We start from the raw sequence: 53,606 nt of genomic DNA, 5'->3' as shown, positions 1-53,606 counted from the left end.
CTTGTCGCTGGCGGCGCACGTCGATAGGACCTGCAAAGGCATATACGGTCTTGTCGCTTCCCGGAAGGTCCCGGACCTCGATCCAATCCGGTGTATCGCGGTCGATGAAGTTGCGGTACCAGGCGTGTTCGCGCGGGTCGTATTCGGTGTCGGTGAAGGTCCGTTCTTCGAACTGAATATCGCCGGGGATAAAGATGTAACGGTCGTTGCGCAGCATTCGGTCGCGAATGTTTTCATCGATTTCCATCATTTCCAGCCCGCTGTCGCCCAAGCGATGTGCGGCGAAGAAGTTGCCGTCGGGCCAGCCGAAGGTGATCCACGAGATGTTAGGTTGTGCCTGTATTTGAGACAGGAACACAAACTCGCGCTTGTCTGCCTGGCGCGTCTGGATGACGTCTTGGATGAAAATCGTGCGGACTGCCGCCCAGGCTGCCTCGGCCGATCTGAGGGTCAGCCCAACCTCGATGCGTACGGTATTGGCGATCTGTCCGTTGATTTCGGCCGCCAGCATGCGGCTGTTTTCTCGTGCCGTTGTCCACCACAACGAATGCACGACAAAGGTCGACACGCCGATCGACAGGGCAACAAGTATAGATACGGCGATCCCTACACTGACACGCATTCCAGCTCCACAACGACCCAAAGCAACCGTCGGTTCAATTGGTTTTACCGAAGGGTCGTCTTGAGCTTAGTGGGTGCCCTGATTTGTTTCCAGTCGGTTGAGTGGGATATGCCAACTTGTTTACTTGACGTTGAGTGCCGCCTGCTTCGGATCTGCCAGACGCCGCGTTGCCGCCAGCTCGGCGACCGGAAATTTGGGCCAGTCGGGTCGGGATCCTCTCTTTAGAAACGACCCCTGCACATTGGGCATCCGCTGACTGAAGGAAAATGAAGGATGCCATGTCACAAATGAGCACTCGACCGGTAATAACGGCCGAGTGCGTTTTGGGTTCTTCTTCAGGCGATCGACATGCCCAAAGCTTCGAGTTGATTCACCAGCGCGCTGTTCGCATCGTCGATAGAGTTCCAGTCATCTGCGGTGAGGTTGCCGAGGTTCAGGTCCTCCGCCTGAATATCCCGGAGCGTCACGGTGTGGCCTCCGTTTCCGACAACTTCAAACACCAGATCATCGCCAATTTCGCTCACTGTGACATCTGCTGCACCGAGAGAGTTGAAGTCCAGAACATCCTCACCTGTGTCGAAACCGGTGATTTCTGTCTGAACGCCCCAGTTCCACGTGAGCTCGGCAACATCGACACCTGTGCCGAATGTGACAGCGCCTGCTGTTTCGCCATTGCCGGTGTCCGTGGTTCCGCCATCTGTACCACCATTATTGTCAGTGCCAGAGGAACCTCCGGTGAGGTCGCCTGTTCTGGTCTGATGGCCGTCGGTCGTAGCGCCGGCGGGCGCTTCGGGTGTCAGCAACATTATGCGGTCAACCAGCGTTACATCGTTTTGATCGAACCCGAACGGAACCTCCAGATTGTCTTCCATCACCTGATCGTGGTGAAATTCCACCAAGCCTGGGATCAGATCTGCCTTGGTGACACCTGTCAGCGTGATGCTCTGCCCGCTGGGCAGGGACGATATGACAAGGCCCGCGCTTGTGTCCTCGACACTCAGACGTTCGCGTGTGCCAAAGTAAAGAAAGCTGATCTTCATTGCGGTCGGATCGAACCCGTCAATCACTTCGTGGACACCATATTCGTGGCTTCGCACATAGATCGTGTCGGCGTCACGCGGGCCAACGCCTTGTTCCCAGCTCACAACAGCCCCCATGTCTTGCCGGAAGTGTTCGTTTCCAACCACGCCGAAATCGTCGATTGTGACATCCTGATAGGTGACGCCCTGTACGATTTGCGCCGCGTCTGACCACGGGCTGTCGATCACAATCTCACCCGTTGGTGATTTGGTCACAATCATTCCGTGCACCGAAGTTCCGCCAAAATCCAACTGATCCATGCCCGGGCGGAACCCGGTAATATCGTCGGCGTTGCTATCGGCCCGGTACTTGATGCCACCCGTGTCTGTTGTTCCTGTCGAGGCAGGGGGGTTCGATCCATCAGTGTCATCGCTCAGGACATAGCCTTCGCCCGCTCCTGGGGTGACGACAATTTGACCTAGGGCCGACGAGACCTCGTTCAGAACCGCCTGATCCGAGATCGAGAAGTTGCTGATGTCCAGATCTGACAATCCAAAGCCGGTGAATATGATCTGCGTGGTGGTTTGGCCAACGGTCAATTCGATGCGGACGGTCTGACCCAGAGCATCTCCGCTTTCCTCAAAAATGGCAAAGCTTTCGGCTGTTACGTCCGGGCCCAGTTCGATGACATCGCCCATCGCTGGCTTAAAACCGTCAATCACTTGTGCGTCCGATGCCAGACTCAGCGTGACATGCATATGCTGATGGTTGTGGCCATTTTCTCCACCATGCATCCCTCCGCCGTGGTGTGTCCCGTCAGATCCCACCAGACCCAGCACCTCGGTTGCTGCGGTGCTGTCCAGAATGGTGAAGTTTGCAGGGCTCAAATCCGCCAAAGTTACGCCGCTCAAGGTGGTGGATTGGTTGTTGGACGGGATGGCGAACACAACCGATCCGTTGACTTCACTTACGTCCAACGCATCCGCACCCACCCACGAGATGAAGATCGTATCCGTTGCCGGGTCGAAATCCGGTATCGTGACATCCGTGCCCCAAGCCCAGTTTATGACCACATCCGCTGTGTTTTCGTCAGTATTTGCGGTGCCGTTCCCGGTCGGACCTACCGGTACTGATGGCTCGGAGGGAGGAGAAACGTTTCCGGTTTCAGTCCAGCCCCCGGTGTCTATCGGCAAGATACCATCGGTATAGACCATTATGGCGTCTTCAACTGTCGGCGAGTCATAACCCCCGAATTGATCGATATAGCGCAGAATGGACGTGCCGTATTCATCCACGGATACATTGCCGCCCTGAAGCAGAGACAGGGTTCCCCACGCCCCGCGCAAATGCGCCGCTGCCATTATGCCTGTCAGGGTCAATGTGACAGTCACTTCCTGACCGTTTTCGATATAAGTCCGCGTGGTCCCAACATAATCGTCAAGGCTCTCGCCCTGATAACCAAGACCGGTTTCGATCACCTGAAGATTGTACCCAAACGCCTCTTGGATCGCGCGTTCTTGCGCGGTCTTTGTGGTGAAGTCCTGCAGCGAATTGACACCGTTCTTACCGGTCCAGTTTCCATCCCACGTATTCGAAGCCGCGCCGTTCCCGTAATAAACATCATCAGTATAATAACCGAGGTCGATCAACAGGGCCTCTCCGAACTGGTAGCCCACAAAACCCAGCGAGTTCATGGAACGGTAAGACATGGCGTCCCATTCCTCGTTGGTCAGATCAGACCAGCTGGAATAACCGGTAAAAAATTCAGTAACTTCACCACCCGCCCATTGGTTCAATTGCCAATCCTGAATGTTGCCTGAGTCATAGCGCTCCCTGTCCCAGCCGGACTCAAATGCGCGCAAGGCGTCGCGAAATTCTTCGTATGTTCCGTTACTCATTTTAACAGACTCCCATCTTGTCTTTCTCAACAAAAGCACTGCGGCTTTTTTCGCCCGGTGATTTCGGACCTGAATTGCGTAACAACTCAGATGTTCGGGAAACGTTAATAGTTCATTAACGAATGAAACTGCGCGGATACGGGCCTAGACCGGTACGTTGGATGCGCAAAAAAACGCCATAGGTCAGTAGGTTAAGGGAGGTTTTGAGCAGGAAACGATACAGTTGCGCGGCTCTTCGCCAAATTTAGATTTGCACAATAATTAACTTTTGCTCGGGCCCGATTCACTTTTGTCCGACCCACCAGACACTGGGACCGCACACCTGGTCTAACAATTGTGGATTCCCATCTTGTTCTTGGCACTCTGAACGGCCTCATCTGACTGGTCCAATTTGATTGTTAGTGCATCATCGGCCTTTGATCTATCGGGATGATGGTTTCGGGTGCTGGCGCGCGATAGCCCAGCGCACTGAAGACACTAATGTGTTTCACGCACAAAACACCACGCCTGACCATCAGCGAAATCGCCAACCAACTGGATTTGAACCGGACGACCACATATCGGCTGGTCTCTGCACTTACGGAACTTGGGTTTCTTCAGAAACTCGAAGCGTCGGGAAAATATGCCCCAGGCACCACGCTTATCCGGTTGGGAGAATTGGCAAGCAACGAGTCCGATGTGCGGCGCATTGCGCAGCCCAGTCTTGCCAAGCTGCATGATGCCACGGGCGAGACCGTGCACCTGGGCAAGCTCACAGATGGCGAGGTCGAGTATCTGGACAAACATGACTTCCGATCCGAGGTACAGCTGCGCAGCGTGATCGGCGGCAGGATGCCCGCATATTGTACGGGTCTCGGAAAGGTTCTTTTGGCCTATCGGAGTGATAATGAAGTTCAGGAAGTCATCGACCAACACGGTCAGGAACCCCGAACCAGTACCACCATCACAACACCAGCTGCCCTGCGTGAGGAGCTTTCGCATATCCGTAACCGGGGTTACGCACTGGATGACGGTGAGAATTCCGAACTCGTGCGTTGCGTCGCCGTCCCCGTCTTTCGGCATCCCGGAGAGTGTGTTGCAGCGGTTAGCACATCCACCGTAGGTGTGCCTTTGACAAGTGCGCAATTCAAGGAAATCACAAAAAAACCATTGCGACCGGAAAAGAAATCTCTCGCGCTTTGGGTTACCTGGATCCGATGGCATAGCAACACCAAAACCCACATGTGTGCGCTGTCGCCTTTGACCGGGGGTCAGCCGATGGTTTCGCTGAATGAACAAGCTGGAAGGCATTGTGCATCCATGGCAAGCTTCTCGCTGTCGCGGTCTGGATCATCGCCGTTTCAACCCCACTGCAGCGAAACATGAACTAAGGTAAAGAAACTCCAGATGTGCCAGACCGCTCGTCTGGTGCGGGTATTCGTGATCTCAAACAACCCCATGCTCTACAACCTGCTCGGGATGCGAGTCTGCCCAATCGGCAAGAAAAGCGGACATCTCGGGAACCGTCGAAAACTGTGACGCTTTCCGGGGCAGTGTTACACCCTTTTCAAGCACCATCCGTGCGCACTCGATGTGGTTGCGATGCGCTCTTTGTGGGCAGTTTTCCGAGCCGTGGATGATCGTTGACAACAACGTGCCGCCGTATGCGTTAGTGTGGTCGAGGTCGGGATTCTGACTCAGAAAATATGTCATGACGTCGGACATCCCTTCCCAACCCGCCAGGTGCAGTGGCGGCATTCCCATTTCGTCCGGCAGGTTGGGGTCAAAACCTATCTCGACCAGGTTTTGCATGTGAGGCAAAGTACCCTCGCGCCAAACGAGGCGGCATAACAGGTATTTCATTTCTTCTGACAAGGTGGTCATGTCTACGCGGTCATCGGGTTCGAGCTCACCATCTGCCGCGCGCGCAAGGCATGCTTCTGTCGTGGACAGCTGCGTGGATGCTCCTGCTCGTTCCAAAATCCCGGCCACATCCCGGTTGCCAAAAATGCGAGCAAAGGCATAGGGCGTGTGACTGCGGCTGACAGCATTTGGGTCCGCGCCATATTCCAGCAAAAGCCGGGCGATTTCTCCTGATGCCAGACGGCGGGCGGCTTGATGCAGGGCAGGTATCACCAAGGAAGGTTCACCAGACGGGTGCGGCGTGATGCCTTCGTTGGGGTCCGCGCCATGCTCGAGCAACAGACGAACCGCTTCGGTATCGTCAAAGTCTATTGCGCGCGGCAGTGCATTGGTGCCTTTGGGATTGGCACCATGCTCCAGCAGCAATCGAAGCCCCTCAGTATGGCCCAATTCGGTGGAGTGATAGAGTGACTCGTTGTCGTCTGGATCGGCGCCATGTTCCAACAGCCACTTGGCCAACGGCATATTGTCGGCGTGGCCTAAAGCCCCGTAAAGTGCGGACAGGCGATGCTCTGCGTCCGGGTCGAACGCAAAACTGTCATTCACGTCTGCGCCGTGTGCCACAAGCAGCTTGGCCATTGCCAGCATATCGTCTGCCTTTTCAGGCGCTGCCTGAATGTGTTTCGAAAATGCCAGATGGCACATTGGTCGCCGGGGCGGATAGTTGCGGGTCGCGGCCGTTGCATCCTGCGTCAGAATTTTGCGCATTGCGTCCACGTCATACAGCGCAACAAGAAGAGGAACCTGCCCCTCGGCGAGTGTTGGATCTTGAGCAAGCAAATATGAGACTGTCTCGGGCGAGCCGTTATACAGTGCCCACCGCAGCCGCCCCTGTTTCTGCGCCCTGTCCATGCCTTGGGTCTCAACAGCCAGTTTCAGCGCAGGCCACGAGGCATAGCCAGACTCGCGCGCGATGACATGCAAACAATCGGCGTGTTTATAGGTCCCGTTACTTGTCGTTGGAACAACACCATGCACGCGCAGTTTCGCACCTTTGTCGCCTGCGGCTAATGCTTTGCCCAGCGCCTTGGCGTCACGGCGCAATTGGTCGAGAGATTTGGTCATCGGTCTTCCCTCCACTGCCCGACGGTCCGCTAATCCGGGCTGAGAAACCGATGTGGTTTTCACACATTCTCAATGAGGTGCCGATGACAGCTTTCCGCGGACCGGGTGGCCGCCTCGACACGGCCTGACACAAGAATACTGCTTGCCATCACCTGCTGCAAGCACAACGGCTTGCCGCTACATCCAAACTGGAAGTCAAGCGCACCTAAAAAAGGTGCTTTGGACAATTTGCCCGAAGAGCCCGAGCACCAATGTAATGCTTGCTTGCGGTGCTGTGTCTTCAGCGGAAATGTGCAATACGGCCGCCCAACCCAAAATCCCGGGCTCTGCTAGCCTTTAAACGCGCATTGTGGTCATTGCGAGCTCAACCTTTTATTCGCCTGTGGTCAGGGTCGTAAGGCGAAGGCGGGATGACCTGTGCCGTCACAAGATCGCCGAACAGGTCGAGCTTCATCGTGCTGCCAATCTCGGCCAGGTCAGGGTTTACGAAGGCGTAAGCAAGGTTTAAGCCAACCCGATGCCCCCAATCGCCCGAGGTTATGGTGCCGACGACGGTATCACCTTGCATCAACGAAGCTCCACCGTGGGCCGGTGCGTGGGTTGTGTCGATCTTCAAAGTCACCAGCTTCTTGCGCGACCCTTTCGCCTTTCGCTCAATCAAGGCGTCCTTGCCGATGAAGTCGCCTTTGTCCAGCCTGACGAAGCGGTCCAATCCCGTTTCGAATGGGTCGAACTCGGTCAACAGGTCCGCTTTCCAATGCAGGAACCCTTTCTCCATCCGCATGGATTCCACCGCGCGGGCCCCGAACAGCTTCAGGCCGTGTGCCTCACCGGCCTTACGCAGCGCCAGATAAGCGGCATGGAGCGAAGCGTTGGGCACATGGATTTCAAAGGCCAGCTCACCCGAGAAGCTGACTGCCATGACGGTTGCTGGGGCAAACCCTACGAAGCATTCACGTACTGATAGCCAGGGGAAGCCTTCTTTCGACCAATCGCCGCGGGAACACGCGGCAAGGACATCGCGCGCCTTGGGACCGGCCAGAACAAGGATCGTCAGGTCGTTGGTCAGAGAGCGTATCTGCACATCATCGCCATCGCGCAAATGCTGGGTCAGCCAATCCATATCGTGGTACTCACTCGCCGCTGCCGAGCCATACCAGACCCGCGCAGGGCCGCGATCGCTGGCGGGGATGTTGGCCACGGTGGCCTCGCATTTGACCATCCCATGATGGTTCAGCAGATATCCAAGCCCCACACGTCCAGTGCGTTTCGTGACAGTGCCGCAGAACATGCGGTCGAGGAAGGCGTGGCGATCCGTACCGGTGATTTCAAACCGGTTGAATCCGTTGACCTCGCATAGGCCGACATTCTCCTGCACGTTCCTGATCTCAGCAGCGACCACGTCAAAGGCTTCGTCAAAGTTAAAGGTCAGGCTGGGGTGAAAGTCCTGTGTGGGTTTGATGTAGTCGACCCGCTCCCATCCGTTTACGACGGTGAACTCGGCACCTTCGGTGGCCAGAACCGGCGTCAGCGGCGTGGTCTTGGCCGGGCGACCCGCCGGGCGGTGTTCATGCGGAAAGTGGAAGCGGAATTCGTTCTGGTAATCCTCGATTGCCTTCAGCGAGGTCAGCTCCACATTTGCATGCCCGGTAAAGCGGCGTGGATCGAGGCACCAGGTGTCATAACACGCCTCGCCATGAACGATCTGTTGCGCCAGCAACCAGCCGTGCCCGCCGCCTTCGCCCAGACCGGCGCGCAACCCGATGATGCAGAATGCGTTGCGCTTGCCGGGGATCGGACCGACCAGCGGCGCGCCGTCGATGGTGTAAGTGATTGGGCCATTCACCACGGATCGGATGCCGGTTTCGCGTAAGGCGGGCATACGTTCAAACGCACCTTCCAGCACGTCCATGACCCGATCCAGATCATCAGGGCAGAGTGCGTTGACAAAGTTCGGATCAATCCCGTCCATCCCCCAGGGTTTGCAGTCCTGCTCATAGAAACCAACCAGCAGACCGCCCTTTTCCTGACGGCTGTAATAGTCGCTGATCGGGCAGCGCAGCAGCGGCATGCGATGGCCTGCCTCAGCGATGCCGGGAATGTCTTCGGTCAGGAAATACTGGTGCTCCATTGATGCGACGGGGTGATGCACCCCCATCATCGCGCCCACTTCGTTGACGCGGTAACCGCAGGCGTTGACTACAATGTCGCAATCAATGTCGCCGTTTTCGGTATGAACGGTCCAGGTGTCGTCCTTGTGCTGCGTCAGCGCGGTCACAGGCGTGTTGCGATAGACCTCGGCCCCGGCCTTGCGGGCGTGATAGGCCAGCGCCTGGCACAGCTGCGCCGGGTCGATATCTCCATCCAGCGGGTCCCAGAGCCCGCCCAGCAGATTTGTGGTCGAGATCAGCGGATGGCGGTGGGCGCATTCCTCGGCATCGATCACCTCGAACGCGACACCCATGCCGCGGGCCATCGAGGCAAAGTGGCGATAACCCTGCATCTGCGCCTCGGTATTGGCGAGGCGAATGCCACCATCGGCATGGTGGTAGTTGATCGGGTATTCGGGGTTTTCCGATAGCTTCTTATACAGGTTGATCGAATGCGTCTTCAGCCCCACCATGGTCTGGTTCATACCAAAATTGGTCACTTGGGCGGCGGAGTGCCAGGTCGTGCCGCTGGTCAGCTCATTGCGCTCGACCAGAACAACATCGCCCCATCCCTCCTGTGTCAGGTGATAAAGCGTTGAGCATCCGGCAATGCCTCCGCCGATGACGACAACCTTGGTGCGGGATTTCATGCGACGCGAGCCTCCGAAAGACAGTTTGCGAGATAGGCCCGCAGATTGGACCGCTTCGCAATAAGCCCGGCATTTATTCAGAGGAAATCAAACTCTAAATTCGATTTTTTCGAGTTTTTATCGAGGTCATTGTAATTGCATCGGTTAAGCTTCTTCTATCGGCGTTGAGGCGCGACCGAAGGAGCAAGCATGGCAGGGCAGCGTGGAAAGCGAGGGGGCCGTCGCGAGCGGCTGGCGCAGCGCGCCGCAAAGCCCGCGATTGATCCTTGCCCGCCCGGCCAGATTGGTGGCGTCTACAAACCACTCAGCGACGCGGATCTGCATCGCATTTATGATACTGCACTGGATCTTCTCGAAATGCTTGGCGTGGGCGAAGTACCCGAGCGTCTGCAAGCGGATCTGTTGGCCATCGGTGCGATTGACAATGGCAAGGGGCGCATCCTGTTTCCGCCCAAGCTGGTGGAAGAGGCCATTGATCAGGCCGCAAAGACGTTCATTCTGCATGGTCGGGACCCGGCCCGATCCATCGAAGTGGGCGGCAATAAGGTCTATTTCGGCACAGGTGGCGCGGCGGTTCAGACGCTGGACATGGACAGCGGGATTTACCGGCCTTCGACATTGCAAGATCTGCACAACTTCACCCGGCTACAAGACACACTGGCCAATGTCAGTTGGTACACCCGTTGCTGCGTCGCCACCGATGTGCCGGACAATTTCGATCTGGACGTCAACACCGCCTTTGCGCTGATCAAAAACACAACCAAACCCACGGCGACCTCGTTCACGTTGGCCGAATATGTGGCCCCGATTGTCGAGATGCTGGACATCGCCGCCGGTGGACCGGGAGAATTTGCCAAGCGTCCCTTCATGAAGGCGCATATCAGCCCGGTAATTTCGCCCATGCGCTATGGCGAGGATGCGGTGGATGTTGTCTATGAGTGCATCCGGCACAATATCCCGATTTCGTGCATCACCGCCGCACAGGCAGGGGCGACCGCGCCTGCCACGCTGGCCGGATTTCTGGCACAGTCGCTGGCCGAAACGCTGGCCAGCCTGCTCATGGTGCATGCGATCCGGCCGGGTTATCCGATGGTCTTTTCAAACTGGCCGCTGGTGATTGACTTGCGCACCGGCGCGTTTTCGGGAGGCAGCGGGGAAACGGCTGTGCTGAATGCGGCTTCGGCGCAACTTTCAAACTGGCTGGGCCTGCCGTCAGGAGTGGCCTGTTCGATGACAGACGCCAAGGCCATCGACGCGCAATATGGCATGGAGAAAGGTATCACCTCTATGGCAGCAGCGCTGGCCGGGGGGAACTTGATCTACGAAAGTTCGGGCATGACCGCATCCTTGCTGGGGGCCAGCTTTGAGGCATTTGTGCTGGATGACGAAATGCACTCGAACACCTACCGTGCTCTGCGGGGGATCGAGGTGAGTGATGAAAACCTGGGCTTTGATGCGATCTGCGATGCGGTTCTCGGTGACGGGCATTTCCTGGGAGGGCAGCACACCTATGCGGCGATGGAACGAGACTATTTCTACCCGTCACTCGCCGACCGCGATGAGCCGCGCACATGGGCGGAAAACGGTGCGCAAGATGCCTGGGCCCGTGCCCGACGCCGGGCGCAGGACATCCTTGACGAACACCACCCGCAATATCTGACATCTGACCAGGAACGCCAAATCCGTGAGCGGTTCAACATTCTGATCCCGTAGTCAAAAATGTTGTTTGGCAGGGTCAGCCCGGTCAGGTGATTAGCCGGAAACTTTCGGCCAGCCAGGCTCTGTTTTGAGTTTGCTGGGATATGGCGTGTTCGGTGATCAGGGCCCGCATCTTGCTATCCACCAGTTCCAGCAACGACCGGGAACAATCAGGTGTCGCGACAATGGCCAAACTGCGCGAAAAACTCTTGCCGGGAAAGCGATGCATGCTGAGGTTCTGCTGAAACCGTTTGGCGCGGGAAAACAGCAATGGTGTTGTGATGGTCCATCCCGCCCCGGCTGCGACCATCGCCATCAAAGTCTGGTTGTTGCTACATTCGAAATTGGACGAAGGGGACAAACCAAGACGGCGCATCTGCGACTCGATTTGCCGTGCAATGATCAGATTGCCCGAGAATCTCAGAAAAGGCAGGCTGGTTTGGCCTTCTACGACATTGGCCGCAAGTTCGTCACACCCCCGAGGCAGCACCACAACAAACGGATCGCGCAGCAACGGTCGTTCCTGCAGGTCGCGCATGCGTTCATTCAAAGTGGTCGTGATCCCCAGATCAAGATGCCTGTCACGCAACATGTCTGTGATCGTGTGACTTGAGTCCGTTTGGTACATGAAATTGCAGCTTGGCATGTGTTGCGACAAGAATACGGCCAGTTCCGGCATGATGTCGCTGTCGAAATCTTCGATTGACCCGATGCGTAGCAGGCTTGCTTCGGCAATGCTGCCGGCCGACGCTTCGGCCTTGGCTTTGCGAATGGCGTAGAGGGCTTCGTCAATGTTGCGCAGGAAAACTTCACCCTTTGGTGTCAGCACCATGGGCCTGCGCGCGTGGTTGAACAACTCGACCCCCAAATGGTCTTCGAGATTGCGCAGATGATGCGAGACCGTGCTGATGGTCAAGCCGGTTTGCTTAGAGGCCGCCTGGAGCGATCCTTTCTGCGCGCAGATCTGAAACAGTTCCAGCCATTTGAGGTTTAGATCCTTGGTGGTTGAATGGCGAGGCATTGATGTTGTTCCGTTTGGCCTGTTGGAGATGTCGTCTTGCTTCGAATTTATACTAATAAAGTTACTATTTTCTCGAAATGATTGGCGATTCTTTCTGCGTGATGCTTTATGAGTGCGTTTTCCAAATTGAAAAAAACCCGCGGCATTCAGACTCGGAGAAGGGTTTAGCACCTGATCTCGTTTCCTTTTCAATCTGGACAGGGCCTGCGAGAATACCGTGCCAAAAGAGCACATCACAACAGCGGTCACAGTGGGTCGCCGCGCCTTGAGCTTATCGAACATATTCCTGACGGGTTCCGTTTTCGGCCGCGCGACAACAGCTGAGAGGGCAAAATGAAGCGGTGGGGATATTTCCAGCCCGTTCCAATGACCTTGATGGGCTGGCCTTCTAATATGACTTTTGACCTTCCCGAGTTACATTTTTGGGATGCAAAAAAATGTTGACCGAGCTTATGGGTTGTTTTCGTCGGCAGTGGCGGTTGTTCTGTTGCTGGGCACGATGGTTGTTATTCTGCTGGCAACGGCCAGCTTTCTCCGTCAGACAACTGACGTGCTGCTCGGTGCAGGATCCGGTGTATCATATGAAGATCTGCAACAGCTTTTTGCCTTGCTTTTGGGAGCGGTCATAGCTCTTGAACTCGCCCATTCCGTGCATCTGATGGTGACAGGCAGCAAAGGGTATGAGCAGGTTCGGATCGTTTTGATGATTGGTATTCTGGCCGTTGTCAGAAAGCTGATTGTTATGGAAATCGATCAGGTTTCGGCCCTTTTGGTCTTCGGTCTTGCCGCTGCAGTGCTTGCATTGGGTATTGCTTTTGGCGTTTTGCTCTGGATTGATCGAACGACAACGGACGATACAGATTAGACGCTGCGTGCCGCAGTGTTCATGACATCCGCTGCACAGCTGCGCACGGGCGGCTCATTTCTTGATCGAGTCCCGGATAGATGCGACCAGATCGTGCAGATGCGAAATCTCACTCAGCAGTCCCAGACGAATGAGTTCGGAAAGGGCCTCGTTCGTAGTGGGAATGTGATTGGCTTTTCGCCATCCTTCAGCTGCCGCGAGAAGCTCGGCATCCAGTTCAATCAGATAGGTGGTGGCCGCTGACGTTGTATCGGACGCGATGCTATGCTGGTCGCTGATGTCTGACGGCTGACTTACGTCGGTAGGCACGTCTGTTTCCTCTATGCAGCAATGGGGCAAAGAGTAATTCGGTTTTGTCAAACCCGGTAGTTGTGGTGATCCACTAAGTAGTTTTACTTACGCGCAGATACTAATTTCTACTCTGTCATCCTGATCAGATCTGCAATTCCACGTGCCTGCATTTTCTCGCGAATACGAGAGCGATGAACTTCAACCGTGCGGCGGCTAAGGCCCAGTTCGCTTGCGATCTCTTTGTTCAGTTTGCCCTTTAACAGCAGTTGCAGAACCTGCCGTTCGCGGTCGGTCAGTTTTGACAAGCGTTCTTCAACAACCCTTTTGGGTACCGCCGACGCCGGATTCAGCGAAAAACTGGTTTCCGCAGATTTGATTGCCTCAAGGATCTGTTCGACCGGCGGTGGTTTCTCAATAAAGTCCAATGCGCCCAAACGCATGGCCTGAACTGCAAGAGGAACGTCGCCATGTGCAGTTATCACGATGACGGGGCAACGCGCATCCATGTCGTTGAGGTGTTTTAAAAGCTCTATTCCGCTTATGCCTGGCAACCTGAGATCCAACAGAACACAGGATATTTTGTGTTGGTCAAACTGCTTCAAAAACTGTTCGGCTGTTTCAAACGGTTCTGTCTCATAGCCATACGCCCCCAAAACAGCACAAAGCGAATGCAAGACTGATGTGTCGTCTTCGATAACATAGACCAACATCTCATTGCGTGAGGGTGTCATAGTTTTCCTCATTCAGTGGCAGGCTGAAAACCATGGTGGTGCCGACATTCGAAGGTGCAACCCAGATACGACCGCCATGTGCCTCAAGTATAGAACGACACAGCGACAGGCCAATGCCCATTCCCATTGTTGTTGACGCGCGCAGGGGTTCAAACAGAAACTCTTTTATCTCATCCGGTATTCCGGGGCCGGAATCCCGAACCGTGACCTGTACCTGATCGCCTACTCTTGCAGTTTGGATTGTCAGGTGATGATTTTGATGCGCCTCCATGGCCTGCAAACTGTTGCGCACCAGGTTGAGCACCACTTGCGACAACTGCACCGGATCACCGACGACTTTGGGTAAACCATGATCCAACTGCGTTGTGACGTGCAGGTCCGGCAGATCGTTTGCAACCAATGCCAGATCCATGCCCTGTTGTATCACCTTGTTGATGTCGATGAGATCCGTGTTCAGATCGCCGCTGGAAATAAAGTTGCGGATGCGGTGTACCAGCTCTCCGGCCCGGGCGGCTTCCGTCACAGCCAGTTCAATATGGCTTTTGGCCGGTTCAGGGATTTCAACCTCTGCCCGGACCAGTTCCTGACGGCAGGCGTTCACGTAGTTTGACACAGCTGTCAGCGGTTGATTGAGTTCATGAGCAATGGCCGACGCCAACTCACCCATCGAACTGGCACGCGCGGCATCAAGCAGCGCATGACGCAATTTGATTTTTTCGTCTTCTGCTTTTTTTTGAGCCTCCAGCGCGACCTGTTCGTGTTCTAAACTGTTCAGCGCAAAAAGCGCCCGTCTGAGGATACGCAGTGCATCATGATCCAATGCGTCGAAGGGTTTGCTTTGCCCGCGTCTTTCTTCGCTCCAAAGCGCAAAAGACCCTCGGGGAGACAGACGGGTTGTACCGTTGTCTGCCAATGTCTCAAACTTCTCCGGTTTTCCAGCCCAACTGATTGTCTGGACATACTCGGTGCGCAGAAAAACAAGGTAATCTTTCCCGTCGTCGGACAGCTCCAGAAAAGCTGCGCCTGCCGCCTGTCCGATCTGCTCTTTGTCCAGAAACGTTGTGGAAGACAGACGAGAGCTTGTCGCGATCCCATCTGAACATTTGGCGCGCAACGGTTGAAAATCGATTGCCTGTGCGGGCACGTTTCCGGCAGTTATTGTTTTGCCTCGTAGCACCAGAATAAGTCCGCGTGCGTCGATCATCTGCATAAGTGCTTCAGCTTGTTCCGCGACAAGATCAGCGAGGGCAGATCCAACTCTGGCCCTTTGTTCGATCTGAAAAGCGGTTTTTTCAGCGGTGATGCACTTTTTGAGCTGATTGGTGTTTTCGATGCTTTGCAACAGAGCTGAGGTGGTGCTGGCAAGAAGCTCGGCAAATCGCAACCGGCTGGAAGACACGAGACGTTTGCCATAGTGGTGACAAGCCACCAGCCCCCAAAGTTCGTTGTTGGTCACAAGCGAAATCGACAGGCTGGCACCAACACCCATGTTATTTAGATATTCGACGTGCACCTGTGCCACTGCGCGCAGCTTGGAATAGGTCAGATCAAGTGGGCGCGCAGACGTATCGCTTGCCACTTCGCCGGTGCGCGAGACGATTGGGATACGTTCGCCGTTAATGTCCGGAATGGTACGGATGACATTTAAGGTAAAATGCCGCCGCGCAGGATCTGGGATGTCCGACGCCGGATAGTGCAGGCCCAAGAAACTGTCTGGTCTGTTTGTGCTTTCTGCAATGACTTCGCCGTGCTTGTCCTCGGCGAACTTGTAAATCATGACGCGGTCAAACCCCGTGACGTCCCTGATCATTTTGGCGCTTGCTTCGGCGAGTTCGACCAGAACACCAGGTTTGACAAGCTCGGAAATAATACCCTGCCGCAAGACCTCGTCCTCCCACACAGCGGTGGGCGCAGGCTCGGGAGCGACGAATTCGAGTATGATATAGCCGTTATACTTGTGCGGAAAACACTCGACCGGCAAGGGGCCACCCGGCCCATTGTCCAAGCAGAAAAACCATGGCTTCAGAAGTTCCGGGTTTGACGGCTGCAACGGCAATTTTAGCAGATGTCGCGTATTCTCTTCCCCGATCAGATCGGACACGTGTTTGCCCAAAATGGCATGGGCAGGCACGCCCACGAAGTGTTCCGTATTCAGGCTTGCATACTCGACCTGAAGCGTTTCTCCGGAAAGTGCAACAAGAGCGCCATGGGGTTGGACCGCGCCGATCAAGTGGATCGGCTCACGATCACAAGTGCTGAGATCGACACCATCCGCCATCAGATGGATCCTCCTTGGCTTCTTTTGTCCAATGGCGAGAGCCACTTATCCAAAAGACGAAATGTGTCTCTTGCCCCGGAAATCAAATCATCAAGCGCTTTGTCGCTGACCCGCAACTGGTCCAGATATGTCAGGGTCATGTTCCATCGGGTGCGGCCTTCGGTACGACACCAGTCCCAGTACCTGCGGCCATGATTATTGTCTTTGGAAAGCAATTTTTCAGCGGCCTTGTTTATCAGCGCCCCACCCATTGTGGCGCCCTCGACCACGTATAACACTCCGCCGACCGTGTTTGGTGTCACGACCCTGGCGATGTCCTGGCATTTGGGGTTTGTAGAAGCGGTGCCGCGATAAGGGTCCAGATCAATCATGTCCTGTGCAATCAAATCAGCCCGTTTCGCATACTCAAACGGCGTCAAACCGGGACCACCTGATCCGAGCGCCTCAATAACAGCTTCATCCAACGGTGCGTAGAACCCGTGCAGGCGCTTGATAAGTGCATAGTAGTCAGAACGCCGGATAGAGCCATCGAGTAGCGCGGCAAAGGTGATCTGTTCGTGCAGCTTGTTGTGCAGGGCATCCGTCTCACTGCGCAGTATCGCTCGCAAGGACTGGCCGTCCAATTCTGACAGAGATATCAAACGTTTTCCTCCGGTCCGTGCGAATGGTTGTTCACCCGCTCCTACTTGATTGTGTTCAAGCCTAAAGCAGGTTCGGTCAGGTCGAAACCAAACAACGTTGAATCTACCGTGGTGAATTTCCATTGCAAAATCAACGCGACGCCAAGTGTTCAATTTGAAAACACCGGCGTTCTAAGTTAAGGCTTGGCCATACGGCTAAAGGAGAAACAGCGTTGTGAATAGTTCAGACGCGGGTTTGTTGGCCCAATTTTCGGAACTCGATGCAGGTTTGTTGAAATCCCTCTTGACCCAGGCAGCAGACCTTTTGTTGCTCATCGATCCTGACAAGGTGATTACGGATGTCTCAGGCAATACCCAGCTGATTGAGCGTATCGATGCCCTGACGTGGAAGGGAAAACCGATTTTCGATATTCTGCCTGATGGCGCAAGGCAGGACTTCTCGAGGCTTCTTGCCGGCGAGGAGCGAGGCCCTGAGGTTGGCGAGTGCATCGTACGCCACAGCACCAGCGACGGGCGCGCTGTTACCATTGCCTTCGCGCCAGCCGTCAAAGTGGGGCGTACCGTTGAGGTAGTGCTTGGACGGGATATCAGCAAGGCGTCGGCCCTGCAGGATCGGTTGGTCGAGCTGCATCAGATTATGGGCGAAAAGCTGGAGGCGCAGAAACAAGTCGAGGCTGAATACAGGACATTGTTCAGCGTCGGGTCCGAACCCATTTTGATCGTCAAAGGGGCGGTCGCGGCAATTTCGGATGTCAATCCCGCTGCGGCGCGTCTTCTGGGGCGGCACGCTGATGAATTGCTGACACAGCCACTTTCGGCCGTCTTTGACAAATCTGAACACAAAGAACTTAAGGCTCTTGTCGCCGCGGTCGTACGCACGAATGCTGCGGCATCATCGCAGCTGCGACTGGCAGAGGGTCAGGACGTCCTCGTGCATGCGTCTCCGGGGTTTGGCCGCAGTGAAGCAGTCATCCTTCGGTTAGGTGTGGCCCCTTCAACAGCAGGGCAAATGTCGGATGAAGATGTTGTGTTGGAGTTGGTCCGTTCTGCCACAGAAGGCGTTGTTGTCACGGATGACGCGGGGCGCATAGTTTGGCAGAATAAAGCGTTTGAGAGTCTGGTGTCATTCAGCGCGTCCAATTGGAATGCACCAGAGACGTTGGGCAGTTTCTTCGATCCGGCAGATTTGGATTTTGCATCCGTTCTGAAAGTTTTGCGCGACAACCCACATATCAGATCTGTACCCGCAAATATTACACGGCCAAATGGGCAAACCCTGGAAGTAGAGTTGTCCGGTTCAGTTGTTCCGAATACTGCGCCTCGCAGACTGGGGTTCATCATCCGAAACCTGACGACCCGGGTCACGAGCCAAGATGCCACGACCACCCCGGACTCATCAATTGAAGCGATGCTCAGTCGGATCGGAAAATCGCCACTGCGAGAGCTCGTGCAGCAAGAGACAGCGGTTCTGGAGAAAAATCTGATTCTGGCGGCATTGAAGCTGACCGGAAACAACCGAGCCGCGACAGCGAAGATCTTGGGGCTCAGCCGGCAGGGGCTTTACAGCAAGCTTGATCGCTACGGTGTAGGTGCGGATTGATTTTTTTCCGGGATCGATGACCGGACCAGAGAGACAAAAAGATCTGGGGCTTCTTCATGCGCAAGATGTCCCAGGTCGGGAAACTCGATGAGCTTCGACTTGGGTATGGTCGGCTGTATGTATGCTGTGCGGTCTGGAGGCACGGCCTGATCGTTGAGCCCAACTGCAATTTCAACATTCGTCTTTGATTGCGCCATGGTTTGTTTGAAATCGCGTAGCGACCATTGCGCCATCATAAACAGAGCCCCCTGAACATGGCTGCGGTCCTTCAGCAAACGTGCATAAAGCTCCAATTGTTCGTCTGGGATTTGCGAACCAGTTGACGCAATCAGACGCCGGGTCCGTGTCAGAGCGTCTTGGCCCAAGGTGAACAGCCAGGGTGTCAGAGGGTTCAAAGCCAGCGATTTTGCAATCAGCGGGAAAAATACGCCTGCCAAACCGTCAAAATCGGAAAAGGCCGGGTTTATTGCCAGAATCGACCGGGGCCGGTTTGCGTCGTCCAGATGGTGCTCGCAGAGTTGCAACGCAACGGCCGCACCAGCGGAATGCGCGACCACCCTGTCCGGCAGCCAGCCTTCCTGCTGGCACAAGGCGGCGACATCTGCGCTCATATGGTTCAACCCGCTACGATTGCGTGCGCCAAGTACGGTAAACCCGTGTCCAGGCAGGTCGATGGCCACAACATGGTGATCCTTCACCAGTTCGCACATCAGGGCGTTCCAGCTATGGGTCGATGCTCCGGCGCCATGCAGGAACAAGACGGTCGGGCCCGTGCCAGACTCTTGCACATGCCACCGATGTGGCGCGCAGACAACGCGTCGAGACCATGCATTGTGCGGCCAGGTGGGAAGATCGCGTTGCCAGTCCATCGCTCAGGTGTGGATCGCGGCTTCAATCGCCTGCGTCAGCCCTGTCGTTGTCGCGCGGGGCAGGGCTACATGATCTGCTCCCATCCGAATTGCGAGGCTTTGCAGGGCCTTTTGAGGGCGAACGGCAGTGTCGAGGACAACGCTGCGAACCTTCGAGACGCGCAGCCAATCGGCGGTGTGTTCAGCATCTTCGGTCGCTTTCTGCCGGTTGCGTTGGCCATCAAGTGCCACATTTGCACGTCCATCCGTCAGCAGGATCACGGTTGGCGTCATGCCGCGCTTATGGGCGCTGCCCGCCATGATGCCTGCACATTGCAACCCGTCGGCCAACGGCGTCGCCCCGCCACCGGGCAGGGCAGCCAGCCGTCTCTTTGCCAGTACCAAAGACCGGTTCGGGGGCAGAAGGACATCAGCCGAGTCATTGCGAAACCCGATCAGGGCCACGTGATCGCGATGAGAATAGGCGCGTGCCAGTAGGTGCTCGACCGCGCCCTTGGCCTCGTTCAAGCGCGCACGTGCGGCTGATCCTGAGGCATCGACAAGGAAGATCAGTAGCCGTTCGGTCTGGGTCTCAAACCGTTTCAGGCAGATATCGCTGGGCAGCACGCTGACATGGCCCTCGGAGGCGCGGCGCAGTTTCTGCCAGGGCGCTGCCATGCGAAGCGTGGCGATCAGGTCAACCCGGCTGCGCCCGTCCGGTCTGCGGCGGCGCGGTGCGATGGGCCGTCCGCGCTGTTTTGCAATCCGCGCATCCCCAGCCCCTGTTCCCGTGGCTCCGGCCCGGCGCAGGGCTGATTGTGGCAGAATCCCTTCGGGTAAGGCGATCCTCACGGCTTCGACCAGCACGTCCTGATCGGGTGTACTGTCTGATGGAGAAGAGGGCGCTGGCTGTTCGGGAATGGGCGCTTCGGCTTCGGGTTCCGGGGCGGGCAGGCAGGTCGCACGATGCGCCAGAACCAACGTGGCCGCGATTTCCAGGTCTTCGGTTTCCACAGACACGCGCCCATTCAGGGCTGCGTTGCACCGAGCGGCTTTCAAAGTAAGTGACGGTGCGCGTAGGCTGGAGATGCCCAGCCGTGCAGAGAGATGCACAAGGGTCGAAATGTCCGATGCCGTTGCCTGAACGGCTGGTAGCAAAGCACGCGCATGCGTAAGTTCTTCGGTGTCTATGGCGGGCGGATCACACGCGCGCAGATCCGTCAGATCTATGCGCAAGGCCAGGCGGTCGGACAGAGTGGCAGTTAGTGTTTCCTCGGGCTCGGCCCCTTCATCGCACGCAATGAGGCAGGAATGATCTTCGTCCAACCGGCTAGCCAGCTTTGCGGCCAGTTCCGAAGGGCAGCGTTCCGCCATGCAAAGGTGATAGGCCGCCGGTCGGTCCAATAGCCCTTGGCGATTGACCGGCTGTCCCTGCGCAAGCGTTGCAGCAAAATCCATCGAAGCAAATAGCTCGGCATCCGTCAGCGAGGGATGCAGCCGCTGGTGTGGTAGGCCCAGATCAGGCAGTGTTGCCAAACAAACATCGCGCGCTGGTCCGGCGCGCGCGCGCAGAACGATCCCGCCCAGCCCAACCGGGTCGACGGCGAACAGGCGCAGGCTGTGCCAGACTGGCGCCCAAGGATCGGGCGAGGGTGTCATCCCAAAACCTCATCCAAGGCACGGCGGACGCGAGCGACCGAACCGGCTTCGTCCATCGGGTCGCGGCGCAGGCGGTGGGCCAAAGCGATCGGTGCGATACGACGGATATGCCGCCGCGTGACCGAGGCTGCGCCTTCGTAAGCTGCAAGCGCACGACAGGCGCGGACAAGGGTGAGTTCGCCGCGCAACCCGTCCGAGCCCAGCGTGATGCACAGTTCCGCGCAATCGCGTAGTTCGCGCTTGCGGACTTTGATGTCAGGTAAGGTATCGCGCGCGGTCAGGATGGCTTTGCGCACACGGGTATCCTCGCGGTGCCATTTCTTCAGGAACTTGTCGGGCTGCAATTCGAACGCATCCCGGCGCTGTACCACCTCGACCCTCTGGTCGATATCATCGGGGGATCGCACCTCGACCGACAGACCGAACCGGTCCAGCAGTTGCGGCCGTAACTCGCCTTCTTCGGGGTTGCCGGACCCCACCAAAACGAACCGAGCCGGATGACGGATCGATAGCCCCTCGCGCTCGACCACGTTCTCTCCGGTCTGGGCCACATCCAGAAGCAGATCGACAAGGTGATCTTCCAGCAAGTTGACCTCATCAATGTATAGATACCCCCGGTTTGCTTGCGCCAGTAGGCCCGGTTGAAAGGCTTTCTCGCCACTCACCAAGGCCCGTTCGATGTCCAAAGCACCGGTCACCCGGTCCTCGGTCGCGCCCAAAGGCAGGTCGACGACGGGGGTGGGATAGTCGAGAATCTGTGCATCCTCAGCCACTTCGGCCCAATCCGGGCAAGCGGGCCGTGTCGCGGATTGCACCGGGCAGCCTTCGACCACCGAGATCGGTGGCAGCAAAGCTGCCAACGCGCGGACGGCGGTGGATTTACCGGTGCCCCTGTCGCCAAAAACAAGGACTCCGCCCAGTTTCGGATCAATCGCCGTCAGGATCATGGCGAGTTTCATCTGATCCTGACCAACAATTGCGGAGAATGGAAACGCGTGCGTCATGTGTTGTCCTGACCCTCCTTCAAGACCACCGGGTGCTTCCCTTCCCAGTGGCCGGCTTCGTTTATGACGTCGAACCTTGCGTAAAGCTCTTCGCGGAACCAATGACCTTCGCGCACCGCTTTCACGGCCTCGGAATGCGGGCCGGGGTGTCGGGCGAAGGCGGCCATCGATCCGGTATCTGGCCAGATCGAGAACGTGATTTGATGGAGGAACGGAACCTCTCCCAACCCAACTTTCATCAGCACATCCGAGTTCGCGCCGATCATCTGGCTGATATCCGGCACCCTGCGCCAGAACCGCAGCAGGATCTTCGGCTTCAGCGTTGCGCGCGTGAGTGCTGCGGTGAGCGACCCGGTGGGCGTCGGGCTGTCGACATGGAAGGGATTCTGCCCTGACCACGCGCCGCGGGATGAGATCGGGCGCAGGAACACGGTCCAATGTTCGCAAGCATGCTTGCGATACCATCCAAACGGGCTGGCGGATTTCAGGCGGCTTTGCGCCGTGTGTTCATCCGGCCAGACACATAAAACAGCCCAAACGGCGGTATTGGGGCGCGGCGTGAACCCTTCGCCGGTGCCAGAGCCGCAGAGCTTCCAGAATTCCAGTCCACTGAGTCGCGATAATGGCCAGCGCGCCAAACCCATCATGGCAAAGGCACCGAGACGGCTGAAAATGCCGTCAAAACGAAACAGGCTCAGGGTTGCGACTTGAATGATCGAACCTCCATAGTGTCAATTTAGATTGACATATTAATGCCAAAACCGGAAGACTTTTGATGGAGTGTGTCAATTTAAGTGAACAGATTGGACCGCTAACACATGACTCGCCTTGATGCGCAGCTCACACAAGACGCGATCCCTGTTGGGGATGACCGGTCTCATGCCGTGGTGATCGGCGCGGGATTGGGCGGTTTGGCAGCGGCGATGCGGCTGGGGGCAAAGGGCTACCGCGTGACCGTTCTGGACCGGCTGGATATGCCCGGCGGGCGTGGCTCGGCCATCTGGCGCGACGGGCATCGGTTTGATCTGGGCCCGACGATTGTGACCGTCCCTGAGGTGTTTCGCGACCTTTGGGCAGATTGCGAGCGCGATTTTGACAAGGACGTCAATCTGGTTGCGCTGGATCCGTTCTATGAAATCCGCTGGCCGGACGGATCGAAATTCGCTGCGCGCCAAAGTGCTGAGGCCATGGAGGCGGAGGTCGCGCGCCTGTCACCGGGCGATGTGAAGGGCCTGCACAAGTTCCTGAAAGACAGCGAGGCGCGCTATCTTTTTGGCTTCGAGGATCTGGGCCGTCGGCCCATGAACCGACTTGCGGATTTGATTAAAGTTCTACCGACCTTTGCCCGGATGCGCGCGGACCGCTCTGTCTATGCCCACGCGGCGCGGCGGTTCAAGGACCCGCGTCTGAGAATGGCGTTCAGCTTTCATCCCCTGTTCATTGGCGGAGACCCGACGCAGGTAACCTCGATGTACATCCTGGTCAGTCATCTGGAAAAGGCATTTGGTGTGCACTACGCCATTGGCGGTGTCGCGGCGATTGCCGAGGCCATGCGCAATGTCGTCCGCGATCAGGGTGGGCTGGTGCGTCAGAACGCAGAGGTGGACGAGATTCTGATCTCTGGTGGTGCGGCCCAAGGCGTGAAGCTAACCTCCGGAGAGGTGATCAGCGCAGATATCGTCGTCTCGAATGCTGATCCGGGCCATACCTACACCAAGCTTCTGCGCAACACCGGGCGCAAACGCTGGACCGATGCGCGGCTGAAGCGCACCCGTTGGTCGATGGGTTTGTTCGTCTGGTATTTCGGAACCAAAGGCACACGCAAGCTGTGGCCCGATGTTGGGCACCACACGATCCTGAACGGGCCACGCTATCGCGGGCTGATCACCGACATCTTCCAAAAGGGCCATCTGGCTGAGGATATGAGCCTCTATGTTCATCGCCCGTCACTGACTGACCCGACAGCGGCACCAGAGGGGGATGACACTTTTTATGCGCTCAGTCCCGTGCCACATCTGGGTCATGACAGTTCTGTTGATTGGGCAACTCAAGCAGAGACCTATCGCCAGCGTGTGCAGGCGGTTCTGGAAGAACAGCTTTTGCCCGGATTGGGTCAGCACCTGACAGCGTCCGAGGTATTCACTCCGGATACGTTCCGCGACCGCTACTTGTCACCTCTGGGCTGCGGGTTTTCGATTGAGCCCCGCATTCTGCAAAGCGCATGGTTCCGCCCGCACAATATCAGCGAAGAGGCCAAGGGCCTGTACCTTGTTGGCGCAGGTACGCATCCCGGCGCGGGGTTGCCCGGCGTGGTCAGCAGTGCCGAGGTTTTGGTAAAACTCGTTCCCGATCCGGTGGGTGTGCGATGATTGATCCGCAGGATATGCAATTCTGCCGGGATGCGATCCGGCACGGGTCGTTGTCCTTCCACGCGGCCTCCAAGTTGCTGCCAGCGTCAGTGCGCGACCCGGCGCTTGCGCTTTACGCCTTTTGCCGGCTGGCAGATGATGAGGTCGACCTGAAAACCGAAAAAGCCGCCGCCGTGTTGATGCTGAAAGAGCGGTTGGAGCAGGTATACGCGGGTCGACCGCGCAATGCCGCGCCAGACCGCGCGTTCGCAGCTTTGGTTGAAGACTATGACATGCCCCGCGCCTTGCCTGAAGCTCTGTTGGAAGGGCTTGCCTGGGACGCGATGGAGCGGCGCTATGACGATATCTCGGACCTGATCGCCTATTCGGCCCGTGTCGCAAGTGCGGTGGGTGTCATGATGTCTGTGCTCATGGAAGAGCGCAATGCGGATGCTCTGGCCCGGGCCTGCGATTTGGGCGTCGCGATGCAATTGACCAATATCGCCCGCGACGTGGGTGAAGACGCACGCGAAAACCGCTTGTACGTGCCCTTGAAATGGCTTGAGCAAGAAGGGGTCGATGCGGACGCTTTCCTGGCAAATCCTCGTGCAGAGCCAGGCTTACGCATCTGTGTTTCGCGTCTGCTAAAACACGCGCAAGACCTCTATCAACGTTCTGAAGCCGGGATCGCAGAACTGCCGTTGCGCTGTCGTCCCGGCATTTACGCGGCGCGTTTTGTTTATGCCGGAATCGGTGGGCAGGTGCGCCGGGCAGGGTTTGACAGCATCTCGCAACGGGCGCGGACCGGGAAGGGTCAGAAGCTTGGTTGGCTGATGTGGTCACTGTGCAGAACGACTTTGAGCGCTGTTGCACCCCGATCCGCACGTCTGTACGCTCGGCCCTTGCCTGAAACCGCCTTTCTGGTCGATGCCGCCGCGCATGACCAACCTACGCAAACCGATTGGAGCGATACGTTGTACACGGCCTTTGCCCAGCTACAGACCTCCGAAAACGCACGGCGGCAGCGCGCTATGGCCTCAGTACGGACGCATGCAAGATAATGTTTATTCTTTACTTTTCAATCTTTTTCGCAGCCTGCGTAGCAGCCGGGGCAACCGGTGGGATGTTCCCGCCGGGTCAGTGGTATCGTGACCTGCAAAAGCCCTCCTGGACACCGCCGAACTGGCTGTTCCCGGTCGCATGGACCTCGCTTTACATCTGCATGAGCTGGGCCGGGGCGCGTGCCGCTGTGGCTGGCGACGCAAGTCTGGCACTGGCATTGTGGGGATTGCAGATCGCCATCAACACGCTGTGGACGCCGGTTTTCTTCGGATTAAGAAGGTTGCGCGCCGGGATGGTTGTTCTGGCCGCGCTGTGGGTGTCGGTTGCTGCAACTCTGCTGGCCTTGTGGTCGGTTGACACTTTGGCCGGACTTCTGTTCGTGCCCTACCTGATCTGGGTCAGCGTCGCTGCGGCGTTGAACTGGTCGGTGTTGCAGCTGAATCCCGAGGTTGCCAATAATCCGCCCCCGATCGAAACCTAAAACCGCCAGCGTGCCCGGCGCGGAACGCGCACAGCCAGAATCGGCTTCAACAAAGGTGAACGAAAACGGCGCAGGTCCAGCGCCTCATAGACACCAACGGTTTCTTCACCGTCCAACTGGGTGCGCACCATGGCGCGCGAGTAGAAGGGTGCATCCAGCATGTTCATCACTTGATGCGGGCGAAAGCCATCATCCGCCCGTGTTTCGCGCCGAACGGCCCAGAGGCTGCGGTTCAGCCGTGCCTTGGGGGGTAACACAGTGGTTTTCGATACACCACCGTCGGCGTCAAAGGACACGGCTTGGCTCAGAGCCGTACCATCCAGCCTTTGCGCGTCGTAGAAACAGGTGCTGCCTTCAGCGGTCGGGAAGCGACCCCATGTCCAGTATGAGAAGTCGTCTTCCAACGCGCGGGTTCCGAAATTTGCATCGAAATACCCGTGCCCGGTCCACTGCCAGCCCCTGGCCGTCAGATCGACATCGATCCGGGCCGTCGGTGCAAACGGACGCCAGATATGGGCGTTGTCCGGGGTAAGGGGCAGCTCCACATCGGTCAGAGCCGTCGGCTCAAGAACCACCTGTCCGCGCACCGGCGAGATCATCGGCGGAGCCCCGATCTCATTGATATCGATGATCAGCTTGTCGCCGTCCCAATGCAGGGACGATGGGCCTACGATCATACTATCGCGCGTTAGACGCAGGGCCGAACGCCCCCGGTCCGTCATCGTGAACCGCCCGCCGGGGCCGTAGGTCGCCACATTGATGCAGACATGGTTTTCCGGGTCTTTGCGCCCTGACCAGCGATACCACGGCGAAAAGACCGAACCGATGAAAGCTATGATTGAGATTGCCCGGCTCTGATCGTCGCTGATCCCGTCGACATACCACCAGGCATAGCCGTTTGGCGGGACGTTGAGGGCGAAGTTTGGTCTTGTATGATCGTCTCGACCACGTGCCGGGCGGAGAGCGCAGCCATCGGCAGCCCCGCTCCCGGGTGCGTGCCGCCGCCCACCAGATACAGGCCCTTGATCGATGTCCGTGCCCGTGGGCGTTTCAGCGCGGCCGTCAACCCATGCGGACTCTGCCCGTAAAGCGATCCGCTGCTCTCGGGGAACAGAGCCTCGAAATCCGCAGGTCGGGTCAGTGTAGCCGGCCCCGGCAGAGGATCGAAGGTCAGATCGAAGCGGCTTAGAAAATCGAAAGTCCGTTTCTGACATATTTCAAACTCCATTGCTGGCGCGGGACCGGTGCCAAGTGGCGGTGCATTTAGAATGATCTCAAAGCGCTCAGGGACGCCGGGCACGCGCTGGGCGTGTGGCCCACGGTCCTGTGCACAGACGTAAATTGATTGTTGGCGCGGAAAGAGACCTGCCTGCAACTCCTGAAACTCGGGCGTGCCCGGTTCGGTGAAAAAGACGTTGTGATGAGACAGGTCCGGACCGCTTGGAATCGCGTCGAAACTCCAGACTGCGGCAGACAGGCTACGATTGGCTTTCAGGGTTTGCGGCGCGACACCGGTGACATCCTGTCCAAGCGCGCCGTTTGCAAGCGCACGGGGATCACCGTTGAAGATCGCCAAATCTGCCGGGACTGTAGTTTGATCATCCAATGTTACCTTTTTAACCTGTCCCTCTTCGCAGTCGATCGACACCACACGGCTGTTGTAAAGAAACTGAATGCCATGCCTTTTGCAAAGACGCTCCAGAGCATGTGGTAACGCTTGCATTCCGTCCTCGACACTCCAGACTCCAGCAGCTTCGGCCTGCCAGATCAGGCTTAGCAGGGCAGGGGATTGATGCGGAAGGCCACCCACGTAAGTTGCGTAGCGACCAAATAATTGTGCCAGACGATTGTCACTGAACCGCCGCGACAACCGGCTGCTGAGACTGCGCAGAGGAGATATGGCGGCAAGCAAAGACGGGTGACGCAATACCATTGCGCCCAGAGAAAGAGGGGATGGTTCCGGTTTCTCCATCATCGATTGATCCAAGGTCGTGAACAGAGCTTTGGTTTCCCGATGGAATTGCCGGAACTCTTCTTCGACTTTTGGGCCTGCAAAGTCTGAAATGGCCCTGCAGTTTGCTTCATGCCTGTCATGCAGGTCTAAAACAGAACCATCCTGCCAGAAATGGCGGGCAAGTATGGGCAGTTTGATCAGGTTCAGGTGATCCTCGAACCTTTCTCCAAGAGCCCGGAAAACGTCATCAAAGACATGCCGCAGGGTCAACACTGTAGGGCCGGCATCTACTGGGCCGCTGTCGGATGGAAAGGTTCTGATCTTTCCTCCCGGGCTGGCATGTTGTTCAAGAACCGTGACATCGAAACCGGCCGCACAAAGCCTGGCAGCACTGCACAGGCCGCCTATACCCGCGCCGATAACAACCGCACGGCGCGCAGGTGGATGTTTAGGGTTCATAAGGAATTGTTGACTCAAGACACATAACTGTCCAGTGTAATTTACACAATTGTGTCAATTAAACATTTCACTTGGGTGGAGCGAGGAACTGCGTATGGAACTGAAGACGAGGATCAACGCCGCCATCACCCAAAGTCTTGTGCGCACTCGTGCGAAACCCGCGCCGACTCAATTGGCCGACGCCCTTGACTATGCTTGCTTTCCGGGCGGCGCTCGGGTGCGCCCGACGATCCTAATGTCCGTGGCCCTGGCCTGCGGCGATGACAATCCAGCTGTCACGGATGCGGCTGCTTCGGCGTTGGAGATCATCCATTGTGCCAGTCTGGTCCATGACGACTTGCCCTGTTTCGATGACGCCGATTTCCGGCGGGGCAAGCCGTCGGTTCATTGCGCGTTCTCTGAACCACTGGCGGTGCTGACCGGGGACAGTCTGATCATTCTTGCGTTCGAAATCCTGACCCGGGCGGCCTCGCATGATCCCAAGCGCGCATTGGCATTGCTGGAGCTGTTGGCGCAACAGACCGGAATGCCCAATGGTATTTGCGCCGGGCAAGGGTGGGAAAGCGAAGCGTCGATTGACTTGGGTGCATATCATCGATCCAAAACCGGTGCGCTGTTCATTGCAGCAACTCAGATGGGGGCTGTCGCGGCGGGTCACGAAGCTGAACCCTGGTATGAATTGGGGGCTCGGATCGGAGAAGCTTATCAGGTCGCAGATGATCTGCGGGACGTTCTTTACGACGAAAAAACGCTGGGCAAACCGGCAGGCCAGGACGACTTGCATGGACGCCCCAGCGCGGTGGATCAATTCGGTGTTCAGGGTGCCATTCAGCGGCTAAATGACATTCTTAGCGGTGCGATTGCCTCGATCCCTTCGTGCCCGGGAGAAGCCATTCTGGCAAAACTTGTGCGTAAACAGGCTGAGGCGTTGACCCCGGTTACACCGGCTGTCGCGAAAGTCTGACGGTGGACCGGTCGTCAGACACTGTAACCCGACCTTCGCTGGGAACGCGGTTCGGTCGACTTCTGGCACGTTCCGATTTGCAGTCCTTGGCGATGCGCTTGCCGATTGCACGCTGGATGGCCAAACGCGACGGCGCGGATATTTTTCATGTCGTTCAAGGGTTTGTGTCCAGCCAAGTCTTAATGGCTCTGGTTGAGCTAAAGGTTATGGAACATCTGGCAGATGGGCCCATGACCGCCCGCCAATTGGCGCTTCGGCTTGGGGTAGACACGGACCGTTTGGCGGTTTTTCTTCACGCAGGCGCGGGACTTGGGATATTGCGGTCTCGTCGGGATGGGTTTTACAGCCTCTCACGCAAGGGGGCGGCGTTGCGCGGTGTCCCTGGTCTAACAGAAATGATTCTGCATCATCGCGCTTTTTACCAAGACCTTGAAGATCCGGCGGAGTTTTTGCGTGACGGGTCAGACACCGCCCTGTCCCGTTTTTGGCCCTATGTCCACGATGCGTCCAAAGTTGGGGAGGAAGAGGCTGCCCGTTACTCTCATCTGATGGCAAGCAGTCAACGTCTTGTGGCCGAGGACACTTTGCGCCAGGTGCGGTTGACCGGGATACGTCACCTTCTTGATATTGGTGGTGGCAGCGGCGCATTTCTGGCTGAAGTTGCGCACCGGTATCCCAAAATTAAGCTAACCCTGTTTGATTTGCCCGAAACCAAAGACTCGGCGGCAGTACATCTTGCTGACGCTGGATGTCTTGATCGAATTGAGCAATCAACTGGCAGTTTCATGTATGATACATTGCCCGACGGGGCGGATGCCGTCAGTTTGATCCGTGTACTTTACGATCATTGCGATGAAACGGTACATGCTCTTTTAGCCAAGGTTTATAAAATTTTACCCCCCGGTGGGCGGATAATTGTTTCCGAGCCTATGTCAGGTGGAAATCGGCCTGACCCAATCACCGACGTCTATTTCGCACTGTACACGCTGGCTATGGGCACCGGTAAAACCCGGTCTGCGGCATGCATTTCGGATATGCTGACCGGTGCCGGATTCGACACGATCTGTCATCCACGCCCGTTACGCAGCTACATCACCTCGGTCGTAACAGGGGTGAAGTCAGGATAAAGTCTGACACCCAAAGTGTCAGTTTAAGTTGACAGATACTTACGTAAAGCTAAACTGACATAAGCTCGCCATGGACTCACCTTTGGGTGGCCGCAACCGGCGAGGGGAGGGAAGACCGTGAGATCTTCAGCCGTAGTACTGCATGGCCCCGGGCATCTGTCTGTCGAGTCTGTGACGTTATCCCCGCCATCCGCATCGGATCTGGTGGTTGAAATCCGTCATTCCGGAGTTTCGACCGGGACGGAAAAATTGTTTTGGTCCGGGGAGATGCCGCCATTTCCCGGAATGGGCTACCCGTTGGTTCCCGGCTATGAAGCCGTGGGCGAAGTGGTCGAGGCCGGGTCCGATACTCGGTACGGGGTGGGCGACGCAGTCTTTGTACCCGGAGCCACGTGTTACGAGGATGCGCATGGCCTGTTCGGCGGGTCCTCGCGCCTGATCGTGACGGATGCGGTCCGTGTGACGCCGCTCGACTCAGGCTGTCAACGTGAGATGACACTGTTGGCGCTGGCCGCCACAGCGCGTCATTCGATGGCCGGTTTGGGCCATCAGGTGCCTGAATTGATCGTCGGCCATGGGGTGGTTGGTCGCCTGCTCGCACGCCTCACTATCGCTGCCGGAGCACCCGCGCCACTGGTGTGGGAAACCAACCCGGCCCGCCGGGACGGGGCCAAAGGTTATCAGGTCATCGCCCCCGAGGAAGACCCGCGCCGTGACTATGGCTGTATCTACGATGCCTCGGGCGACAGCGCGATCCTGAATAATCTGGTCTCGCGCCTGAAGCGCACGGGCGAGATCGTTCTGACCGGGTTCTACACCCAACCGCTCAGCTTCGCGTTCCCACCAGCTTTCATGAAAGAAGCCCGGATGCGCATCGCTGCGGAATGGACGCCCGAGGATATGCGCGCCACCCGCTCTCTGGTCGAAAGTGGCGCATTGTCGCTGGACAATCTGATCAGCCACATCGCGCCCGCGTCGGATGCCGCAACGGCCTATGCCACAGCATTCGAAGACCCCGACTGCCTGAAACTTGTTCTTGATTGGGAGACCACATGAAAGACGACGCCCCCAACCTGAAAGAGTTCGACGCCCGGCTCAAGGCCGAGGCCCATGAGGATTTGGCCGACGTGTTGCCGACCGAGGCGGTCAAGAAAACCCAGATCATCGCGATCTATGGCAAAGGCGGGATCGGCAAAAGCTTCACGCTGGCCAATCTCAGCCACATGATGGCCGAGCAAGGCAAGCGCGTGCTGCTGATCGGCTGTGACCCGAAATCCGACACCACCTCGCTGCTGTTTGGCGGCAAGGCGTGTCCCACGATCATCGAAACCTCGACCCAGAAGAAATTGGCGGGCGAAGAGGTGAAGATCGGTGACGTCTGTTTCAAGCGTGGCGGTGTCTACGCGATGGAACTGGGCGGCCCCGAGGTTGGGCGCGGCTGCGGTGGTCGCGGGATCATCCACGGGTTCGAACTGCTCGAGAAGTTGGGCTTCCACGATTGGGATTTTGATTTCGTTCTTCTGGATTTCCTGGGTGACGTGGTTTGCGGCGGCTTTGGCCTGCCGATCGCGCGCGACATGGCGCAAAAGGTCATTCTGGTTGGCTCGAACGATCTGCAATCGCTGTATGTGGCGAACAATGTCTGCTCGGCGGTGGAGTACTTCCGCAAGCTCGGCGGTAACGTTGGCGTCGCTGGGCTGGTCGTGAACAAGGATGACGGAACGGGTGAGGCGCAGGCTTTTGCCCAAGCCGTCCATATCCCGGTTCTCGCGTCGATCCCGCAGGATGACGACCTGCGTAAGAAATCCGCGAATTATCAGATCGTTGGTACGGAATCCGGCCAGTGGGGGCCTCTCTTTGCCTCCCTTGGCCTGAACGTGGCCGACGCGCCGCCGGTCCGGCCCGCGCCTCTGGATCAGGACGGTCTGCTGGCGCTGTTTGACGGCAAGGAAACCGGGGCGGGGATCGAACTGGTTCCAGCCACCGACGAAGACATGCGCGGTAAGAACGCGGCGCCCAAGAAATCTCTGGAAGTGATCTACGACGACGCATGAACAAAGAAGTCACATATGACGCGTCCGCTGAGGCGCAGGTGATCAAGGGTGAGCCCCGCGCGGAAACCGGGGGTGAGCCGCCAGCCTTGGGCTGCCATTCCGGGTCCGAGATGGAAAATGCCGCGCGCATGGCAGGCCAGTCCGAGTTGCTGGACCAATATGCGCGCGATTACCCGCAAGGCCCCCATGACAAACCACAAAGCATGTGCCCCGCCTTTGGCTCGCTGCGTGTGGGGCTTCGGATGAAACGGGTGGCCACGGTGCTGAGCGGCTCGGCCTGCTGCGTCTATGGTCTGACTTTTGTCAGCCATTTCTACGGCGCGCGACGGTCGGTTGGCTATGTGCCGTTCAACTCGGAAACACTGGTCACCGGCAAGCTGTTCGAAGACATCCGTGCGGCAGTTTATGATCTGGCGGACCCTGAAAAATACGATGCCGTTGTTGTCACCAACCTTTGTGTGCCAACCGCCAGCGGTGTGCCGCTGCGCCTTTTGCCAAATGAAATCAATGGGGTGAGGATCGTCGGAATTGATGTGCCGGGGTTCGGCATTCCGACCCATGCCGAGGCCAAGGATGTTCTGGCCGGTGCCATGCTGGCCTATGCCCGCTCCGAAGCCGAGGCAGGGCCGGTCTCCGCCCCCCACGGTGCGCGGCAGGACCGGCCTACTGTCAGTTTGTTGGGCGAGATGTTCCCCGCCGATCCGGTGATGATTGGTCAGATGTTGGCCCCGCTGGGTCTGGCCGCTGGGCCAGTTGTTCCCTGCCGCGAATGGCGTGAGCTCTACGCCGCGCTGGATTGTGGTGCGGTGGCGGCGATCCATCCGTTCTACACCTCGGCCATTCGGGAGTTTGAAGCCGCAGGCCGTCCGGTTCTGGGAAGTGGGCCTGTCGGGGTGGAGGGCACCGCCGCTTGGTTGTCGTCCATCGGCGACGTGTTCGGTCTTTCCGCGGAAAAGGTAAGCACGGCGCAGAACGCGTTTCTGCCCGCAATCAAAGGCGCATTGGCCGCAGCCCCCATTTCAGGGACGGTGACCGTCTCAGGCTATGAGGGTAGCGAATTGCTGGTGGCACGGCTTCTGATCGAAAGCGGCGCGAGCGTGCCATATGTCGGCACTGCCTGCGCCAAAAGCCAATGGTCCGCGCAGGACGCGGACTGGTTGGAAGCGCATGATGCCAAGGTGGAATTCCGCGCCTCGCTGGAACAGGATTGCGCGGCGATGGAAGGGATCAAACCCGATCTGGCCATCGGCACGACTCCGGTGGTGCAAAAGGCCAAACAGCTGGGCATCCCGGCGCTTTATTTCACCAACCTGATCTCAGCCCGCCCCCTGATGGGGCCTGCGGGTGCTGGATCATTGGCACAGGTGATCAACGCGGCGATTGGAAACAAGGATCGCATGGACCGGATGCGCGATTTCTTCGAAGACGTCGGCACCGAGGATACCGCCGGGATTTGGGAGGGCGACCCGAACTTGCGCCCCGATTTCCGCGCCCTCAATCAGAAAAAACTGGAACGGCAGGCCAAAGCCGCCAAAGCGCAGGAGATGATCTGATGCTGATCCAGGATCATGACCGCGCCGGGGGCTATTGGGGGGCCGTTTATGCTTTCTGTGCCGTGAAGGGCCTGCAAGTGGTAATCGACGGGCCGGTTGGCTGTGAAAACCTGCCCGTCACGTCCGTCCTGCACTACACCGACGCATTGCCGCCGCATGAGTTGCCTATCGTTGTTACCGGTTTGGGCGAAGAGGAACTGGGCCGCGACGGGACCGAAGAGGCGATGAAACGCGCTTGGGGCACGCTTGATCCCGCGCTGCCAGCGGTGGTTGTCACCGGGTCGATTGCCGAGATGATCGGCGGCGGCGTGACGCCTCAGGGCACCAATATCCAACGCTTCCTGCCGCGGACCATTGATGAAGATCAATGGGAAGCCGCCGACCGTGCGATGACATGGATATTCACCGAGTTTGGCATGACCAAAGGTCGGATGCCGCCCGAGAAAAAACGGGACGAGGGCGCAAAACCGCGCGTCAATATCCTTGGGCCCATGTACGGCACGTTCAATATGCCCAGCGATCTGGCCGAGATCCGGCGTCTGGTCGAAGGCATCGGGGCCGAGGTCAATATGGTCATGCCTTTGGGCGCGCATCTGGCCGAGATGCGCAATCTGGTGAACGCCGACGTCAACATCGTCATGTATCGCGAGTTTGGTCGGGGCTTGGCCGAGCTGCTTGGCAAGCCTTACCTACAAGCGCCGATTGGCGTCGACTCGACCACCAAATTCCTGCGCAAATTGGGTGAGCTGACGGGATTGGACCCGGAACCGTTCATCACGCGCGAGAAGCATTCGACCATCAAACCGGTCTGGGACCTGTGGCGCTCGGTCACGCAGGATTTCTTTGCCACGGCTTCGTTCGGGGTTGTGGCCAATGAAACCTACGCGCGGGGCCTGAGGCTGTTTCTGGAAGAGGATCTGGGCTTGCCCTGTGGTTTCTCGGTTGCGCGCTGTGCCGGGACCAAGACCGACAATGATCAGGTGCGTGCGCTGGTCGCGCAGAAGAAACCTCTGGTCGTGTTCGGCAGCATCAACGAAAAGATCTATCTGGCCGAACAAAAAGGCGGGTTCGGGCCATCCCCGGCCTTTATTCCAGCCAGTTTTCCGGGGGCTGCTATCCGTCGGGCGACCGGTACGCCCTTCATGGGTTACGCAGGCGCGACCTATGCTCTGCAAGAGGTCTGCAACGGGCTGTTCGACGCCCTGTTCCACATCCTGCCGCTGGGCACCGAAATGGATGCAGGGCCGGCTACGCCTGCCACGCAACGCACAGAGTTGCCGTGGGACGAGGATGCCAGCGCCGCGCTGGAACGCATTCTGGAAAGCCATCCGGTCCTCACCCGCATTTCCGCCGCCAAATCCTTGCGCGATGCCGCCGAACAGGCGGCCTTGTCCAAAGGGGACGCTCGCGTCTTTGCCAGCACCGTTCAGGCGCTGGATCCCGCGCGTTCCAAATCAGATCTAACCGAAGGAGGAGACTGTGCCAGCAGCAACCCTGAATTCACAAAGTGACACGGACAAGAAGCGTACGCAGCGTACGCCCGAGTTCATTCTCTACTTCACGATCCTTTTCCTGATTTCGATCCCCTTCGCGATGGTCGAATGGATCAGACAGTCCCTGCGCCGCCGCACGCTGAACCTGCGCGGACCGCTGGCTCGCGCATGGTCCGAGGCAGACAGGATCACGCCGATCATCTTTTCACGGTGATGGCGACCCGAGATCCGGCCCGCATCATGCGGGACGGGGCCCAGCCGCTGGGTAAGCGGCGTCAGCATAATGACCCGGAGGTTCCTTATGGCTGATAATGACGACCTGTCCTTCACAGGTCTTACCGACGAGCAAGCTCAGGAGCTGCATTCGGTCTATATGAGCGGCCTATGGCTGTTCGCGATCGTTGCGCTGGTTGCACATATCGCAACCTACATCTGGGCTCCGTGGTTCTGAGGAGGGATTAAGAATGGCAAAATTTTACAAGATTTGGCTGATCTTTGATCCGCGTCGCGTCTTTGTGGCGCAAGGCGTTTTCCTCTTCCTGCTCGCCGTCATGATCCATCTTGTTGTTCTGAGCAGCGGTCTCAACTGGTTTGAGAATGCCGCCTCGACAGCCGGGTTCTGATTGAGCCCTGGCGGCGCTGGGATGCGTCGCGCGATGGATACCAAGAAAGCCGCGGGCGGCATAACCCGCCCGCGGCATGCACCGGGCCCCAGAGTCTCGGTCGTGACCAGAACTGTCGGAGCAAAACAATGGCAATGCTGAGCTTTGAAAAGAAATACCGCTTCCGTGGGGGTACGCTGATCGGCGGTGATCTGTTCGACTTCTGGTTTGGTCCGTTTTATGTGGGCTTCTTCGGCGTAACGACCATTTTCTTCTCGGCTCTTGGCACGATTCTGATTTTTTGGGGTGCAGCGATGCAGGGCACGTTCAACCCCTGGCTCATCAACATCGCACCACCTGACCTGAGTTACGGTCTTGGCATGGCCCCGCTGATGGAGGGGGGGTTGTGGCAAATCATAACCTTCTGCGCGGTGGGCGCTTTTGTCAGTTGGGCGCTGCGAGAGGTTGAAATCTGCCGCAAGCTGGGGATGGGCTATCACGTCCCCTTCGCCTTCAGCTTTGCCATTCTGGCATATGTCACGCTGGTTGTGTTCCGCCCGCTGCTGATGGGCGCGTGGGGGCACGGGTTCACTTATGGCATCTTCAGCCATCTCGATTGGGTGTCGAATACCGGCTACGCCTATCTGCATTTCCATTACAACCCGGCCCATATGTTGGCCGTGACGCTGTTCTTCACCACCACCTTTGCCCTGGCCCTGCATGGCGCGCTGATCCTTTCGGCTGCCAATCCGGAGAAAGGCGAAGAGATGAAGACACCCGATCATGAAGACACGTTCTTCCGCGACTTCATCGGGTATTCGATCGGGACGCTGGGTATTCACCGTCTCGGATTTCTGTTGGCGATCAACGCGGTATTCTTTTCTGCCGTCTGTATCATCATCTCGGGGCCCGTCTGGACGAAGGGCTGGCCCGAATGGTGGAACTGGTGGCTTGAACTGCCGATCTGGCCCTCACAGGCGGGGATGTGATCCATGATTGAGTATCAGAACATCTTCACTCAAGTGCAGGTTCAGGGCGAACCCGAATGGGGCATGGACGACAACCGCCGGATGGGTCGCGAGCGGATCGGCAAGCCGTTCTTCTCAAAGCTGGTCGGCTGGCTTGGGAACGCTCAGATCGGACCGATCTATCTGGGCTCGTTTGGTGTGATCAGCATCGCAACCGGCATCCTGTGGCTCAACATCGTTGGTCTGAACATGCTGGCGCAGGTCAACTGGTCGATTTCCGAGTTTCTGCGCCAGGGCTTCTGGCTTGCGCTGGAACCGCCCAGTCCTGAATACGGGCTGACAATCCCACCGCTGAGCGACGGTGGCTGGTATATCATCGCCAGCTTCTTCCTTCTGGTCTCGGTCATGTCCTGGTGGCTGCGCACCTACGCGCTGGCGATGGAACACAAGATGGGCAAGCATGTGGCTTGGGCCTTTGCCTCGGCCATCTGGCTGTTTCTGGTGCTGGGCCTGTTCCGTCCGATCCTGATGGGATCTTGGTCCGAAGCAGTCCCCTATGGCATCTTCCCGCATCTGGATTGGACCACGGCGTTCTCGATCCGCTACGGCAATCTGTACTACAACCCGTTCCACTGTCTCTCGATTGTGTTCCTCTATGGCTCGGTCCTGCTGTTTGCCATGCACGGGGCGACGATCTTGGCGGTTACTCGCTTTGGCGGCGACCGTGAGCTGGAGCAGATCGTGGATCGTGGCACGGCCTCGGAACGCGCAGCGCTTTTCTGGCGCTGGACCATGGGGTTCAACGCCACGATGGAGGGTATCCACCGTTGGGCCTGGTGGTTTGCGGTGCTTACCCCGATCACCGGAGGGATTGGCATTCTGCTGACCGGCACCGTGGTCGACAACTGGTTTATCTGGGCTCAGGAACACAACTTCGCCCCCGCTTATGACGGGTCATACGGATACGAAGCCTTTGGCACTTACGAAGGCTTCCTAGGGCAGGAGAACTGAGATGTTTCCCAAGTGGTTCGATGAGTGGAACAAAAACAACCCAACGGACGTCTTTGGCCCTGCCATTCTTGTCGGCGCGCTGGGCGGCGCGATCTTCATCGCAGCGATGCTGGTGGCTTTTGGACAGCCCTTTGCCACCAAAAGCATCCAGACCGGCCCGCGCGGGACCGGTATGTCGGTGACAGAGTTCATCAAGGATGTCGAACGCCCCGATCCGACAATCGAAGACTATCTGACCGAGGAACCTTATCCCCCACAGCCCGGCGATGTTCTGGCCCGAGACATCTACGAAAACGTGCAAGTCCTTGGCGACCTGACCGAAGACAATTTCAATCGCCTTATGACCGCCATGACATTCTGGGTCTCACCCGAACAGGGCTGTGCCTACTGTCATGGCGACGGGGATCTGGAAACCTATGGTGAGGATACTCTCTACACCAAACTGGTGTCCCGACGCATGATTGAGATGACCCAGAACATCAATGAAAACTGGGACGGGCATGTGAATGCAAATAAAGAAGTTGGCGTGAACTGCTATACCTGCCACCGGGGACAGAACGTACCCAGCGATATCTGGTTCCGCATTACTCCGGTCGTCGATGCGATGACGGGGTGGGGGGCGGTTCAGAACCGCGCGACAGTGCAGAGCCAGTCAACATCGCTGCCGTCGGATGCGCTGGAAACCTACCTTCTGGATTACGGGATCATTGGTGTACATGACTTGGAATCCCGCGTTGCAGGATCGCCCGCCGACGAAGGCTTCCGGTCCATTCAGGACACCGAACGCACTTATTCGCTGATGAACTATATCGACAACTCCTTGGGTGTGAATTGCGTGTTCTGCCACAACAGCCGCGCCTTCTACGACACAGCCGAAGTAACGCCGCAATGGGCCACGGCCAGCCTTGGCATCGCCATGGTGCAGGAGTTGAACAACGACTACCTGGTGCCGCTGGGTGAGCTTTACCCGGAGGAACGTTTGGGACCGATCCATCAGGACGCGCCCAAAGCGGCGTGCCGGACTTGTCACAAGGGTTATCAGCAGCCGCTACAAGGCTTGAACATGACTGCGGACTGGCCGGAACTGACCACGTCCGAGGTACCGGAATACGAATAGGGCAGGTCATCTCCCCATGATCGGCGTGCCCTGACGCAGCACGGACCTGGTGGCTTCCTCGGTCCGCGCATGGAACACAAACCATGTTCCAAACCCGTTCTGTGGCGACAGAACACCTGGCCGGTGATCCGCACGGGCGTGCGTTCTATCCCATGCTGATCACCGGTCTACAGATCGGAGAAAGACCATGACACACCCAGATACCCCCCTGTTGGACCGTGTTGCCGGACCAGCTGATCTGCGGATGCTCAGCGATGCGGAACTGACGCGGATTGCCGATGAATTGCGGGATGAGGTGATCGATATTGTCTCGGAAACCGGCGGGCATCTGGGGTCCTCTCTGGGTGTGGTCGAGCTGACGGTAGCGTTGCATGCGGTGTTCAACACACCGATGGACAAGCTGATCTGGGATGTGGGCCACCAGTGTTATCCGCACAAAGTTCTGACCGGACGCCGCGACAGGATGCGAACGCTGCGGCAAAAGGACGGGTTGAGCGGGTTCACCAAACGTTCAGAGTCCGTCTTCGACCCGTTTGGTGCGGCGCATAGTTCAACCTCAATCAGCGCGGCGCTGGGCTTTACAATCGGCCGCGATATGGGGATGCCAACGGGCGACGCGATTGCGGTGATCGGCGACGGTTCGATCAGCGCCGGTATGGCCTATGAAGCGCTGAACAACGCGGGTTGTGAAGGGAGACGGTTGTTCGTGATCCTGAATGACAATGAGATGAGCATCGCGCCTCCTGTCGGTGCGATGTCGACCTATCTGTCGCGGCTCTATGCCTCGGAACCGCTGGCCCGGATGCAATCGCTGTCCGAAGGGTTTGAGGCCGCTATGCCTCCACCGGTGCGCGCAGGAATGCGCCGGGCGCGGCAGTTGGTATCGGGGCTGCCAGGCGCAGGCACGCTGTTCGAGGAATTGGGATTTGACTATGTTGGTCCTATAGATGGGCATGACATGGACCAGCTTTTGCCCGTTCTGCGCGCCGCACGAGCGCGCGCAACCGGTCCGGTTCTAATCCACTGCGTGACTGTCAAAGGCAAAGGCTACGCACCGGCTGAGAACAGTGCAGACAAGTATCATGGCGTGTCCAAGTTCGATGTCTCAACAGGGGCAATGAACAAAGCCAAAGCCAACGCGCTCAGCTACACTTCGGTGTTCGGAGAAACCCTGACAGATGAGGCCAGCCGTGATCCGTCTATCGTTGCAGTGACCGCAGCAATGCCGGCCGGGACCGGGGTCAAAACGATGGCCGACCGGTTCCCCGGTCGTGTGTTCGATGTTGGCATCGCTGAACAACATGCCGTCACCTTTGCGGCCGGGATGGCAGCCAGCGGGCTGAAGCCCGTCTGCGCGATCTACTCGACCTTCTTGCAGCGCGGTTATGACCAGGTGGTGCATGATGTGGCTCTGCAAGGTCTGCCCGTCCGGTTTGCCATCGACCGCGCCGGTCTGGTCGGGGCCGATGGCGCGACCCATGCGGGCGCGTTTGATCTGAGCTATTTGTGCAGCTTGCCCGGGTTTGTCGTGATGGCACCCTCGGACGAGGCCGAGCTGCGTCACATGGTGGCCACGTCACTTGCTTACGATGAGGGCCCGTCGGCCGTGCGCTTCCCGCGTGGCGCTGGTGTGGGTGTTGACCTGCCGGACAGGGGCGAGGTCTTGCCGATCGGCAAAGGGCGGATTGTTTGCCAGGGCGAAGACGTTGCCATCCTGTCCCTCGGCGCGCATCTGTCTGAATGTCTGATCGCGGCAGATCTGTTGGCCGAAAATGGTCATAACCCAACGGTAGCAGATGCGCGATTTGCCAAACCTTTGGACACGGCATTAATTGCGCAGTTGGTTGCAACGCACAGCGCGATTGTGACCGTTGAACAAGGCGCGCAGGGCGGTTTCAGCGCGCATGTTCTATCACATCTCGCCAATACCGGAGCGTTGGACCGCGGCTTAAGAATGCGCACAGTTACGTTGCCTGATCGCTTCATCGAACAAGCGGCGCCGCAAGAGATGTATGAGGATGCAGGAATGACCGCGAAGGATATCGCGAGCGTGGTCCGCGAGCTTTATGCACGCGAACCCAATGTTATCTCATTTCCGGTAGTTGGTTAGCTCTGAGGCCCGACTGAGATAAGATATGCCCAGATATTTGCGACTTCGTCCTCTTTTCTGAGTTTGAAAGTCATTTTCCCGCGCGCGCTGGTATCGTCGAGGTATTCCTTAAGGAACTTTGAAGGGTCAGCGACGTAGCTGGCAAACTGGGCCTCTTCCCAAACCAAACCTGCTTCACCCGCCTCGACCATCGAGTCGGAGTAGTTGAACCCTTCGTAGGTTCCAGCGGTTCTACCCATCACGCCATACAGGTTGGGTCCGGTCTTGCCGCCTTTTACGATCTCTTCACCGGCGTCATCAGCGATCATGTGACAGGCTTTGCATTTGTTGAAGTTCTTGGCACCTTTCTCAGCATCCCCTTCGGCCAATACTGGGGTTGCAAAAAAGGCCAGTGCTGCGCCAGCAGACAGGATTCTCTTCATCTGTATTTCCTCCTCAGAAGACTTCTTAAGTTAGAGCAATAGCCCCAAAGTCAATTTTGCTTCCATTAAATCAGGCAACCGCATGGGCCAGCGCACATTGTTTCCACAGCACCATCAGCGCCTCGACCAGCCGGTCGATGTCTTCGTCGCTGTGCAACGGTGAGGGAGTGAAGCGCAGCCGCTCGGTGCCTTTGGGAACAGTCGGATAGTTAATCGGTTGCACGTAGATCCCGTAATCCTGCATCAGAATGTCCGACAGCATCCGGCATTTGACCGGGTCTTTGATCATCACCGGTATGATATGGCTGGGGTTGTCCATATGCGGGATGCCATAAGCGTTCAGCTTGTCGCGCAGGCGCTTCACCTGACGCCGCTGGGCAAAACGTTCAACACTACTGGTTTTCAGATGCCGAATGCTGGTGGTCGCCGCCGCCGCAACCGCCGGAGGCAGTGCCGTCGTGAAGATAAACCCGCTGGAGAAGCTGCGCAGGAAGTCGCACAGCGCCTCGGACCCGGTGACATAGCCGCCAACGCAGCCGTAGGCCTTACCTAACGTGCCTTCGATCAGGGTGATGCGATCTGCCAGCCCTTCACGCTCGCTGATGCCGCCCCCGCGCGGACCGTAAAGGCCTACGGCGTGGACCTCGTCCAGATAGGTCAGCGCGCCGTGCTTCTCGGCGACTTCAACAATTTCTTTCATCGGACAGATGTCGCCATCCATCGAGTAAACGGATTCAAAGGCCACGATCTTGGTGCTGTTAACAGGGAGGGCCGCCAGCTTGCGATCGAGGTCTTTGGGGTCGTTGTGTTTCCAGATGACTTTCTTGGCTCGCGAATGACGGATGCCTTCGATCATCGACGCGTGGTTCAACTCATCGCTCAGGATCACCGCATCGGGCAGGCGGCTGCCGAGGGTCGACAGTGAGGCCCAGTTCGACACATAGCCCGAGGTGAAGACCAATGCAGCCTCCTTGCCATGCAGATCGGCCAGTTCCGCCTCAAGCCGGACGTGGTGGTGGTTGGTGCCCGAGATATTGCGCGTGCCGCCAGCGCCAACGCCGCAGCTGTCGATGACGTCTTTCATCACCTCTCGCACTTTCGGGTTCTGACCCATGCCCAGATAGTCGTTCGAACACCAGACAGTCACCTTGTCGGGGCTGTCTTCGACGTGGGATTTCGCAGTCGGGAACGCGCCACAGAGCCGTTCAAGCTCGGCAAATATCCGGTAATTGCCTTCCTCTTTCAGCTGATCCAGCTGCGCGTTGAACATCTTGTCAAATTCCATGACGTCCCTCCCTTTCGGTATTCATGGTGAGCGGTTTCGGGTCCGGCAGCATCCAGCGCCACAGTTTGGCGTCGGGCAGCGGCAGAACCAGCAACCAGTGTTCCAACAAGGCCAGCGCAGTGAGGCTGGCCAACAGGATTTGCGTTGTCTTGATCGGATCGGTCACGGCATGCCCGGCGCGCGCCATGAACAGGGCGACGGCGACCGAAAGCAGCGAAACGGAAATCGGGAAAAACCAGTTCATCCGGGCGATGCGGAAGTGGCTGGGCAAGTGCGACAGGTGGTCGGGCAGAAATTCGGTATTGAATTTCGGCACCCCGAAAAACAGGTTCAGCTTGGCGGAGATACGCGCTGCGAAAAGGATGCCGAAGCACCACGCGCCGACCGTGTTGGGCTGGTTCCAACTAATCAGCGCCAGCGCGATGGTGATCAGAACCAGCAGCATCTCGTGATAGGCAATGGTCCCCCAGGCGCGGATAAAACGCTCCCAAAACGGTGCGTCGGTGGGGCAGGGATAGGCGTTGGGTCCGGTGATCATGCCACAAAGGAACGCCAGCTCAATCCAGCCCCAAATTGCCAAAGCACTTGTAAAACCCAGATAGATCGCGCCGGTGCTGTCATCGCCCAGCGACAGCCAGAACCCGGCCAGCCCGGAGATGAGCACTGGCAGGGACCACAGCGCGGCGCGGTTGCGTCCGCCCGCGCTGCGGCGGACCACCCACAGGATCGCTCCGGTGGAGAACCACCAGAGGAAAAGCGCAATGGGCGCGGCGATCCAGGGGGCGAGTGTCATCAGTAGCAGGGCTCCAATCTTGTCTGGGCCGGAACCTCGTGCTTTTTCGCCGGGATGAAATACAGCGCCGCAAAGGCGCGACCAGCGCGGAGCGAGCCCCAAAGTTGAGCGACCTTACCCGAGATGCCACCGCGTTCCTTCGCCTTGGCAATGTCTGCGTTGGCCCGATAGAGCGCACGGCAGTTCTTGAGCCAGCGTGGATCGTCGATATCCAGCGTGATCGGGAAGATCTGCTTGCTGAGCTCGCTGGTTTTCTCGAACACAGCATGAGCGTACCAATCGGGATCGACGCCCAATGCCTCATGGAAAGCGGGCCGCTGATGGTCGCGCACGAACATGGTGGCGTAGACGGCGGTCAGGAAGAACTTGATCCACAGCACGTTGACGCCCGAGGTCAGCTTGGGGTCGGTTTTCATCAGCAAAGCAAACGCCTCGCCATGGCTGAACTCGTCATTGCACCACTCTTCGAACCACTTGAAGATCGGGTGGAACCGATGTTCGGGGTTGGCCTGAAGATGCCGGAAGATGGTGATGTAGCGGGCGTAGCCGATCTTTTCCGACAGGTAAGTGGCGTAGTAGATGAACTTGGGCCGGAAATAGGTGTATTTCTTCTTCTGGGTCAGGAAGCCCAGATTCACCCGTAGCCCGGCCTCGCGCAGCGCATCGTTGATGAAACCCGCATGGCGCGCTTCATCCCTTGCCATCAGCTGGAACAACTGGGTGATGTCCTTGTTGTTCCCGCGCCGCTTCATCTCTTTGTATAGCACACAGCCCGAGAATTCGGCGGTGCAAGACGAGATCAGAAAATCGATGAACTCTTTCTTCAACTGCGGCTCCATGCCGTCCCAGTCGATTTGGTCCCAGTCTTCGTTCTTCTTGAAGTGCCCCTTGTTAGGGTCCGAGAGCATCTGGGCAATAAGGCCGTCCCAATCCTCGCGCACCGATGAGACATCAATCGCATCCAGCTCATCAAAGTCGGTGGTGTAAAAGCGCGGCGTCAGCAGAGTGTTCTGCATCGCCGTCTCGGTCGCCATCTCGTCGTTATAGATCGCGTCCTGTTCGGCTGCGATGGCCAGGCCCTCTTCGACCGTGGTGGCGTCGGCGGTGTGTTTGGTCTGAATATTCATAGCGTGACCTCCTCAGAGAAGGAGAATTCGCACAGCTCCATCACCTCGAAATCGCCCGTAAGGCGGGTCCAGAGACGTTCGAGCAGGCTGGCGCGGATGATTGTCGCTTCGCGCTGTTCGATGACGATCTCACCGAACGGGGCCATGATTTCAGGGCCCTTCACCTGCACCTCGTCGCCGGGATAGATCACGGCACCGTTGTCGAACCTGACATGGGCGTGCAGGCTCTCGAATTTGTGGCTCACCTCGACTGTGCAGGGCGCGCGTTCAAAGTCTTTCGTCAAAAGTCCCATGTTGGCTTCCTTTCAAGGTTGGTCCAGAAGTCTGGCGAAACGACTGGCATTATCGGCACCAAACCCCATGAGGTCGGCGCTCCATCCCGTTGCGGGATCGGTGATATCGAGACGGCCATTGGCACGGCGCGTCACGATGACAGGGGTGTGCGCAGGCAGATCGGCCTGCGCGCGGTTGCGGTCGATGACCCGGGCGACACCGGCGACAAAGCCGCCCTGGGTGGCGTCCAGTCGGGCGATGACCGCGCCTTCGGGCGACAGCACGCTGACGGCACCGCTGACGCCATCGCTGATCAGGATCATCGCGCGCTCATGCGTGATTTCGGCCGCCGGAGGCGTCGCCGAAAGCGGCACATCGGCGATGCGGGCATAAGTGACGATGGCCAGAACAGCGCAAACCAACAGCCCCATGGCCCGCAGCAACACGCGCGGGATCAACTCGCGGTCTTGGCTCTGGGTTTGGATGTCGGTCATGCTGTTCACCTATTCCGCTGCAATTGGGTTCATTGCGCGTTCGACGCGCGGGATACTGACCTGCGCCTCGGCGGCATCTGCGAAGATGCGCGCGACGTTTTCTGCATCGGGTATGCAGCGCAGGGCAGGCTGGGTGTTGAAACGCCATGGCCGAACATGCGGCCAGCAGAGCAGATAGCTGAACCGCGTCGGGCCTTGCAGTGTTAGGGCAATTGTACCGGTGCTATCCTTGCGCAGATCCAGATCGGCGCTGGCGATTTTCGAGTATGGCAGGTTCAGCGTGATGGTCAGCGCGGCCCCGATCCGCATGGCGACGCGGCGGTTGGTCAGCGTGTACATCGTGCAACGCGCCTGAATGACCGAGAACAGGACCAGCAGCGCGCAGGTTACGGCCCCAAGGATCACGAAGGGCAGCGACGCAGCAATGGCCAGATCCAGTGGCATCAGGTCCACCACCGAGACAAAGCGCCAGAGCGTCAGGACCGCAAAGTAGCCCGCAACCCACAAGACACTGACAGAGGATTTCGCAAGCGCCCACCAGTGCGGGCGACCCTGCCAAAGGATCACCTCACCCTCGGGCGGGCGTTCCGGCAGGCCCGGCACCGGTTCGACTGCGAAATCGTCATGTGACATGCGGGTGGCTCCTGTCCTTAGATCTGCGGCTCTTGCCGGGCTTCGCTGGCGTAAAGCGTGCCGCCGGCGTAGTAAGCGCTGATTTTCTCTTCCTCGAGCAGGGTGACCTGATCGGGGTTCGCGATCTGCGGCACGTCCTTGACATGCTCGGCAAAGATCGAGCGGACCTTGACCCGGTTTGACCAGATGCGCGCCATGGTCAAAGGCACCAGCCGGGTGCCGCCACCATGTTCCGCGTCCAGTTCGTATTCCAGATAGCGAACCAGTTGTTCGGGCACGTCGACCCACATGTCGGTGACGGTGCCAACGGCCTGATTGTCGCCGGTCACAACCGGTTTGCCGCGCGGGTCACGGCCTGCGGCGTGCGAGAATGCCTCAAGTTTGCGCATTGGTTGAAGTTTCAGATGCCCATGGCCGTCCAGTTCCGGGATGTCACGACGCGGGGCCCAGGCGGCGGGCCCCACACCGTCGACCATCGGGTTGCCGGTGGGCTCGAACGGGTATCCTCCGGCGGCGTTGGTGCGTTCCAGTGCCAGATCATCCCGGTCGCCACGTTGGCCGCTGGGAACCGTCAGCTCTCCGCGCCCGTGGGGAAGTTTGAAGGTCTTGTCATCCGGCACCGGGAACGGGCCCTGATTAGCGGCTTCATTGCCGTCATCATCGACCAGAGGAAAGCCTTCGCGCATATTCTCCCGCTGAATGTAGAAAATCAGCAGGGCGAAAAAGACCCAGAACAGCCAGATCGAGAGGCTGGCGAGGTCGAATTCTCCAAAGAAGGTCTGGGTCATGCCGTGATCCTTTCTTTTTGTGTTTTGCGCATCATGTCGGGAACTCCGGCAAGCCGGTTGGGCCAGTTGCCCGACCTTTGCGCGTCGCCAGCGGCCCAAGCACGATGAGCGTGACGAAAAGCAAAGCGATTTCAGTGTGGTAGACGACGGAATAGCCTGTCGCGTTCGAATTCAAGGCTGTGCCGAGGTTACCCTGCAGCGCTTGAATATTGACGATGTCGCGCAGCGCGCCGCCAAGGGCGATGGCAAGTCCCGAGGCCGTCGCTTGCGCGGCACCCCACGCTCCCAAAGCCAGACCACGCCCGGCAAAGCCCTGTTCTGGCAGGGACATGGTTGCGATCAGAGTGCAGACGGCGAAGATCCCGCCGCCAAAGCCGATCAGCCCGGCGCCGGTGAAGAACAACAGCGGGGCTTGCATCGGGGCCGAAAAGATTACAGCGCTGAACGCGGCGATACCGACCAGAATGCCGCCACAAGACAGACGGATCGGATCGCGACCCAGCCCGAGCAGGCGCGCGGACAGTCCGTACCCAGCAAGCGCCCCGGTGGCCCACATGGCTGTCAGGACGGTTGTGGACGAGACCGAAAGGCCAAGAATTTCGCCGCCATAAGGTTCAAGCAGCACGTCCTGCATATTGAACGCCATGGTGCCCAGGAAAACGACCGCCAGCAGACGCCCGGCCTGACCACCAGCCAGCAAATCGGACCAGGCATCGCTGAACCGGGGACGCGGTGCGGCGCGTTCTTCGGCGCTCATGGGGCGAACTTTCTCCTGCCGCCAGAGGGCGATCAGGTTCAGCACCATGCCAACTACGGCCGCGCCTTGAACCACGCGGATCAGGCGCAGGTCCGAAAAATCGCGCAGCAGCCAGCCGACGATCAGCGCCGAAGCCCCCATGCCGATCAGGAACATTACGTAAAGCAGGGCGACGACCTTGGGCCGCGTTTCGGGCGTGGCCCGGTCACAGGCCAGCGCCAGACCTGCCGTTTGGGTCATGTGGATGCCCAGTCCTGCCATCAGGAAAGAAATCGCCGCCAGCGCCTCACCGGCGAAGGGGACATGCAGCGTGGAATGGCCACCCAGCACCAACAGTGCGAACGGCATCACAGCCAGCCCGCCCATCTGCCAGATCGAGCCGAACCACAGGTACGGGATGCGCTTCCAACCAATCGCGCTGCGATGGGTATCACTGCGGAAGCCCAGAAGGGCGCGGAAAGGCGCGATCAGGACCGGCAGGGCAATCATCATGGCAACGACCGTGGCGGCCACGCCCAACTCGACAATCATCACGCGGTTCAGCGTGCCCAGCAACATGACCGAGGCCATCCCGACCGACACCTGGAACAGCGACAGCCGCAGCAACTGACCCATCGGCAGGTCCGCGCTGGCGGCATCTGCGAAGGGCAGAAACTCGGCCGGTATCCGGGTGAAGGGCGAGGGGCGCTGGCTCATGAAGCAAGCTCCAGCGCGTGAGAGATGTAAAAGCCGCAATTGACGCGACCCAGATCACGGACCTTCCCGGCCTTGTCGAGCTTACGGGTCAGCGCCTTGGTGTTGTGGGGCACCATTGTCGGCGAGCGGTCGCTTTTCGGAAAAACCTTGCCCGCGTACCACATGGCGGCCAGCAAAGGCGTGCGTGGGGCCACGGTAAAACGCACGGTTGCGCCGTGACCTGCAAAGCGATCCACCGCGTCTCGGATGTGGTCGGCGTCATAGTAGATCAAACTGTCCATAGCGAAGACGAGATCAAACGGGCCGCTAGGCTCGTGCAGCATGTCGCCCGCGTGGAAATCGACTTGGTCCTGCAGTGCCTCGGGCAGACGGGCCCGAGCGATGTTGATCAGGGCGGGGGAAATGTCGATGGCCACCACCTCGGCCCCACGTGCGGCGAGGATTTCGGTCAACTGGCCGGTACCACAGCCCGCATCCAGAATACGACGCCCGGTCAGGTCTGCGGGCAGTCCATCCAGCAGGCGGTCGCGCATCTGGTCGCGGCCTTCGCGCACGGTCTGGCGGATTTTTGACACAGGCGCATCGCTCGTCAGCCGCTCCCACGTGCGGGTAGCAGTGCGGTCGAAATAGGTCTCGACCCGAGCGCGTGTGGCTTCATAGGTCATCAGTCAAACCCCAGAAGCTCAAAGATTTCCCGGTCTGGCAGAGGTTCAGGCGCCAATGCCTCAGTCCCGTTCCACAGCGTCTCGGCCAGCCGGACATATTCAGCGCGGCAGCGGACAATATCCTCGTCATCATCCATCTCGAACAGGGTCTTTTTCTTCAGGCGCGAACGGCGGATGGCGTCGACATCAGGCATATGCGCGATGCGCAGGAAGCCGACCTGATCGCAGAAACGGTCCACCTCATCCGTGTCACGGCTGCGATTGGCGACGCACCCGGCCAGACGGACTTTGTAATTGGCGGATTTCGCCTGAACGGCGGCGATGATCCGGTTCATCGCATAGATCGAGTCAAAGTCATTCGCCGTGACAATCACCGCCCGGTCGGCATGTTGCAGCGGCGCGGCGAACCCACCGCAGACCACATCGCCCAAGACGTCAAAGATCACCACATCGGTGTCGTCCAGCATGTGATGCTGTTTCAACAGCTTCACGGTCTGCCCAACCACATACCCGCCGCACCCTGTCCCTGCCGGAGGTCCACCAGCTTCGACACATTGCACGCCGCCCCAGCCTTCGAACACGAAATCCTCGGGGCGCAGCTCTTCGGGGTGGAAATCGACCTCTTTCAGAATGTCGATCACGGTTGGCACCAGGGACCCGGTCAGGGTGAAGGTGCTGTCATGTTTCGGGTCACATCCGATCTGCAAAACCCGCTTGCCCAAAGTTGAAAACGCGGCGGACAGGTTGGAACTGGTGGTGGATTTCCCGATCCCGCCCTTGCCGTAGACCGAGAACACCTTGGCCCCTTCGATCCGTGCAGTCGGGTCCTGATGCACCTGAACGGAGCCTTCACCATCAAGGCCAGTCAGGTTCGGGGGGTTCTTGTCCAATGGGCTCATGACGTGTTCCTCATTCCGCGGCTATCCCTTCCATCCGGTCTTCCAGCGCGTCTGCCGCACGTTGCAGCGCGTCCAGAGTGTCCGCATCGGGTTGCCAATAAGCGCGATCGCTGGCCTCGAGCAGGCGGTTGGCCATGCGGCTGGAGGCGACCGGGTTCAGGTCGGCCAGCCGGTTGCGCATGTCTTCGTCCAGTACGAAGGTTTCCGAAATGCGCTGATAGACCCAAGACTCAACCTGACCGGTGGTGGCCGACCAGCCCAGCGTGTTGGTCACATGCGCCTCGATCTGGCGGACGCCCTCGGCACCATGTTTCAGTAGACCTTCGTAGAATTTCGGGTTCAGCGAGCGTGACCGGGTCTCCAGCGCCACCTGATCGGCCAGCGTTCGTACCTTGCCGTCGCCGCGTGTCTGGTCGCTGATATAGACTGCCACATCCGATCCCCGGGCCCGGCGCACCGCGCGGGAAATACCACCCAGCGTGTCGAAATAGTGGTCAACAGTGGTGACACCCAATTCAACGGATTCGAGGTTCTGATAGGCGACCTCAACGTCTTTCATCGTTTGTTGCAGCAGGTCGGTGTTTTTATGCGCTTTGCCTTTGGTATCATAGGCGAAACCTTTGCGGGCTTCGTAGGCGTCGGCCAATTCGTCCTCGTCCACGAAGGCCAGACTGTCGACCAGTTGATTGACGTTCGAGCCATAGGCTCCTTCAGCATTCGAGAAGACGCGCAGGGCGGCCTCTTCCAATGACACGTTCATGCGCTCGGCGTAGGCCAGTGAATGCGCGCGGATGAAGTTCTGATCCAGCGGCTCATCTGCTTGCGCGGCTTTCAGCGCGGCCTCGGCCAGCAGGCGGGTTTGCAGGGGCAGCAGGTCGCGGAAAATACCCGAAAGGGTCATTACCACGTCGATCCGAGGACGGCCCAGCTCCGATAGAGGGATCAGGTCCGCCCCGGACAGGCGGCCAAAGCTGTCAAACCGGGGTTTTGCCCCCATCAGGGCCAATGCCTGCCCGATGGGGCCGCCATCGGATTTGATGTTGTCGCTGCCCCACAGCACCAAGGCCACGCTGCGCGGCAGGGTGTCATGGGTTTTCAGCAGCAGTTCCGCCTGTTTCGCACCGTCTTGACAGGCATAGGCTGTGGGCATCCGGAAGGGATCGAAGGCATGGATGTTGCGACCTGTGGGTAGAATGTCGGGGTTGCGCAGCAGATCACCGCCGGGGACGGGCGATGTGAACCGACCCTCCAGCGCGCGGAGCAGGGCGGGGAGCTCGGTTTCGCGGGTCAGCGCTGTGTCCATTTCGGCGCGACCGGTTGCGTCCAGATCAAGCAGATCGAGATAGTCTGAACGTTCCCGATCCGACATCGGCTGCCCGACCACATGCAGACCTTCGGGGATCAGCGCACCTTCGGTATCCAACAGCGTGTGCCACAGCGCCGCCGGGTCTTGTCCATCCAGATCCACCGCCTCGGCCTGATCCGCAATCAGCGTTTTCAGATCCGCGCGGTCGGCTGCATCCGGGGGCAGAGTGCGCCAGCGGCTGAGGCTGTCTTTCAACTCGGCCAACCCTTTGTACAGCCCCGCGCTAGAAAGCGGTGGGGTCAGATGGCTGACAGTCACCGCGCCGGACCGGCGCTTGGCCAGAGTGGCCTCGGACGGGTTGTTCGCGGCATAGAGGTAGATATTCGGCAGGTCTCCGATCAGACGATCCGGCCAGTCCGCACCGCTCAGGCCAGTTTGTTTTCCTGGCATGAATTCCAGCGCGCCGTGCATACCGAAATGCAGCACCGCATCAGCTTCAAAACTGTTGCGGAGCCACAGGTAGAACTGAGCAAAGGCGTGGGTCGGGGCAAAGCCATGCTCGAACAGCAGGCGCATCGGGTCGCCTTCGTATCCGAAGCCCGGTTGAAGGCCGACGAAGACGTTACTGAACTGACGGCCCAGAACAAAGACGTCCCGCCCATCCGTCTGAACCCGACCGGGTGCGGGGCCCCAGCTGGCCTCAATCTCATCCAGCCATGGCGTATCACGGACGATGTCATCGGCGCTGACCTTGGCGGCGACGTTGGCCTCTTGCCCGTAAATCTCGGCACTGCCGCCCAGTACGGCGTCGCGCAGGTCTTCGACCGTTTCGGGCGGGTCGAGATCATAGCCATCCGCCTTCAACGCCCGCATCGTGTTCAGCAGGGACGCAAAGACATCCAGATGAGCGGCGGTTCCTGCGGCCCCGGCATTGGGTGGGAAACCGAAGAGAACAATCGCCAGCTTACGTTCGGCCGCGCTGGATTTGCGCAGAGCAGCTAACCGAGCCAGACGGGTGGCCAAAACCTCAATCCGTTCGGGGCAGGGGGCCATGGCCTTGCTGGCGATGGATGTGCAGGCCCGAGCACAACCAGAGCAGCCTTTTGGCCCATGACGCCCGGCAAAAACGGTCGGCACGGTCGCGCCATCCAACTCGGGCAGGGCAATCAGCATCGTGGTTTCAATCGGTCCAAGCCCTTGCTGCGAGGCGGCCCATTGGTCCAGAGTTTGGAACTCAAGCGGGTGTGCGGAAACGTATGGAATATCAAGGTTTTCCAGAACCTTGATCGCGTTCTCATTGTCGTTGTAAGCCGGGCCGCCCACCAGCGAAAACCCGGTCAGCGACAACAGGGCGTCGATCTTGCGCGCTCCGTCTTTCTGGAAGAACTGGTCTACGGCAGGCCGCGCATCCAACCCGCCTGCAAAAGCCGGGATCACCCGCAAGCCTTTGGCCTCAAGCGCGCGGATCACCGCGTCATAATGCGCTGTGTCGGAGCTGAGCACATAGGACCGCATCATAAGAACGCCGACAGTCGCACGCGGTTTGCGGGGGGTTGGCAAGTCCTCCACGTTGGTGGTGATACGCTGCGGCAAGTCCGGGTGATACAGCCCCGCATCGGGGTACTCGCGCGGTTCCGGAGCCGCGGCGTTCTGCCATTCCGGCCGATCAGCATAGCGGCTGATCAGAAAGCGGACCATCGCCTCCATATTGTCGTCAGAGCTGCCTAACCAGTATTGCATGGTGACAAACCACGCGCGCAGGTCCTGAGCCTTGCCGGGGATAAATTTCAGGATCTGTGGCAGGCGGCGCAGGATTTTCATCTTGCGCTGGCCCGTATCGGACGATGGCTTGGACGAGCCCCGCAACCGCCGCAGCAGTTTAAGCGCGCCCGAGGTCGGTGCGGCCATATCCAGCGCGCCCATGCGGGTCAGCTTGACGATCTGCGCATCGGCAATGATGCCGATCATCGCGTCGCAACTGTCGCGCCGGGCCTGAAGCGCGGGCAGGATTGCGTTGATATGTTCTTCAAGGAACAGAAGATTGGCGATGACGATATCGGCCTTGGCGACACCCCATTGCGCGGCTTCAAGCGCAGTTGGGTCCTCGCCCCATTCTGCAGCGGCAAAAACTTCAAGTTCCAAGCCGGGAAAATCGGATTGCAGTCGCGCCAGAACCCGATCACACGGACCGGCAGCGTGGCTGTCCAGCGTCACGATCGCGA

46 protein-coding genes and 1 pseudogene are annotated in these 53,606 nt (G+C 58.4%); 20 read left to right on the top strand and 27 right to left on the bottom strand.

Annotation, left to right across the window (positions count from 1 at the left end; genetic code table 11):
• Together AC2FNU_RS07015 and AC2FNU_RS07010 are read right to left on the bottom strand one after the other, a co-directional pair.
• A pseudogene (locus AC2FNU_RS07015) lies at positions 1 to 622 on the bottom strand (adenylate/guanylate cyclase domain-containing protein); the annotation flags it as partial.
• Positions 623 to 957: 335 nt separating this feature from the next.
• Positions 958 to 3,540, bottom strand: coding sequence for a hypothetical protein (locus AC2FNU_RS07010; RefSeq protein WP_496786500.1), 2,583 nt, complete (start codon positions 3,538 to 3,540; stop codon positions 958 to 960).
• Positions 3,541 to 4,020: 480 nt separating this feature from the next.
• On the opposite strand from AC2FNU_RS07010, the gene AC2FNU_RS07005 reads away from it, so the two are divergent.
• Positions 4,021 to 4,905 carry an IclR family transcriptional regulator gene (locus AC2FNU_RS07005; protein WP_496786495.1) on the top strand — a complete coding sequence of 295 codons (885 nt, stop codon included), beginning with the start codon at positions 4,021 to 4,023 and terminating at the stop codon, positions 4,903 to 4,905.
• Between the two features lie 60 nt (positions 4,906 to 4,965).
• Here AC2FNU_RS07005 and AC2FNU_RS07000 read toward each other — a convergent pair whose 3' ends face one another.
• Positions 4,966 to 6,507: an ankyrin repeat domain-containing protein gene (locus AC2FNU_RS07000; protein WP_496786492.1), complete on the bottom strand. Its 1,542-nt coding sequence runs from the start codon at positions 6,505 to 6,507 to the stop codon at positions 4,966 to 4,968.
• Between the two features lie 364 nt (positions 6,508 to 6,871).
• Entirely contained in the window at positions 6,872 to 9,307 is a 2,436-nt protein-coding gene (locus AC2FNU_RS06995) for a GcvT family protein (RefSeq protein WP_496786490.1), read from the bottom strand.
• Positions 9,308 to 9,496: 189 nt separating this feature from the next.
• Between AC2FNU_RS06995 and AC2FNU_RS06990 the strand changes: the two genes are divergently transcribed.
• On the top strand, positions 9,497 to 11,020 hold the full coding sequence (locus AC2FNU_RS06990) for a trimethylamine methyltransferase family protein (protein ID WP_496786487.1): 1,524 nt from the start codon (positions 9,497 to 9,499) through the stop codon (positions 11,018 to 11,020).
• Positions 11,021 to 11,051: 31 nt separating this feature from the next.
• On the opposite strand, the gene AC2FNU_RS06985 is transcribed toward AC2FNU_RS06990, so the two are convergent.
• Positions 11,052 to 12,026: a LysR family transcriptional regulator gene (locus AC2FNU_RS06985; protein ID WP_496786484.1), complete on the bottom strand. Its 975-nt coding sequence runs from the start codon at positions 12,024 to 12,026 to the stop codon at positions 11,052 to 11,054.
• Positions 12,027 to 12,453: 427 nt separating this feature from the next.
• On the opposite strand from AC2FNU_RS06985, the gene AC2FNU_RS06980 reads away from it, so the two are divergent.
• Entirely contained in the window at positions 12,454 to 12,891 is a 438-nt protein-coding gene (locus AC2FNU_RS06980) for a phosphate-starvation-inducible PsiE family protein (protein WP_496786482.1), read from the top strand.
• Positions 12,892 to 12,945: 54 nt separating this feature from the next.
• Here the strand turns inward: AC2FNU_RS06980 and AC2FNU_RS06975 are convergent, their stop codons facing one another.
• The 4 genes from AC2FNU_RS06975 to AC2FNU_RS06960 all read right to left on the bottom strand — a co-directional run bounded on the left by AC2FNU_RS06975 (position 12,946) and on the right by AC2FNU_RS06960 (position 16,832).
• Positions 12,946 to 13,200: a hypothetical protein gene (locus AC2FNU_RS06975; protein ID WP_496786480.1), complete on the bottom strand. Its 255-nt coding sequence runs from the start codon at positions 13,198 to 13,200 to the stop codon at positions 12,946 to 12,948.
• Between the two features lie 107 nt (positions 13,201 to 13,307).
• Positions 13,308 to 13,913, bottom strand: coding sequence for a response regulator transcription factor (locus AC2FNU_RS06970; RefSeq protein WP_496786478.1), 606 nt, complete (start codon positions 13,911 to 13,913; stop codon positions 13,308 to 13,310).
• Complete coding sequence (locus AC2FNU_RS06965) at positions 13,894 to 16,191, bottom strand: ATP-binding protein (protein WP_496786476.1); 2,298 nt, start codon at positions 16,189 to 16,191, stop codon at positions 13,894 to 13,896. Before AC2FNU_RS06965 ends, AC2FNU_RS06970 begins: the two co-directional genes overlap by 20 nt.
• Positions 16,191 to 16,832 carry a biliverdin-producing heme oxygenase gene (locus tag AC2FNU_RS06960; protein ID WP_496786474.1) on the bottom strand — a complete coding sequence of 214 codons (642 nt, stop codon included), beginning with the start codon at positions 16,830 to 16,832 and terminating at the stop codon, positions 16,191 to 16,193. Before AC2FNU_RS06960 ends, AC2FNU_RS06965 begins: the two co-directional genes overlap by 1 nt.
• Positions 16,833 to 17,046: 214 nt before the next feature.
• Here AC2FNU_RS06960 and AC2FNU_RS06955 point away from each other — a divergent pair, with 214 nt between their 5' ends.
• Positions 17,047 to 18,432: a PAS domain-containing protein gene (locus AC2FNU_RS06955; protein WP_496786472.1), complete on the top strand. Its 1,386-nt coding sequence runs from the start codon at positions 17,047 to 17,049 to the stop codon at positions 18,430 to 18,432.
• On the opposite strand, the gene bchO is transcribed toward AC2FNU_RS06955, so the two are convergent.
• Genes bchO through crtA form a run of 4 tightly spaced genes read right to left on the bottom strand, consistent with a single transcriptional unit; the run spans position 18,411 to position 22,641 of the window.
• Entirely contained in the window at positions 18,411 to 19,301 is an 891-nt protein-coding gene (gene bchO / locus AC2FNU_RS06950) for an alpha/beta fold hydrolase BchO (RefSeq protein ID WP_496786468.1), read from the bottom strand. The two genes, AC2FNU_RS06955 and bchO, sit on opposite strands and share 22 nt — an antisense overlap.
• Before the next feature lie 3 nt (positions 19,302 to 19,304).
• Positions 19,305 to 20,939 (bottom strand): magnesium chelatase subunit D, encoded by a 1,635-nt coding sequence (locus AC2FNU_RS06945; RefSeq protein ID WP_496786466.1) that lies wholly within the window; start codon positions 20,937 to 20,939, stop codon positions 19,305 to 19,307.
• Positions 20,936 to 21,943 carry a magnesium chelatase ATPase subunit I gene (gene bchI / locus AC2FNU_RS06940; RefSeq protein WP_496786464.1) on the bottom strand — a complete coding sequence of 336 codons (1,008 nt, stop codon included), beginning with the start codon at positions 21,941 to 21,943 and terminating at the stop codon, positions 20,936 to 20,938. Before bchI ends, AC2FNU_RS06945 begins: the two co-directional genes overlap by 4 nt.
• Positions 21,940 to 22,641: a spheroidene monooxygenase gene (gene crtA / locus AC2FNU_RS06935; protein ID WP_496786507.1), complete on the bottom strand. Its 702-nt coding sequence runs from the start codon at positions 22,639 to 22,641 to the stop codon at positions 21,940 to 21,942. The genes bchI and crtA overlap by 4 nt, the downstream gene beginning before the upstream one ends.
• Positions 22,642 to 22,761: 120 nt before the next feature.
• Between crtA and AC2FNU_RS06930 the strand changes: the two genes are divergently transcribed.
• Genes AC2FNU_RS06930 through tspO form a run of 3 tightly spaced genes read left to right on the top strand, consistent with a single transcriptional unit; the run spans position 22,762 to position 25,834 of the window.
• A complete protein-coding gene (locus AC2FNU_RS06930) occupies positions 22,762 to 24,312 on the top strand; it encodes a phytoene desaturase (protein ID WP_496786462.1) in 1,551 nt (516 codons plus the stop codon).
• A complete protein-coding gene (crtB, locus tag AC2FNU_RS06925; protein WP_496786460.1) occupies positions 24,309 to 25,352 on the top strand; it encodes a 15-cis-phytoene synthase in 1,044 nt (347 codons plus the stop codon). Before AC2FNU_RS06930 ends, crtB begins: the two co-directional genes overlap by 4 nt.
• Positions 25,352 to 25,834 carry a tryptophan-rich sensory protein TspO gene (gene tspO / locus AC2FNU_RS06920; RefSeq protein ID WP_496786458.1) on the top strand — a complete coding sequence of 161 codons (483 nt, stop codon included), beginning with the start codon at positions 25,352 to 25,354 and terminating at the stop codon, positions 25,832 to 25,834. The genes crtB and tspO overlap by 1 nt, the downstream gene beginning before the upstream one ends.
• Here the strand turns inward: tspO and crtC are convergent.
• Positions 25,831 to 26,661 carry a carotenoid 1,2-hydratase gene (crtC, locus tag AC2FNU_RS06915; RefSeq protein ID WP_496786504.1) on the bottom strand — a complete coding sequence of 277 codons (831 nt, stop codon included), beginning with the start codon at positions 26,659 to 26,661 and terminating at the stop codon, positions 25,831 to 25,833. The two genes, tspO and crtC, sit on opposite strands and share 4 nt — an antisense overlap.
• A gap of 5 nt (positions 26,662 to 26,666) precedes the next feature.
• The gene (gene crtD, locus AC2FNU_RS06910) at positions 26,667 to 28,247 is read right to left on the bottom strand and encodes a 1-hydroxycarotenoid 3,4-desaturase CrtD (RefSeq protein ID WP_496786457.1); all 1,581 of its coding nucleotides are present in this window, start codon (positions 28,245 to 28,247) and stop codon (positions 26,667 to 26,669) included.
• A gap of 94 nt (positions 28,248 to 28,341) precedes the next feature.
• Between crtD and AC2FNU_RS06905 the strand changes: the two genes are divergently transcribed.
• The 13 genes from AC2FNU_RS06905 to dxs all read left to right on the top strand — a co-directional run bounded on the left by AC2FNU_RS06905 (position 28,342) and on the right by dxs (position 41,246).
• Positions 28,342 to 29,211: a polyprenyl synthetase family protein gene (locus AC2FNU_RS06905; RefSeq protein ID WP_496786456.1), complete on the top strand. Its 870-nt coding sequence runs from the start codon at positions 28,342 to 28,344 to the stop codon at positions 29,209 to 29,211.
• Positions 29,212 to 29,303: 92 nt separating this feature from the next.
• Positions 29,304 to 30,338: a methyltransferase gene (locus AC2FNU_RS06900; protein WP_496786454.1), complete on the top strand. Its 1,035-nt coding sequence runs from the start codon at positions 29,304 to 29,306 to the stop codon at positions 30,336 to 30,338.
• A gap of 117 nt (positions 30,339 to 30,455) precedes the next feature.
• On the top strand, positions 30,456 to 31,394 hold the full coding sequence (gene bchC / locus AC2FNU_RS06895; RefSeq protein ID WP_496786451.1) for a chlorophyll synthesis pathway protein BchC: 939 nt from the start codon (positions 30,456 to 30,458) through the stop codon (positions 31,392 to 31,394).
• Positions 31,391 to 32,392: a chlorophyllide a reductase iron protein subunit X gene (locus AC2FNU_RS06890; protein ID WP_496786449.1), complete on the top strand. Its 1,002-nt coding sequence runs from the start codon at positions 31,391 to 31,393 to the stop codon at positions 32,390 to 32,392. Before bchC ends, AC2FNU_RS06890 begins: the two co-directional genes overlap by 4 nt.
• Positions 32,389 to 33,945 carry a chlorophyllide a reductase subunit Y gene (bchY, locus tag AC2FNU_RS06885; RefSeq protein ID WP_496786448.1) on the top strand — a complete coding sequence of 519 codons (1,557 nt, stop codon included), beginning with the start codon at positions 32,389 to 32,391 and terminating at the stop codon, positions 33,943 to 33,945. Before AC2FNU_RS06890 ends, bchY begins: the two co-directional genes overlap by 4 nt.
• A complete protein-coding gene (bchZ, locus tag AC2FNU_RS06880) occupies positions 33,945 to 35,456 on the top strand; it encodes a chlorophyllide a reductase subunit Z (RefSeq protein WP_496786446.1) in 1,512 nt (503 codons plus the stop codon). The genes bchY and bchZ overlap by 1 nt, the downstream gene beginning before the upstream one ends.
• On the top strand, positions 35,425 to 35,652 hold the full coding sequence (gene pufQ, locus AC2FNU_RS06875) for a cytochrome PufQ (protein WP_496786444.1): 228 nt from the start codon (positions 35,425 to 35,427) through the stop codon (positions 35,650 to 35,652). The genes bchZ and pufQ overlap by 32 nt, the downstream gene beginning before the upstream one ends.
• Positions 35,653 to 35,739: 87 nt before the next feature.
• Complete coding sequence (gene pufB / locus AC2FNU_RS06870; RefSeq protein WP_152458433.1) at positions 35,740 to 35,889, top strand: light-harvesting antenna LH1, beta subunit; 150 nt, start codon at positions 35,740 to 35,742, stop codon at positions 35,887 to 35,889.
• A 13-nt stretch (positions 35,890 to 35,902) separates the two neighbouring features.
• The gene (pufA, locus tag AC2FNU_RS06865; RefSeq protein WP_152458432.1) at positions 35,903 to 36,061 is read left to right on the top strand and encodes a light-harvesting antenna LH1, alpha subunit; all 159 of its coding nucleotides are present in this window, start codon (positions 35,903 to 35,905) and stop codon (positions 36,059 to 36,061) included.
• A 128-nt stretch (positions 36,062 to 36,189) separates the two neighbouring features.
• Entirely contained in the window at positions 36,190 to 37,029 is an 840-nt protein-coding gene (pufL, locus tag AC2FNU_RS06860) for a photosynthetic reaction center subunit L (protein WP_496786441.1), read from the top strand.
• Between the two features lie 3 nt (positions 37,030 to 37,032).
• Positions 37,033 to 38,019 (top strand): photosynthetic reaction center subunit M, encoded by a 987-nt coding sequence (gene pufM / locus AC2FNU_RS06855; RefSeq protein WP_496786439.1) that lies wholly within the window; start codon positions 37,033 to 37,035, stop codon positions 38,017 to 38,019.
• A gap of 1 nt (position 38,020) precedes the next feature.
• Positions 38,021 to 39,136 (top strand): photosynthetic reaction center cytochrome PufC, encoded by a 1,116-nt coding sequence (gene pufC, locus AC2FNU_RS06850; RefSeq protein ID WP_496786437.1) that lies wholly within the window; start codon positions 38,021 to 38,023, stop codon positions 39,134 to 39,136.
• Between the two features lie 187 nt (positions 39,137 to 39,323).
• Positions 39,324 to 41,246, top strand: a complete 1,923-nt coding sequence (gene dxs / locus AC2FNU_RS06845; protein WP_496786435.1) for a 1-deoxy-D-xylulose-5-phosphate synthase — start codon at positions 39,324 to 39,326, stop codon at positions 41,244 to 41,246.
• Here dxs and AC2FNU_RS06840 read toward each other — a convergent pair.
• The 12 genes from AC2FNU_RS06840 to AC2FNU_RS06785 all read right to left on the bottom strand — a co-directional run bounded on the left by AC2FNU_RS06840 (position 41,243) and on the right by AC2FNU_RS06785 (position 53,601).
• Positions 41,243 to 41,668: a c-type cytochrome gene (locus AC2FNU_RS06840; RefSeq protein WP_496786433.1), complete on the bottom strand. Its 426-nt coding sequence runs from the start codon at positions 41,666 to 41,668 to the stop codon at positions 41,243 to 41,245. The genes dxs and AC2FNU_RS06840 overlap by 4 nt on opposite strands.
• Before the next feature lie 70 nt (positions 41,669 to 41,738).
• Positions 41,739 to 42,953, bottom strand: coding sequence for a 5-aminolevulinate synthase (hemA, locus tag AC2FNU_RS06835; RefSeq protein ID WP_496786431.1), 1,215 nt, complete (start codon positions 42,951 to 42,953; stop codon positions 41,739 to 41,741).
• Positions 42,943 to 43,746 (bottom strand): putative photosynthetic complex assembly protein PuhE, encoded by an 804-nt coding sequence (gene puhE, locus AC2FNU_RS06830; RefSeq protein ID WP_496786427.1) that lies wholly within the window; start codon positions 43,744 to 43,746, stop codon positions 42,943 to 42,945. The genes hemA and puhE overlap by 11 nt, the downstream gene beginning before the upstream one ends.
• Complete coding sequence (acsF, locus tag AC2FNU_RS06825; RefSeq protein WP_496786425.1) at positions 43,746 to 44,873, bottom strand: magnesium-protoporphyrin IX monomethyl ester (oxidative) cyclase; 1,128 nt, start codon at positions 44,871 to 44,873, stop codon at positions 43,746 to 43,748. Before acsF ends, puhE begins: the two co-directional genes overlap by 1 nt.
• Positions 44,870 to 45,166 (bottom strand): O2-dependent cyclase accessory protein, encoded by a 297-nt coding sequence (locus AC2FNU_RS06820; protein WP_171327865.1) that lies wholly within the window; start codon positions 45,164 to 45,166, stop codon positions 44,870 to 44,872. The genes acsF and AC2FNU_RS06820 overlap by 4 nt, the downstream gene beginning before the upstream one ends.
• Positions 45,167 to 45,178: 12 nt before the next feature.
• Complete coding sequence (gene puhC / locus AC2FNU_RS06815; RefSeq protein WP_496786423.1) at positions 45,179 to 45,640, bottom strand: photosynthetic complex assembly protein PuhC; 462 nt, start codon at positions 45,638 to 45,640, stop codon at positions 45,179 to 45,181.
• Between the two features lie 9 nt (positions 45,641 to 45,649).
• The gene (puhB, locus tag AC2FNU_RS06810; RefSeq protein ID WP_496786421.1) at positions 45,650 to 46,273 is read right to left on the bottom strand and encodes a photosynthetic complex putative assembly protein PuhB; all 624 of its coding nucleotides are present in this window, start codon (positions 46,271 to 46,273) and stop codon (positions 45,650 to 45,652) included.
• Positions 46,274 to 46,290: 17 nt separating this feature from the next.
• Positions 46,291 to 47,061, bottom strand: coding sequence for a photosynthetic reaction center subunit H (gene puhA / locus AC2FNU_RS06805; RefSeq protein ID WP_496786419.1), 771 nt, complete (start codon positions 47,059 to 47,061; stop codon positions 46,291 to 46,293).
• Positions 47,062 to 47,092: 31 nt separating this feature from the next.
• Positions 47,093 to 48,514, bottom strand: a complete 1,422-nt coding sequence (locus AC2FNU_RS06800; protein ID WP_496786416.1) for a PucC family protein — start codon at positions 48,512 to 48,514, stop codon at positions 47,093 to 47,095.
• Entirely contained in the window at positions 48,511 to 49,179 is a 669-nt protein-coding gene (gene bchM / locus AC2FNU_RS06795; protein ID WP_496786414.1) for a magnesium protoporphyrin IX methyltransferase, read from the bottom strand. Before bchM ends, AC2FNU_RS06800 begins: the two co-directional genes overlap by 4 nt.
• Positions 49,179 to 50,078: a ferredoxin:protochlorophyllide reductase (ATP-dependent) iron-sulfur ATP-binding protein gene (bchL, locus tag AC2FNU_RS06790; RefSeq protein WP_496786412.1), complete on the bottom strand. Its 900-nt coding sequence runs from the start codon at positions 50,076 to 50,078 to the stop codon at positions 49,179 to 49,181. The genes bchM and bchL overlap by 1 nt, the downstream gene beginning before the upstream one ends.
• A gap of 10 nt (positions 50,079 to 50,088) precedes the next feature.
• Complete coding sequence (locus AC2FNU_RS06785; RefSeq protein WP_496786502.1) at positions 50,089 to 53,601, bottom strand: magnesium chelatase subunit H; 3,513 nt, start codon at positions 53,599 to 53,601, stop codon at positions 50,089 to 50,091.
• Between the last annotated feature and the right edge of the window lie 5 nt (positions 53,602 to 53,606).

It is taken from the genome of Ruegeria sp. BHSB064 (genome assembly GCF_059613205.1).
Note: the sequence above shows the minus strand (reverse complement) of the source record. Positions and strands in the feature narration are given on the sequence as shown.

What these genes read in the sequence shown, in the direction of transcription:
- AC2FNU_RS07010 (WP_496786500.1), bottom strand. Translation starts at nt 3,540, where the DNA reads ATGAGTAACGGAACATACGAAGAATTTCGCGACGCCTTGCGCGCATTT.
- AC2FNU_RS07005 (WP_496786495.1), top strand. Translation starts at nt 4,021, where the DNA reads ATGTGTTTCACGCACAAAACACCACGCCTGACCATCAGCGAAATCGCC.
- AC2FNU_RS07000 (WP_496786492.1), bottom strand. Translation starts at nt 6,507, where the DNA reads ATGACCAAATCTCTCGACCAATTGCGCCGTGACGCCAAGGCGCTGGGC.
- AC2FNU_RS06995 (WP_496786490.1), bottom strand. Translation starts at nt 9,307, where the DNA reads ATGAAATCCCGCACCAAGGTTGTCGTCATCGGCGGAGGCATTGCCGGA.
- AC2FNU_RS06990 (WP_496786487.1), top strand. Translation starts at nt 9,497, where the DNA reads ATGGCAGGGCAGCGTGGAAAGCGAGGGGGCCGTCGCGAGCGGCTGGCG.
- AC2FNU_RS06985 (WP_496786484.1), bottom strand. Translation starts at nt 12,026, where the DNA reads ATGCCTCGCCATTCAACCACCAAGGATCTAAACCTCAAATGGCTGGAA.
- AC2FNU_RS06980 (WP_496786482.1), top strand. Translation starts at nt 12,454, where the DNA reads ATGCAAAAAAATGTTGACCGAGCTTATGGGTTGTTTTCGTCGGCAGTG.
- AC2FNU_RS06970 (WP_496786478.1), bottom strand. Translation starts at nt 13,913, where the DNA reads ATGACACCCTCACGCAATGAGATGTTGGTCTATGTTATCGAAGACGAC.
- AC2FNU_RS06965 (WP_496786476.1), bottom strand. Translation starts at nt 16,191, where the DNA reads ATGGCGGATGGTGTCGATCTCAGCACTTGTGATCGTGAGCCGATCCAC.
- bchO (WP_496786468.1), bottom strand. Translation starts at nt 19,301, where the DNA reads ATGGACTGGCAACGCGATCTTCCCACCTGGCCGCACAATGCATGGTCT.
- AC2FNU_RS06945 (WP_496786466.1), bottom strand. Translation starts at nt 20,939, where the DNA reads ATGACACCCTCGCCCGATCCTTGGGCGCCAGTCTGGCACAGCCTGCGC.
- bchI (WP_496786464.1), bottom strand. Translation starts at nt 21,943, where the DNA reads ATGACGCACGCGTTTCCATTCTCCGCAATTGTTGGTCAGGATCAGATG.
- AC2FNU_RS06930 (WP_496786462.1), top strand. Translation starts at nt 22,762, where the DNA reads ATGACTCGCCTTGATGCGCAGCTCACACAAGACGCGATCCCTGTTGGG.
- crtB (WP_496786460.1), top strand. Translation starts at nt 24,309, where the DNA reads ATGATTGATCCGCAGGATATGCAATTCTGCCGGGATGCGATCCGGCAC.
- tspO (WP_496786458.1), top strand. Translation starts at nt 25,352, where the DNA reads ATGTTTATTCTTTACTTTTCAATCTTTTTCGCAGCCTGCGTAGCAGCC.
- crtD (WP_496786457.1), bottom strand. Translation starts at nt 28,247, where the DNA reads ATGAACCCTAAACATCCACCTGCGCGCCGTGCGGTTGTTATCGGCGCG.
- AC2FNU_RS06905 (WP_496786456.1), top strand. Translation starts at nt 28,342, where the DNA reads ATGGAACTGAAGACGAGGATCAACGCCGCCATCACCCAAAGTCTTGTG.
- AC2FNU_RS06900 (WP_496786454.1), top strand. Translation starts at nt 29,304, where the DNA reads ATGCGCTTGCCGATTGCACGCTGGATGGCCAAACGCGACGGCGCGGAT.
- AC2FNU_RS06890 (WP_496786449.1), top strand. Translation starts at nt 31,391, where the DNA reads ATGAAAGACGACGCCCCCAACCTGAAAGAGTTCGACGCCCGGCTCAAG.
- bchY (WP_496786448.1), top strand. Translation starts at nt 32,389, where the DNA reads ATGAACAAAGAAGTCACATATGACGCGTCCGCTGAGGCGCAGGTGATC.
- bchZ (WP_496786446.1), top strand. Translation starts at nt 33,945, where the DNA reads ATGCTGATCCAGGATCATGACCGCGCCGGGGGCTATTGGGGGGCCGTT.
- pufB (WP_152458433.1), top strand. Translation starts at nt 35,740, where the DNA reads ATGGCTGATAATGACGACCTGTCCTTCACAGGTCTTACCGACGAGCAA.
- pufA (WP_152458432.1), top strand. Translation starts at nt 35,903, where the DNA reads ATGGCAAAATTTTACAAGATTTGGCTGATCTTTGATCCGCGTCGCGTC.
- pufL (WP_496786441.1), top strand. Translation starts at nt 36,190, where the DNA reads ATGGCAATGCTGAGCTTTGAAAAGAAATACCGCTTCCGTGGGGGTACG.
- pufM (WP_496786439.1), top strand. Translation starts at nt 37,033, where the DNA reads ATGATTGAGTATCAGAACATCTTCACTCAAGTGCAGGTTCAGGGCGAA.
- pufC (WP_496786437.1), top strand. Translation starts at nt 38,021, where the DNA reads ATGTTTCCCAAGTGGTTCGATGAGTGGAACAAAAACAACCCAACGGAC.
- dxs (WP_496786435.1), top strand. Translation starts at nt 39,324, where the DNA reads ATGACACACCCAGATACCCCCCTGTTGGACCGTGTTGCCGGACCAGCT.
- AC2FNU_RS06840 (WP_496786433.1), bottom strand. Translation starts at nt 41,668, where the DNA reads ATGAAGAGAATCCTGTCTGCTGGCGCAGCACTGGCCTTTTTTGCAACC.
- hemA (WP_496786431.1), bottom strand. Translation starts at nt 42,953, where the DNA reads ATGGAATTTGACAAGATGTTCAACGCGCAGCTGGATCAGCTGAAAGAG.
- puhE (WP_496786427.1), bottom strand. Translation starts at nt 43,746, where the DNA reads ATGACACTCGCCCCCTGGATCGCCGCGCCCATTGCGCTTTTCCTCTGG.
- acsF (WP_496786425.1), bottom strand. Translation starts at nt 44,873, where the DNA reads ATGAATATTCAGACCAAACACACCGCCGACGCCACCACGGTCGAAGAG.
- AC2FNU_RS06820 (WP_171327865.1), bottom strand. Translation starts at nt 45,166, where the DNA reads ATGGGACTTTTGACGAAAGACTTTGAACGCGCGCCCTGCACAGTCGAG.
- puhC (WP_496786423.1), bottom strand. Translation starts at nt 45,640, where the DNA reads ATGACCGACATCCAAACCCAGAGCCAAGACCGCGAGTTGATCCCGCGC.
- puhB (WP_496786421.1), bottom strand. Translation starts at nt 46,273, where the DNA reads ATGTCACATGACGATTTCGCAGTCGAACCGGTGCCGGGCCTGCCGGAA.
- puhA (WP_496786419.1), bottom strand. Translation starts at nt 47,061, where the DNA reads ATGACCCAGACCTTCTTTGGAGAATTCGACCTCGCCAGCCTCTCGATC.
- AC2FNU_RS06800 (WP_496786416.1), bottom strand. Translation starts at nt 48,514, where the DNA reads ATGAGCCAGCGCCCCTCGCCCTTCACCCGGATACCGGCCGAGTTTCTG.
- bchM (WP_496786414.1), bottom strand. Translation starts at nt 49,179, where the DNA reads ATGACCTATGAAGCCACACGCGCTCGGGTCGAGACCTATTTCGACCGC.
- bchL (WP_496786412.1), bottom strand. Translation starts at nt 50,078, where the DNA reads ATGAGCCCATTGGACAAGAACCCCCCGAACCTGACTGGCCTTGATGGT.